The 56,423-nt window shown below is 68.8% G+C and carries 58 protein-coding genes, 1 pseudogene and 1 riboswitch (2 of these 60 cut by a window edge); of the genes and pseudogenes, 25 read left to right on the forward strand and 34 right to left on the reverse strand.

Features of this window, described 5'->3' with window-relative positions:
- Positions 1-1,591, forward strand: partial view of an MFS transporter gene (locus A6I89_RS15235; RefSeq protein ID WP_005517981.1) — the 3' portion only. 17 nt of this gene lie to the left of the window's left edge; the window shows 1,591 of its 1,608 coding nt (coding positions 18-1,608); its start codon lies off the left edge, out of view; it ends in the stop codon at positions 1,589-1,591.
- Positions 1,592-1,682: 91 nt separating this feature from the next.
- On the opposite strand, the gene A6I89_RS15240 is transcribed toward A6I89_RS15235, so the two are convergent.
- Complete coding sequence (locus A6I89_RS15240; protein WP_022597636.1) at positions 1,683-2,540, reverse strand: SDR family oxidoreductase; 858 nt, start codon at positions 2,538-2,540, stop codon at positions 1,683-1,685.
- 118 nt (positions 2,541-2,658) lie between these two features.
- On the opposite strand from A6I89_RS15240, the gene A6I89_RS15245 reads away from it, so the two are divergent.
- Positions 2,659-3,048: a winged helix-turn-helix transcriptional regulator gene (locus tag A6I89_RS15245; protein ID WP_005517978.1), complete on the forward strand. Its 390-nt coding sequence runs from the start codon at positions 2,659-2,661 to the stop codon at positions 3,046-3,048.
- 23 nt (positions 3,049-3,071) lie between these two features.
- Positions 3,072-3,956: an alpha/beta hydrolase fold domain-containing protein gene (locus tag A6I89_RS15250; RefSeq protein ID WP_044991391.1), complete on the forward strand. Its 885-nt coding sequence runs from the start codon at positions 3,072-3,074 to the stop codon at positions 3,954-3,956.
- A 19-nt stretch (positions 3,957-3,975) separates the two neighbouring features.
- On the opposite strand, the gene lpdA is transcribed toward A6I89_RS15250, so the two are convergent.
- The 3 genes from lpdA to A6I89_RS15260 all read right to left on the reverse strand — a co-directional run bounded on the left by lpdA (position 3,976) and on the right by A6I89_RS15260 (position 7,492).
- Positions 3,976-5,379, reverse strand: coding sequence for a dihydrolipoyl dehydrogenase (gene lpdA, locus A6I89_RS15255; RefSeq protein WP_005517976.1), 1,404 nt, complete (start codon positions 5,377-5,379; stop codon positions 3,976-3,978).
- A 142-nt stretch (positions 5,380-5,521) separates the two neighbouring features.
- A complete protein-coding gene (locus A6I89_RS24645) occupies positions 5,522-5,674 on the reverse strand; it encodes a hypothetical protein (RefSeq protein WP_005517973.1) in 153 nt (50 codons plus the stop codon).
- A gap of 1,074 nt (positions 5,675-6,748) precedes the next feature.
- The gene (locus A6I89_RS15260) at positions 6,749-7,492 is read right to left on the reverse strand and encodes a hypothetical protein (RefSeq protein WP_022597640.1); all 744 of its coding nucleotides are present in this window, start codon (positions 7,490-7,492) and stop codon (positions 6,749-6,751) included.
- A gap of 761 nt (positions 7,493-8,253) precedes the next feature.
- Between A6I89_RS15260 and A6I89_RS15265 the strand changes: the two genes are divergently transcribed.
- The 3 genes from A6I89_RS15265 to A6I89_RS15275 are packed head-to-tail and all read left to right on the forward strand — an operon-like array spanning position 8,254 to position 12,270.
- A complete protein-coding gene (locus A6I89_RS15265; protein WP_232244784.1) occupies positions 8,254-9,264 on the forward strand; it encodes an Lrp/AsnC family transcriptional regulator in 1,011 nt (336 codons plus the stop codon).
- Entirely contained in the window at positions 9,227-11,272 is a 2,046-nt protein-coding gene (locus tag A6I89_RS15270) for a prolyl oligopeptidase family serine peptidase (protein WP_044991352.1), read from the forward strand. The genes A6I89_RS15265 and A6I89_RS15270 overlap by 38 nt, the downstream gene beginning before the upstream one ends.
- Positions 11,269-12,270: an alpha/beta hydrolase gene (locus A6I89_RS15275; RefSeq protein WP_022597646.1), complete on the forward strand. Its 1,002-nt coding sequence runs from the start codon at positions 11,269-11,271 to the stop codon at positions 12,268-12,270. Before A6I89_RS15270 ends, A6I89_RS15275 begins: the two co-directional genes overlap by 4 nt.
- A 67-nt stretch (positions 12,271-12,337) precedes the next feature.
- On the opposite strand, the gene A6I89_RS24650 is transcribed toward A6I89_RS15275, so the two are convergent.
- Together A6I89_RS24650 and A6I89_RS15280 are read right to left on the reverse strand one after the other, a co-directional pair.
- Entirely contained in the window at positions 12,338-12,478 is a 141-nt protein-coding gene (locus A6I89_RS24650; protein ID WP_005517953.1) for a hypothetical protein, read from the reverse strand.
- 125 nt (positions 12,479-12,603) lie between these two features.
- A complete protein-coding gene (locus A6I89_RS15280) occupies positions 12,604-13,437 on the reverse strand; it encodes an alpha/beta hydrolase family protein (protein WP_005517951.1) in 834 nt (277 codons plus the stop codon).
- 263 nt (positions 13,438-13,700) lie between these two features.
- Here A6I89_RS15280 and A6I89_RS15285 point away from each other — a divergent pair, with 263 nt between their 5' ends.
- Positions 13,701-13,901: a PspC domain-containing protein gene (locus tag A6I89_RS15285; protein ID WP_005517949.1), complete on the forward strand. Its 201-nt coding sequence runs from the start codon at positions 13,701-13,703 to the stop codon at positions 13,899-13,901.
- Between the two features lie 102 nt (positions 13,902-14,003).
- On the opposite strand, the gene groL is transcribed toward A6I89_RS15285, so the two are convergent.
- The 3 genes from groL to A6I89_RS15300 form a co-directional block, all read right to left on the reverse strand.
- Positions 14,004-15,629 (reverse strand): chaperonin GroEL, encoded by a 1,626-nt coding sequence (gene groL / locus A6I89_RS15290; RefSeq protein ID WP_005517947.1) that lies wholly within the window; start codon positions 15,627-15,629, stop codon positions 14,004-14,006.
- Positions 15,630-15,872: 243 nt separating this feature from the next.
- A complete protein-coding gene (locus A6I89_RS15295) occupies positions 15,873-16,397 on the reverse strand; it encodes a DUF6764 family protein (protein ID WP_005517944.1) in 525 nt (174 codons plus the stop codon).
- A 110-nt stretch (positions 16,398-16,507) separates the two neighbouring features.
- Positions 16,508-17,287, reverse strand: coding sequence for an HAD-IIA family hydrolase (locus tag A6I89_RS15300; RefSeq protein ID WP_041674837.1), 780 nt, complete (start codon positions 17,285-17,287; stop codon positions 16,508-16,510).
- Positions 17,288-17,419: 132 nt separating this feature from the next.
- Between A6I89_RS15300 and A6I89_RS15305 the strand changes: the two genes are divergently transcribed.
- The 3 genes from A6I89_RS15305 (at position 17,420) to pssA (ending at position 19,531) form a co-directional block, all read left to right on the forward strand.
- Positions 17,420-17,887 (forward strand): SRPBCC family protein, encoded by a 468-nt coding sequence (locus tag A6I89_RS15305; RefSeq protein WP_005517939.1) that lies wholly within the window; start codon positions 17,420-17,422, stop codon positions 17,885-17,887.
- A gap of 94 nt (positions 17,888-17,981) precedes the next feature.
- The gene (locus A6I89_RS15310; RefSeq protein WP_005517938.1) at positions 17,982-18,695 is read left to right on the forward strand and encodes a phosphatidylserine decarboxylase; all 714 of its coding nucleotides are present in this window, start codon (positions 17,982-17,984) and stop codon (positions 18,693-18,695) included.
- A gap of 47 nt (positions 18,696-18,742) precedes the next feature.
- Positions 18,743-19,531 (forward strand): CDP-diacylglycerol--serine O-phosphatidyltransferase, encoded by a 789-nt coding sequence (pssA, locus tag A6I89_RS15315; protein WP_005517937.1) that lies wholly within the window; start codon positions 18,743-18,745, stop codon positions 19,529-19,531.
- Between the two features lie 142 nt (positions 19,532-19,673).
- Here the strand turns inward: pssA and A6I89_RS15320 are convergent, their stop codons facing one another.
- A complete protein-coding gene (locus A6I89_RS15320; RefSeq protein ID WP_044991353.1) occupies positions 19,674-20,561 on the reverse strand; it encodes an endonuclease domain-containing protein in 888 nt (295 codons plus the stop codon).
- Between the two features lie 239 nt (positions 20,562-20,800).
- Here A6I89_RS15320 and A6I89_RS15325 point away from each other — a divergent pair, with 239 nt between their 5' ends.
- Positions 20,801-22,978, forward strand: a complete 2,178-nt coding sequence (locus tag A6I89_RS15325; protein ID WP_022597652.1) for an AAA family ATPase — start codon at positions 20,801-20,803, stop codon at positions 22,976-22,978.
- A gap of 12 nt (positions 22,979-22,990) precedes the next feature.
- Here A6I89_RS15325 and A6I89_RS15330 read toward each other — a convergent pair whose 3' ends face one another.
- On the reverse strand, positions 22,991-23,743 hold the full coding sequence (locus tag A6I89_RS15330; protein ID WP_022597654.1) for an isocitrate lyase/PEP mutase family protein: 753 nt from the start codon (positions 23,741-23,743) through the stop codon (positions 22,991-22,993).
- Positions 23,744-23,843: 100 nt separating this feature from the next.
- Positions 23,844-24,506 (reverse strand): TetR/AcrR family transcriptional regulator, encoded by a 663-nt coding sequence (locus A6I89_RS15335; protein ID WP_022597656.1) that lies wholly within the window; start codon positions 24,504-24,506, stop codon positions 23,844-23,846.
- 168 nt (positions 24,507-24,674) lie between these two features.
- Between A6I89_RS15335 and A6I89_RS15340 the strand changes: the two genes are divergently transcribed.
- Positions 24,675-26,177, forward strand: coding sequence for an MFS transporter (locus A6I89_RS15340; protein ID WP_022597657.1), 1,503 nt, complete (start codon positions 24,675-24,677; stop codon positions 26,175-26,177).
- Positions 26,178-26,262: 85 nt separating this feature from the next.
- Positions 26,263-27,612, forward strand: a complete 1,350-nt coding sequence (locus A6I89_RS15345) for a hypothetical protein (RefSeq protein WP_022597659.1) — start codon at positions 26,263-26,265, stop codon at positions 27,610-27,612.
- A gap of 25 nt (positions 27,613-27,637) precedes the next feature.
- Here the strand turns inward: A6I89_RS15345 and A6I89_RS15350 are convergent, their stop codons facing one another.
- Complete coding sequence (locus A6I89_RS15350) at positions 27,638-28,060, reverse strand: NUDIX hydrolase (RefSeq protein ID WP_005517929.1); 423 nt, start codon at positions 28,058-28,060, stop codon at positions 27,638-27,640.
- 197 nt (positions 28,061-28,257) lie between these two features.
- On the opposite strand from A6I89_RS15350, the gene A6I89_RS15355 reads away from it, so the two are divergent.
- From A6I89_RS15355 to mnhG, 6 genes are read left to right on the forward strand one after another with little or no spacing between them, the layout of a single operon-like run.
- Positions 28,258-31,092: a Na+/H+ antiporter subunit A gene (locus A6I89_RS15355; protein WP_041674425.1), complete on the forward strand. Its 2,835-nt coding sequence runs from the start codon at positions 28,258-28,260 to the stop codon at positions 31,090-31,092.
- Positions 31,089-31,646, forward strand: a complete 558-nt coding sequence (locus A6I89_RS15360; RefSeq protein WP_005517927.1) for a Na(+)/H(+) antiporter subunit C — start codon at positions 31,089-31,091, stop codon at positions 31,644-31,646. Before A6I89_RS15355 ends, A6I89_RS15360 begins: the two co-directional genes overlap by 4 nt.
- Positions 31,643-33,244 (forward strand): Na+/H+ antiporter subunit D, encoded by a 1,602-nt coding sequence (locus A6I89_RS15365; RefSeq protein WP_022597663.1) that lies wholly within the window; start codon positions 31,643-31,645, stop codon positions 33,242-33,244. The genes A6I89_RS15360 and A6I89_RS15365 overlap by 4 nt, the downstream gene beginning before the upstream one ends.
- Positions 33,241-33,813, forward strand: a complete 573-nt coding sequence (locus A6I89_RS15370) for a Na+/H+ antiporter subunit E (RefSeq protein WP_005517924.1) — start codon at positions 33,241-33,243, stop codon at positions 33,811-33,813. The genes A6I89_RS15365 and A6I89_RS15370 overlap by 4 nt, the downstream gene beginning before the upstream one ends.
- On the forward strand, positions 33,810-34,070 hold the full coding sequence (locus tag A6I89_RS15375; protein WP_005517923.1) for a monovalent cation/H+ antiporter complex subunit F: 261 nt from the start codon (positions 33,810-33,812) through the stop codon (positions 34,068-34,070). The genes A6I89_RS15370 and A6I89_RS15375 overlap by 4 nt, the downstream gene beginning before the upstream one ends.
- Positions 34,067-34,405, forward strand: coding sequence for a monovalent cation/H(+) antiporter subunit G (gene mnhG / locus A6I89_RS15380; RefSeq protein WP_005517922.1), 339 nt, complete (start codon positions 34,067-34,069; stop codon positions 34,403-34,405). The genes A6I89_RS15375 and mnhG overlap by 4 nt, the downstream gene beginning before the upstream one ends.
- A gap of 72 nt (positions 34,406-34,477) precedes the next feature.
- Here mnhG and A6I89_RS15385 read toward each other — a convergent pair whose 3' ends face one another.
- From A6I89_RS15385 to A6I89_RS15405, 5 genes and pseudogenes are all read right to left on the reverse strand, one after another.
- Positions 34,478-35,809 (reverse strand): phosphatase PAP2 family protein, encoded by a 1,332-nt coding sequence (locus tag A6I89_RS15385; protein WP_022597665.1) that lies wholly within the window; start codon positions 35,807-35,809, stop codon positions 34,478-34,480.
- 24 nt (positions 35,810-35,833) lie between these two features.
- Positions 35,834-36,950, reverse strand: a pseudogene (locus A6I89_RS15390) (glutamate--cysteine ligase).
- A gap of 114 nt (positions 36,951-37,064) precedes the next feature.
- A complete protein-coding gene (gene sodC / locus A6I89_RS15395; RefSeq protein WP_005517911.1) occupies positions 37,065-37,775 on the reverse strand; it encodes a superoxide dismutase[Cu-Zn] in 711 nt (236 codons plus the stop codon).
- Positions 37,776-37,837: 62 nt separating this feature from the next.
- Positions 37,838-38,410: a LytR C-terminal domain-containing protein gene (locus A6I89_RS15400; protein ID WP_022597667.1), complete on the reverse strand. Its 573-nt coding sequence runs from the start codon at positions 38,408-38,410 to the stop codon at positions 37,838-37,840.
- Positions 38,411-38,491: 81 nt separating this feature from the next.
- Positions 38,492-38,818: a DUF3263 domain-containing protein gene (locus A6I89_RS15405; protein ID WP_005517908.1), complete on the reverse strand. Its 327-nt coding sequence runs from the start codon at positions 38,816-38,818 to the stop codon at positions 38,492-38,494.
- 236 nt (positions 38,819-39,054) lie between these two features.
- Between A6I89_RS15405 and A6I89_RS15410 the strand changes: the two genes are divergently transcribed.
- The 3 genes from A6I89_RS15410 to A6I89_RS15420 are packed head-to-tail and all read left to right on the forward strand — an operon-like array spanning position 39,055 to position 40,754.
- Complete coding sequence (locus A6I89_RS15410) at positions 39,055-39,672, forward strand: peptide deformylase (RefSeq protein WP_005517906.1); 618 nt, start codon at positions 39,055-39,057, stop codon at positions 39,670-39,672.
- An 11-nt stretch (positions 39,673-39,683) separates the two neighbouring features.
- The gene (locus A6I89_RS15415) at positions 39,684-39,923 is read left to right on the forward strand and encodes a putative acetyltransferase (protein ID WP_005517905.1); all 240 of its coding nucleotides are present in this window, start codon (positions 39,684-39,686) and stop codon (positions 39,921-39,923) included.
- A 30-nt stretch (positions 39,924-39,953) separates the two neighbouring features.
- Positions 39,954-40,754, forward strand: a complete 801-nt coding sequence (locus A6I89_RS15420) for an exodeoxyribonuclease III (protein WP_022597670.1) — start codon at positions 39,954-39,956, stop codon at positions 40,752-40,754.
- Here the strand turns inward: A6I89_RS15420 and A6I89_RS15425 are convergent.
- The 4 genes from A6I89_RS15425 to A6I89_RS15440 form a co-directional block, all read right to left on the reverse strand.
- Positions 40,724-41,104, reverse strand: a complete 381-nt coding sequence (locus tag A6I89_RS15425; protein WP_022597671.1) for a GNAT family N-acetyltransferase — start codon at positions 41,102-41,104, stop codon at positions 40,724-40,726. The two genes, A6I89_RS15420 and A6I89_RS15425, sit on opposite strands and share 31 nt — an antisense overlap.
- Before the next feature lie 91 nt (positions 41,105-41,195).
- Positions 41,196-41,555 (reverse strand): GNAT family N-acetyltransferase, encoded by a 360-nt coding sequence (locus tag A6I89_RS15430; RefSeq protein ID WP_022597673.1) that lies wholly within the window; start codon positions 41,553-41,555, stop codon positions 41,196-41,198.
- A 389-nt stretch (positions 41,556-41,944) separates the two neighbouring features.
- Positions 41,945-42,553, reverse strand: coding sequence for a hypothetical protein (locus A6I89_RS24655; protein WP_157349032.1), 609 nt, complete (start codon positions 42,551-42,553; stop codon positions 41,945-41,947).
- A gap of 84 nt (positions 42,554-42,637) precedes the next feature.
- Complete coding sequence (locus A6I89_RS15440; protein WP_232244786.1) at positions 42,638-43,411, reverse strand: hypothetical protein; 774 nt, start codon at positions 43,409-43,411, stop codon at positions 42,638-42,640.
- Between the two features lie 849 nt (positions 43,412-44,260).
- Between A6I89_RS15440 and A6I89_RS15445 the strand changes: the two genes are divergently transcribed.
- Both A6I89_RS15445 and thiD read left to right on the forward strand, forming a co-directional pair.
- Positions 44,261-45,151: a hypothetical protein gene (locus A6I89_RS15445; protein WP_005517892.1), complete on the forward strand. Its 891-nt coding sequence runs from the start codon at positions 44,261-44,263 to the stop codon at positions 45,149-45,151.
- A gap of 128 nt (positions 45,152-45,279) precedes the next feature.
- On the forward strand, positions 45,280-46,131 hold the full coding sequence (thiD, locus tag A6I89_RS15450; RefSeq protein ID WP_022597676.1) for a bifunctional hydroxymethylpyrimidine kinase/phosphomethylpyrimidine kinase: 852 nt from the start codon (positions 45,280-45,282) through the stop codon (positions 46,129-46,131).
- Here the strand turns inward: thiD and A6I89_RS15455 are convergent, their stop codons facing one another.
- The 11 genes from A6I89_RS15455 to thiO form a co-directional block, all read right to left on the reverse strand.
- Positions 46,132-46,317 carry a hypothetical protein gene (locus A6I89_RS15455; RefSeq protein ID WP_005517890.1) on the reverse strand — a complete coding sequence of 62 codons (186 nt, stop codon included), beginning with the start codon at positions 46,315-46,317 and terminating at the stop codon, positions 46,132-46,134.
- Between the two features lie 74 nt (positions 46,318-46,391).
- On the reverse strand, positions 46,392-47,258 hold the full coding sequence (locus A6I89_RS15460; RefSeq protein ID WP_022597677.1) for an adenylate/guanylate cyclase domain-containing protein: 867 nt from the start codon (positions 47,256-47,258) through the stop codon (positions 46,392-46,394).
- A 64-nt stretch (positions 47,259-47,322) separates the two neighbouring features.
- On the reverse strand, positions 47,323-48,780 hold the full coding sequence (locus A6I89_RS15465) for a M28 family metallopeptidase (protein ID WP_044991356.1): 1,458 nt from the start codon (positions 48,778-48,780) through the stop codon (positions 47,323-47,325).
- A 32-nt stretch (positions 48,781-48,812) separates the two neighbouring features.
- A complete protein-coding gene (locus A6I89_RS15470) occupies positions 48,813-49,631 on the reverse strand; it encodes a dienelactone hydrolase family protein (protein ID WP_060934508.1) in 819 nt (272 codons plus the stop codon).
- Between the two features lie 90 nt (positions 49,632-49,721).
- Positions 49,722-50,714, reverse strand: a complete 993-nt coding sequence (locus A6I89_RS15475; protein ID WP_022597708.1) for a GlxA family transcriptional regulator — start codon at positions 50,712-50,714, stop codon at positions 49,722-49,724.
- 83 nt (positions 50,715-50,797) lie between these two features.
- A complete protein-coding gene (locus A6I89_RS15480) occupies positions 50,798-51,550 on the reverse strand; it encodes an ABC transporter permease (RefSeq protein WP_005517885.1) in 753 nt (250 codons plus the stop codon).
- On the reverse strand, positions 51,547-52,512 hold the full coding sequence (locus tag A6I89_RS15485; protein WP_005517884.1) for an ABC transporter ATP-binding protein: 966 nt from the start codon (positions 52,510-52,512) through the stop codon (positions 51,547-51,549). Before A6I89_RS15485 ends, A6I89_RS15480 begins: the two co-directional genes overlap by 4 nt.
- A gap of 110 nt (positions 52,513-52,622) precedes the next feature.
- A complete protein-coding gene (locus A6I89_RS15490) occupies positions 52,623-53,162 on the reverse strand; it encodes a pentapeptide repeat-containing protein (protein WP_005517883.1) in 540 nt (179 codons plus the stop codon).
- 110 nt (positions 53,163-53,272) lie between these two features.
- Positions 53,273-54,022 carry a thiazole synthase gene (thiG, locus tag A6I89_RS15495; RefSeq protein ID WP_013417095.1) on the reverse strand — a complete coding sequence of 250 codons (750 nt, stop codon included), beginning with the start codon at positions 54,020-54,022 and terminating at the stop codon, positions 53,273-53,275.
- A gap of 1 nt (position 54,023) precedes the next feature.
- A complete protein-coding gene (thiS, locus tag A6I89_RS15500; RefSeq protein WP_005517880.1) occupies positions 54,024-54,233 on the reverse strand; it encodes a sulfur carrier protein ThiS in 210 nt (69 codons plus the stop codon).
- 11 nt (positions 54,234-54,244) lie between these two features.
- A complete protein-coding gene (gene thiO, locus A6I89_RS15505; RefSeq protein WP_044991394.1) occupies positions 54,245-55,342 on the reverse strand; it encodes a glycine oxidase ThiO in 1,098 nt (365 codons plus the stop codon).
- A riboswitch (TPP riboswitch) is annotated at positions 55,311-55,422 on the reverse strand. Its footprint overlaps the gene before it by 32 nt.
- A 26-nt stretch (positions 55,423-55,448) precedes the next feature.
- Between thiO and thiE the strand changes: the two genes are divergently transcribed.
- Positions 55,449-56,141, forward strand: a complete 693-nt coding sequence (gene thiE / locus A6I89_RS15510) for a thiamine phosphate synthase (protein ID WP_005517878.1) — start codon at positions 55,449-55,451, stop codon at positions 56,139-56,141.
- A gap of 6 nt (positions 56,142-56,147) precedes the next feature.
- Here thiE and A6I89_RS15515 read toward each other — a convergent pair whose 3' ends face one another.
- On the reverse strand, positions 56,148-56,423 hold the 3' portion of the coding sequence (locus A6I89_RS15515) for a hypothetical protein (protein ID WP_005517876.1). 159 nt of this gene lie beyond the right edge of the window; the window shows 276 of its 435 coding nt (coding positions 160-435); its start codon lies beyond the right edge, outside the window; the stop codon is at positions 56,148-56,150.

Here is a 56,423-nt window from a genome sequence, read left to right on the forward strand (position 1 = left end):
GGCGACCTCGCGTCCCGACGCCCCCGTACACGACAATCCCAATCACGACCGCCGCTGGCTGGTGCTGTGCATCGTCGCGCTGGCCCAGCTCACCGTCGTGCTCGACGGCACCATCGTGAGCATCGCACTGCCCGACGCCCAGAAGGAACTGGGCATCAGCAACCTGGACCGGCAGTGGGTGGTGACCGCCTACGCGCTCGCCTTCGGCGCGCTGTTGCTGCTCGGCGGCCGCATCGCCGACTTCTGGGGCCGCAAGCGCTCCTTCATGGTCGGGATGGCGGGCTTCGCGATCGCGTCGGCCGTCGGCGGCTTCGCGCAGACCGGCATGCAATTGTTCGCCGCGCGCGCCGGGCAGGGCGTGTTCGCGGCCCTGCTCGCGCCCGCCGCGCTGGCGATCCTCACCACGACGTTCGTCGGAGAGAAGGAGCGTGCCAAGGCGTTCGCGGTGTTCGGTGCGATCTCCGGCGGCGGCGCCGCGATCGGCCTGCTGCTCGGCGGCGTGCTGACGCAGTACGTCGACTGGCGCTGGTGCCTGCTGGTGAACATCCCCGTCGCGATCTTCGCGATCGCGGTGACGCTGCCGATCGTCAAGGAGACCAAGGCCCACGGCGACACCAGCTACGACCTGCCGGGTACCGTGCTGGTCGCGATCGGTCTCGGCTCGCTGGTGTACGGCTTCACCAAGGCCGAGCACGGCTGGCTCGAGACGCAGACGCTGGTGTTCATCGGCATCGGCCTGGTCGCCCTCGTCGCATTCGTGCTGGTGGAGAAGAAGTCGGCGAACCCGCTTCTGCCGCTCAGCGTTCCGTGGCACCGTGACCGCGGCGCCGCGTTCATCGGCTCGGCGCTGGTCGGCGCGGCGCTGCTCGGCGGCACGCTGTACCTGACGTTCTACCTGCAGATCGTGATGGGCCTGAGCCCGGTGATGTCGGGTGTCGGGTCGCTGCCGATGGCGTTCTTCATCGTCATCGCGTCCACCATCGCGGCGCAGCTCACCACCCGCATCGGCCCCAAGCCGCTCATGGTCGTCGGACCGATCTTCGCGGCCGTCGGGCTGTTCCTGCTCACCCAGATCGGCGTGGACACGTCCTACTGGACGCACGTGTTCCCGGGCCTGGCGATCTTCGGTTTCGGCCTAGGTCTGCTGATGGTGCCGATGCAGAACCTCGCGCTGCTCGGCGTCCCCAACCACGACGCCGGCGCCGCCAGCGCACTGGCCAACGCGACACTGCAGGTCGGCGGCGCGCTCGGCACAGCCCTGTTCACCACGGTGTACGCGTCGGCCAAGAGCGCGTTCCAGGCCGACAACCCGGCGCCCACTCCCCCGCCCGGCTTCCCGGCCGACGCGATCCCCACCGACCTCGCCAACGCGACGCCGCCCACGGCCGAGCAGATCGCCGCCATGCCCGCGCCCGCGCAGGACTTCGTCGGCAAGATCATGGACTGGGTGTTCGGCACCGAGGTGTCCGGCTACGCGCACGCGTTCGGCTGGGCCGGTGCGCTCATCCTCGTCATCAGCCCGCTGGTGATCGTCCTGGTCCGCGCCAAGAAGGGCGATCTGCCCACCGAAGGCGCCGTCGGGATGCACTGACCGTTCCTCCCCCATTCCCCCTCGGGAAGCTGAAGGGTCCGTTCGTGCGCTGCCGGCGCATGAACGGACCCTTCAGCTGCTACCGGGGCCGTCAGAGCGCGGCCCGCAGCACGTCCTCGAGCGGGGTGGACGGCCGTCCGATGAGCCGCTGCAGGTCGCCGCTGGTGACGTCGAGGACGCCGGTCGCGACACCGGCGTCGGCGTCGGCGAGGACCGCGGCGACGGGCGCGGGCAGGCCGACGGACTCGAGGACGCCCTGGTACTCCGCGACCGGCAGGTTCCGGTACTCGACGGGCTTGCCGGTGACGTTGGAGATGGCCTGGGCCAGTTCGGGGTACGACACGTGCTCGTCGCCGCCCAGCTCGTACACTTTGCCGGCCTGGTTCTCGTCGGAGGTCAGCACGGCGGCCGCGGCCTCGGCGTAGTCGGCACGGGCCGCACCCGCGACCCGGCCGTCACCGGCGCTGCCGACCAGGACGCCGCGCTCGGCGGTGCCGGCCAGGTCGGTGCTGTAGTTCTCCCAGTACCAGCCGTTGCGCAGCAGCGCGTGGTCGATGCCGGACTCGGCGAGCAGCCGCTCGGTGACCTGGTGCTCCTGCGCGAGCCGGAGCGTGTTGTTGGGCGCGTCCGGGATGGACGTGTACGCGACGAAGCCGACGCCTGCGGCCTTCGCGGCGTCGATGATGTTGGTGTGCTGCGGCACCCGCGCACCCACCTCGCTGCCGGAGATCAGCAGCAGCTTGTCGACCCCGGCGAGGGCGGTCTCGAGCGCGGCGCGGTCGGCGTAGTCGGCGGTGCGCACCTGGACGCCCTGGGCCTCGAGGTCGGCGGCCTTCTGCGGGTTGCGGACGACGGCGACGACGTCGGATGCGGGAACACCGCGCCGCAGCAGGGCGTCGACGGCGAGGCGGCCGAGGTGTCCGGTGGCACCGGTGACGGCGATGGTCATGAGAACTCCCAAGGTTGAACCTTCAATGCTTCGTTCGCCCTCCATGATGCACTTATTTTTCGTAAGTGCAACTGTTTGGGTCAGCACTGATTGTTTGGCAGGTAGTAACCTGAAGTACGTGAGCAGCGACCACCAGCACTTCGACGACCCGACCCTCGAGGCCGACGTCTTCGCGCGCGACTGCCATTCGCGGGGCGCGCTGCTCAACGTCACCGGACGCTGGGGCACGCTCGCCCTGGCCGCACTCGCCGAGGGCCCGTACCGGTTCGGCGCGCTGCGCCGCCGGGTGGACGGGGTGAGCGAGCGGATGCTGGCGCAGACGTTGCAGCAACTCGAGCGCGACGGCCTGGTGCACCGCGAGGTCCGCGAGACGATCCCGCCGAACGTCGAGTACAGCCTCACCCCACTCGGCGAGGAGATTGCCGAGCGTCTCACCGGCCTGATCGATCTGCTCGAATCGCACATGCCGGACATCTATGCGGCCCAGAATCGGTACGACGCACGCTGACCGAGACGACGACGGGGGTGGCCATGCCGAGCCTGACCAGCAGGGCCATGCCGTTGGCCATCGCAGTGCTGGGGCGACGCCGTCCGAGCGCCGACGACATCCGCCGGGAGATCGCGGCGCTGCAGGCCCGGCCGAAGCCGTTCGCGCCGCCGTCGTCGCTGGGGCGCACCCTCAACGTCACCGCGTCCACCTCGGCGGCGGGGTGGCCGGTGTTCACCGTGACCCCGCGCGGGATGGCGCCGTCGGCGCGCGTGCTGTACCTCCACGGCGGCGCCTACATCCGGGAGATCACCCGCCACCACTGGAAACTGGTGGCGCAGTTGGCGTCCGCGGGCGCGTCGGTGACGGTGCCGATCTACCCGGTGGCGCCGCGCGGGACGGCGTCGCACGTGGTTCCGGCGTCGGCCGACCTCGCCGAACATTTGGCGAAGCACGACGAGCCGCTGGTGATCGCGGGTGATTCGGCGGGCGGCGGGCTCGCGCTCGCGGTGGCCTTGGCGCTGCGCGATCGCGGCACCGCCGCCCCCGCCCACACCGCGCTGATCTCGCCGTGGCTGGACGCGACCGGGGAGCACCCGGAGATCCGCGAGATCGCCCCGCGCGATCCGTGGCTGCACCCAGCCAGCCTCACGGTGGCCGCCGACGCCTACCGCGGCGAACTGGATCGGGAGCACCCGTGGGTGAGCCCACTGAACGGCGATCTCACCGGCCTCGGCCCGATGACGCTGTTCACCGGCACCCGCGACATCCTCAACGTCGACGCCCGCCGCTTCCGGCCACTGGCGTCCGAGGCCCGGGTGTCACTCGACTTCCACGAGGCGCGGGAGATGATCCACGTCTACCCGCTGCTCCCGATCCCGGAGGGCAAGAAAGCCCGCACAATTCTGTGCGGGCTTCTCGCGGACTAGCTCTTCGGGCGGCGGACCGTCAGAAGTTGATCATGTGGCCGGCGAGGCCGTGGATGGCCTCCTGCAGCGCCTCGCTGAGCGTGGGGTGCGTGTGCACGTTGCGGGCCAGCTCGTTGACCGTGAGGTCCCACTTCTGGGCCAGGGTCAGCTCGGGCAGCAACTCCGAGACGTCGGGGCCGATGAGGTGGCCGCCGAGCAGCTCGCCGTACTTCTTGTCGGCGATGAGCTTGACGAAGCCGTTGGGGTCGTTCAGGCCGTGAGCCTTGCCGTTCGCGGTGAACGGGAAGGTGGCGACCTTCACGTCGTAGCCCTCGGCCTTGGCCTGCGCCTCGGTGAGACCGAAGCTGGCGACCTGCGGCTGGCAGAACGTGGCGCGCGGCATCATCCGGTAGTCGCCCAGCTCCATCGTCTCGGCGCCCCCGATGGTCTCGGCGGCGACGACGCCCTGAGCTTCGGCGACGTGCGCGAGCTGCAGCTTGGCGGTGACGTCACCGATGGCGTAGATGCCGTCGACGTTGGTGCGCATGCGCTCGTCGATCGCGATGGCGCCGCGGTCGGTGAGGGCGACGCCGGTGTTCTCGAGGCCGTAGCCCTCGACGCGCGGCGCGAAGCCGACGGACTGCATGACCTTGTCGACGGTGACCGTCTCGATCTCGCCGGACTTGTTGTCCTTGATGGAGACGGTGACGTCGGAGCCGTTGTCGACGATCGACTGGACGGCCGCACCGGTCTTGATCTTGACGCCGAGCTTCTTGTAGTGCTTGGCGATCTCCTTGGAGACGTCTTCGTCCTCGTTGGGCAGGGCGCGGTCCAGGAACTCGACGATGGTGACGTCGACCCCGTAGTTGGAGAGGACGTAGCCGAACTCCATGCCGATGGCGCCGGCGCCGACGATGACGATCGACTTCGGCAGGTCGCGGGTGAGGATCTGCTCCTCGTAGGTGACGACGTTGTCGCTGAGCGAGGTGCCCGGCAGCAGCTTGGTCACCGAACCGGTGGCGATGATGACGTTGTCGAAGGTGACCGTCTCGGTGCCGCCCGAGCTGAGGGCGACCGAGATGGTCTTGGCATCGACGAACGTGCCGCGACCGTCGAACTCGTCGATCTTGTTCTTCTTCATCAGGAAGTGCACGCCCTTGACGCGGCCGTCCGCGACCTTGCGGCTGCGGTCGAACGCTGCACCGAAGTCGAAGGACACGTCTCCCGACATGCCGAACGCCTTCGCCTCCTTGTGGAAGATGTGCGCCAGTTCGGCATTGCGCAGAAGCGCCTTGGAGGGGATGCAGCCCACGTTCAGGCAGACACCACCCCAATACTTCTCTTCGATGATGGCGGTCTTGAGGCCCAGCTGTGCCGCGCGGATAGCAGCGACGTACCCACCGGGACCGGCTCCGAGGACAACGACGTCATAGTGTGAGGTCACGAGGCCCTAGCGTAGCCCCGCCTCGATCGGCTGTCCCGGGTTGGTGCTTACTCGCAAGTAAGGTCACGGAACGCGGCCATGACCCCGAACACACCTGCGACCCCAGCCGCCGATGGCGACTGGGGTCGGAGGTGCGAATGCGTCAGCTGAACGAGATGGCGCTCCCGAGGTCACCGACGGTGCTACCGCCGAAGACGCTTCCCCGGCTGAGGCTGAGGAAGATGTCGAGCAGACCCGACATGGAGCCCGTGACCGCCCCGGAGAACGAACCGAGGTCGATGGCGTCCAGATTCATGGCAATCGCCTTTCTTGCTGCGCTGGGTGATTCGGATCAGGAGAGCTCGGTGACCGAACCGAGGTTCACGATGTTGCCGATGATGAGCTGGATGAGGCCCAGGAGATCCGCGTTCATTGTTACTCCTATTTTCGTGGTGGTGGATACTGTTCGTGATTGCTGCGTGATTTCTCACGCAGCGGGTCTGGAAGTTCGCCGGCCGGGGGACCCCGCTACCCCGGATTCGTCTACTCCCTGCTCATCCCGCCCGTTCGGCACCAGCTGCGGCGTGACCGTGGTGTGCCATCCGCCTGCCTCCCGGTCGGGAAGACGATCGGGTTTATTCGACCGTGATCGAAAGATAATCTAGGTATCGTCGTCCTGTACGCGTTTTCGTTACACCAACTGGGCAACTGTCCAGGTTGCCGGGAAATTCACCCGCCCCCTCACCCCTCGGACGCCGGGCGGCGACGCGACTCGGCCGACACAGGCCGCTCGTTCCGCTCCGGCGGCAAGCGACTCTCGCCCATCAGTTCGAGATGGGGAAGGGGCCAGGCACCAGTCTCGGCGATGACCGTCTCAGGTCGTGCCGGTCGCATAGTTACGAAGAACCGCAACCGGTTCCGGTCGGTAGGCGACTGGACGTCAGGAAATACAGGCGCATGAGCAGCGCCCGATGTGAACCCGCCGGGGATGTCTGATCGATCCTCGTCAGGCACGGCCCGTTTGCGCCCCCACACTGAACGCGGAAAAGCGGGTGCTGAGCCAACATCGGGGTTAGCTGCGCCGTGATGAGGCGCGGCGGCATCTGGTCGAGGCTGGAGATGGTCCGATCCGAAGGCTCGAGATCCGCGCCTGAAACAACTGCCGCAGCCACATTTGATTACGCCTGGATCGCGAGCCGGTCAGATCCGCACTCCGACCCTGCAGGGCGATGATCCCATGGCGCTCGGCGGACCACCCTCTCGACCGACGCCCGCTGAACCTGCTGGACACCAGAAGATGACCACCAATTCTGTCGTGCATTCGGCTTCATCCAGCTGAGAAGGTGCGGACGCGAACCGATCTCGCATCCGCACCTTCTATCGCGCTAGGTCAGGAATGAAGGATGCCTGCGCCACTGTTCAGGACTGGGAACGCCCCGGCGGACGGGAACTGGACGTCGGTCGGTACGCAGCTGGTGCCTGCTGTCACCGTTCCGGCGAAGGGAACCGAGACATTCGAGTCGAAAGCGTAGAAGTTCCCCGCACGGAACCCGTACTTCCCCTCGTTCTGGGTCGCCGCGGTGCCGTTTCCTCCGTTGCCAGTGGAGAGCTTGGGAGCGACCGTCGACGTCTGGATGACGGTCAAGGTCGGCGGGGTGTAGCTACCACCAGCGGTGACCGAAGGGATGGAGATCTCGATGATGGCGTTCCCCGTCGGGGAGCTCGTCGTCTTGGTTGCGGTTGCGGTGCCGGTGTAGCCCGATCCGCCCGACAGCGAGTGCGACACGTACGTGCTGCCGTCGATCTGGACTCGAATCTTGATGTTCGTGAGCGAGGTCACCGTGTAGGTGGGACGCCCGGGAACAGTCGTGGGGACCGACTGCGCACCAACGGCGACGGCGAACGACTGGTTGGAACCTGATGTTCCGTGGGTGACTGTCGTCGAGAACGGCTGAGCCTGGTCCTGCGCCTGCGTAATCCCGAGGACGGTCGCGCTTCCGTAGCAGGACATGGAGAAGTTGGTAGTGGTCGATCCGATGGTCGCCGACGCCGCAGGGGCGACGCTCAGAGCGATTCCGGCGGACGCCGCCACGGCGCAGAGTGCGATAGGCAGCTTCCGGTTGATCTTGGACATGCGATCTCCTTCGTTCTGGGTTGGTGATCGATCCTTGATGTCGCCGACTTCCGGAGGGTCAAACTTCTGGTCGCCTTCGGCTGAGTCAGCGATTCCTCCACTCGAGGTTGGGTGTTCGGTCGATCATTGACTGGGTCACGGATTCGACCAAAACTGTTCTTCGAGAAACTGTTTCGTGATCTCCAGGTGGAGTGCGACAGACGCTAGACGCCTGGAGCCCACTAACCCAGCGATCGTTTCGAAAATGACAAGGATTCACGCCGTACGCGTCGCAGACGAGAGTTCGTCTACAGCGAACCCGCGGGCATGACGGATCGTCCACCCCCGGTGCCCACTTCTGATGATCACGGAAACAGCGCGCACCGCTACCACCGATTACGCATCGTGATAGGCGAAAGCGAGGCGATCTCACACACGTCACGGTGTGCCGCTTCGCCCATACCGGCCGGAAGGATGGCCGGCCACCGACCCGAGCACTCCTTCAGCCACTCGCCCGCCTGCGCTTATCGAGTTGTGGGAGCTCCGCGCGGGCTCGATCAGAAAGACAAGCCCCCCATGGAATCCGGTCGCTGAGGCATTCCTCGGGCCGCCTCCTCCGAGCAATCCCCTTCCCACCTGGCCAAACGCAAACAGGCGGTCCGGTACGCACCTGGAACGTCGTCAGCTGAGATCGCCCGCAGAGAATGATCGGACGTCCTACGAGACGGCAAATCTGATCAAACACCCGAACACATCGGCACGGTCGGCTTACCGTATGCGCCATGGGGAGAACATCGGGTGTCTCGTCGTCGCACGGAGAGCCACTGAACGCAGTGGATCGCTTCTTGATCGATGCCCTCGTGCAGAACGGCCGCGTCTCCTTCACCACCCTCGCGGCCCAGGTCGGCGTCTCGGGCACCACTGTGCGCCGGCGTCTCGCGGCACTCGAACGGCGCGGGGTGATCCGCGGCTACACCGTGGTGGTCGATCCCGGGACTCTCGGCGAGCCCACCACGGCCCTGTTCAGCATCAAACCGCGGGGGCAGGCACCGGCGAGACGATCGATTGCCGACAGGCTGCGCCGCCTACCGCAGATCACCGCGAGTTTCACCATGTCGGGCGATCGTCCGAACATTGCGGTCGGCCGGTTTACCAGCCCGGAGAAGGCAGAGTCCCTCGCCGCCCGGCTCCGGGACGACCTGAGTGCCCGGGTGAACATCGACTTCGTCCTCAAGACGAGGTTCGGCGACGCCGTCTGGTCACCCGATTCGACGACCGCTCCGGCGCTGCGCGACACCGATCGGACCTTGATCGACCTACTCATGATGGACGGGCGCGCGTCGCTGGACTCCCTCGCCAAGAAGACGCACCTCTCCAAGTCCACGGTGCACAAACGCCTCCAGGTGCTCCAGGAACGCGGGGTGATCCGCGGCTACACCACGCTGGTCGATTCCGGAGCACTGGGGCTGCCCGTCACCGCCGTCTTCGCCATCAAGTCGAATGCCGCGACCGCCGTCGAACCGTCGAAGTTCGGCAAGCTGCACGGCTTCCCCGAGATCGGGGCCTGCTACACACTGTCCGGCCGCAGATCGTCCGTGGCCGTCGGCACGTATCGGGACATCGCCGCCGCCCGCACCGCGGCCGACCGGCTCGGCGAGCAACTGCACACCGTCGTGAACGTCGACTTCGTGCTCGCCACCGACTTCGATCGGCACCAGTGGCCCCGACACCGCGGCGGCGGGCAACAATGTTCCTATGACGAAGCACCCGGTGACCTCCAGCCCGTCCGATGATCCCCACCTCTGGCTCGAGGACGTCACCGGCGACGACGCCCTCGCCTGGGTCCGCGAGCACAACGACAAGACCGTGGCCGACTTCGCCGGCACCACCGCGTTCGAGCAGTTGGAGTCGAAGGTTCGCGCGATCCTCGACACCGACGCGCGCATCCCCTACTCGCGCCGCCGCGGGAAGTACCTCTACAACTTCTGGCGCGACGCCGACCATGTGCGCGGGCTGTGGCGGCGGACCACGATGGACCAGTTCCGGCGCGACACCCCCGAATGGGAGATCCTCGTCGACGTCGACGAGCTCGCCGACCGCGAGGGTGAGAACTGGGTGTGGTCGGGCGCGCAGGTGCTGCGCCCCGAGCAGAACCTGGCGCTGATCAGCCTGTCCCGCGGCGGCGCCGACGCCGTCGTGGTGCGCGAGTTCGACCTCGAATCGTTGACGTTCAAGGACGACGCCGACGGCTTCCGCATCGAGGAAGCCAAGACCGACATCGGGTGGATCGACGCCGAGAGTGTTTTCGTCGGAACCAATTTCGGCGACGGCACGCTCACCGACTCCGGCTACCCGCGACTGGCGAAGCGGTGGCGCCGGGGCACCCCGCTGGCCGACGCCGTCACCGTGTTCGAGGGTGAGCAGACCGACGTCGCGATCTCCGCATGGCACGACAGCACCCCTGGGTTCGAGCGCAGCTTCGTCGAACGGGCCGTCGACTTCTACACGTCGCAGCGATTCCAGCTCCTCGACGACGGTTCGCTGATCCGCATCGACACCCCCGAGGACGCGCGCATCTCCGCGTACCGGGAGTGGCTGCTGGTGCGTCCGCGCTCCCCGTGGACCGTCGGCGACACCACCTACCCGGCCGGGTCGCTGCTGGCCGCGAAGTACGACGACTTCCTCGCCGGCTCCCGCGAGCTCACGGTGCTGTTCGAGCCCGACGAGCACACGTCGCTCGAGCAGTACTCGTGGACCCGGAACCACCTGCTGATGGTGACGCTCTCCGACGTCCAGTCCCACGTCCACGTCCTCACCCCCGGCGAGAACGGCTGGAAGACAACACCGCTGGAGGGCCTCCCGGAGCTGACGTCGACCGAGATCATCGACACCGATCCGCGCGAGAGCGACGACTTCTTCCTCAACTCCAGCGGCTACCTCACTCCGGCGACCCTGTTCTCCGGCACCGTCGGCGGACCGCTCGAGGCGCTCAAGTCGGCGCCCGCCTTCTTCGACACCGCCGGACTGGCCGTCGCCCAGCACTTCGCCGAGTCCGCCGACGGCACCCGCATCCCCTACTTCGTGGTGCGGCGCGAGGGCGCGCCCGTAGGTCCGACGTTGCTGTACGGCTACGGCGGCTTCGAGAACTCGATGACGCCCGGCTACAGCGGCATCAACGGCACCGCGTGGCTGCAGCGCGGCGGCACCTACGTGGTGGCGAACATCCGCGGCGGCGGCGAGTACGGGCCGCAGTGGCACACGCAGGCAGTGCGCGAGGGCCGGCACAAGGTCTACGAGGACTTCGCCGCGGTGGCCCGCGATCTCGTCGACCGCGGCATCACCACCGCGGAGCAGCTGGGCGCGCAGGGCGGCAGCAACGGTGGCCTGCTGATGGGCGTCATGCTCACCAAGTACCCGGAGTTGTTCGGCGCCATCGTGTGCCAGGTGCCGCTGCTCGACATGAAGCGCTACCACCTGCTGCTCGCGGGCGCGTCGTGGATGGCCGAGTACGGCGACCCCGACAACCCCGACGACTGGGCGTTCATCTCCGACTACTCGCCGTACCAGAACACCAGCGCCACAGCGGCATACCCGCCGATCCTCATCGCCACGTCCACCCGCGACGACCGCGTCCACCCCGGGCACGCCCGGAAGATGGCCGCGCGACTCGAGGACGAAGGCCACGAGGTCCACTACTACGAGAACATCGAGGGCGGGCACGGCGGCGCCGCGGACAATGCGCAGGCCGCGTTCAAGTCGGCCCTCACCTACACGTTCCTGTGGGACAAGCTGGCCCGGTGACCGCCCGACGTCGTTTCGGCGCGGTCCCGGTTCTCGTCGCCGCCGCGCTGCTCGGCCTCGCACCCGCAGCCGGGGCGGGCGGCGTCCCGAACTCGGCTGCCCTGCAACCGGCGTCGGGCGCGCTCATCACCCGGGTCGAGAACATCACCGACCGCTGGGTCCGAGTGTTCGTGTACTCGCCCGCGATGCAGTCGGAGCAGGAGGTGCAGGTGCTGCTGCCCCGCGACACCTCCGTGCCGCATCCGAGCCTGTACCTGCTCGACGGTCGGTCCGCCTCCCCCGGTCTGAGCACGTGGACCACGCAGGGTGACGCTGTGAAGTTCTTCGAGGACAAGCCGGTGAACGTCGTCCTGACCACCGGTGGCCGCGCCGGGTACTACACCGACTGGGACCGGCCCGACCCCGTCCTCGGCATCAACAAGTGGGAGACGTTCCTGGCCCGGGAGCTGCCGCCGCTGATCGACGACCGGTTCGGCGGCAACGGCATCCGCTCGATCGCGGGACTGTCGATGGGCGCACAGTCCGCGATGATGCTGGCGATGCGCTCGCGCGGCCTGTACCGCGGCGTCGCCGCCTACAGCGGGTGCTACGAATCCGCCACACCCCTCGGCCAGGCGCAGATGGCGTCGACCGTGACCATCGAGCGCGGCGGCATCGAGAACATGTGGGGCCGGTTCGACGACCCGAAGTGGGCCGAGCACGACGTCCTCCTGGGCGCCGAGAAGCTGCGCGGCACCACGCTGTACGTCTCCACGGGCACCGGTGTGCCCGGGCCGCACGAGACCCTCGACAACCCCGACCTCGTCGCGCACGTGGTGCGCGGCGGACCGGTGGAGGCCGGTGCCAACTTCTGCACCCGCCGGCTCGACGACCGCCTGCGCGCGCTCGGCATCGCGGCCACCGTCGTCTACAACCCGGTGGGTGTGCACGCGTGGACGTACTGGCGCGACGAACTGGCCAGGTCGTGGCCGACACTCGCGACCTCCCTGGACATCTGACCCGACAAACGAAGGCGGCCCCTGCGCAGTCTGCGCGGGGGCCGCCTTTCGAAACTCGGGGTGGAGACTAGCTCAGCGAGCTCAGCGAACCGGTGTCCAGCGAGCCGGAGGCTGCGCCGCCGCCGGCGCTGCCCGAGCTGAGGCTGTTGAGCGCAGACACGAGGGACTTGACGGCATCGAGGATGGCGATGATCTCAGACGAACCCATGGGGACTCCTGCAATTGCTGTGTGGTGGTACGCCCCTGATCGAAGCGCTGCGGTCAATATAACGGTGCGGATACAGGAATGCACCGGATTGACGCATTAACACGGGATGAAAATCGAGGGTGAGATCAACCGAGGTCACGGATCCACTCCGCGATTCGATCGACCGTGCTGTCCGGGGTGCTTATCCACCCGTTGTGGCCCAACGGTTCGGGTTGGTGCCACACGGTCACCTCGGAACCCGACAATTTGTTCAAAAGGTTGGCCGACGCGCTGCGCGGTGCCAGGTCGTCGCCCTCGATCGAAATCGACAGCACGGGCAGTTTCAGCCGTCCGATCCGCTCCTCGTAGTCGATGTCCGCGCCTGCCGGCTCGATACGCCCGCTGCGCGCGAACCGCGACCAGTCCGAGATCAGCACCCGCGACTGCCGACCGAAACCGCCGACGTCCAACCGGTCCCCGGGCCAGAACCCGGCGACACTCGCCGTGATCGACATGGCCGCCGAACCCAGCAGCACGCCGGGAGAGCGGGTTCCGGGAAAACCTCGGTAATACGGCGAACCGGACGCCACCAGGATCAGCCCGCCCAGCCGCCCTCGGATCCGAGCCGCGTACATCACTCCGAGTTGCCCGCCCATGCTGTGCCCCAACAGGAACGGCGTGCTGGCGTCGAACCGCTCCCGAACCACCTCGAACATCGCCGGCAGGTCCACCGACACCAGTTCCTGGTAGCCGAACGCGCTCGACGCGCTCGGCCGCGGCCGACTGTCCCCCTGCCCGCGCAGCTCGCACGTCGCCGCGCAGAAGCCGTGGTCGACAATCGAATTGGCGAACCTGTCGTAGAACGCGCCGGGGATACCGAGCCCCGGGACGATCACCACGACGGGCGCACCCTCGGGCCCGGGAAACAGCCGGACCGGCGTCGTCGTCCCGTCGGGCATCTGGATCGGCACGGTCTCCACCACGGTTCGAGCCTATGCCCACGCCGTCCGCGAGACCCGGCATTCGGCGGCGCTGCCTACGCCGAGAGGTCACACACCACCTGTCGGCGTCACACAGCGAATGCGTGCGCACGCGGTGTGTGACGCCCACGAACGGTGTGTGAACTCGACCGCGCCGGGTTCGACGGCGGCGCCCCACACCACACCCCGAACCGAAAGATCAGGGTGCAGATCGGGGGGAATCCCGATGGTTTCACGGCCCGCCGCGCACCAGACTCGATGTCATGACCTCCAGCGAATTGCCCCGCCCGTTCGTCCGCTCCAGCAGCCAGCGCATGCTCTCCGGCGTGTGCGGCGGCATCGCCGAGTACTTCGGCATCGACGTCAACCTCGTGCGCGTCGCCGCCGTCGTCGGCGCGTTCGTCTCGTTCGGCACCGTCGCGCTGATCTACCTCGCGGCCTGGATGATCATGCCCAGCGAGTGACCGCTGCACCGCGGCGGATGCGAAATGCGAGAAGCCCGGGACACCGTGATGGTGTCCCGGGCTTCTTCGTCTTACCTGAGCTCAGGCGTTCCGATCGTCAGATCAGAAGTCCATGCCGCCCATGCCACCGGTCGGGTCGCCCATCGGAGCAGCGGCCTTCTCCGGCTTGTCGGCGACGACAGCCTCGGTGGTCAGGAACAGAGCCGCGATGGACGCAGCATTCTGCAGCGCCGAGCGGGTGACCTTGACCGGGTCGTTGATGCCAGCAGCCAGCAGGTCCTCGTACTCACCGGTGGCGGCGTTGAGGCCGCTGCCGGCGGGCAGGTTGCGAACCTTCTCCGCGACGACGCCGGGCTCGAGGCCCGCGTTGAACGCGATCTGCTTGAGCGGCGCCTCGAGAGCAACCTTGACGATGTTGGCACCGGTGGCCTCGTCGCCCTCGAGCTTCAGGTCGTCCAGGACCGGCGAGGACTGCAGCAGAGCCACGCCACCACCGGCGACGATGCCCTCCTCGACCGCAGCCTTGGCGTTGCGGACGGCGTCCTCGATGCGGTGCTTGCGCTCCTTGAGCTCCACCTCGGTGGCAGCGCCGGCCTTGATGACGGCAACGCCACCGGCCAGCTTGGCCAGGCGCTCCTGCAGCTTCTCACGGTCGTAGTCCGAATCCGACGCCTCGATCTCGGCGCGGATCTGGTTGACGCGACCGGCGATGGCGTCGGCGTCGCCGGCACCCTCGACGATGGTGGTCTCGTCCTTGGTGACGACGACCTTGCGGGCGCGGCCCAGCAGCTCGATGCCGGCGGTCTCGAGGGACAGGCCGACCTCTTCGCTGACGACCTCGCCACCGGTGAGGATGGCGATGTCGGCGAGCTGTGCCTTGCGGCGGTCACCGAAGCCCGGAGCCTTGACGGCGACGGACTTGAAGGTGCCACGGATCTTGTTGACGACCAGGGTCGACAGGGCCTCGCCCTCGACGTCCTCGGCGATGATCAGCAGCGGCTTGCCGGCCTGGATGACCTTCTCCAGCAGCGGCAGCAGGTCCTTGACCGTCGAGATCTTGGAGCTGACGAGCAGGATGTACGGATCCTCGAGGACCGCTTCCTGACGCTCGGCGTCGGTCGCGAAGTACAGCGAGATGTAGCCCTTGTCGAAGCGCATACCCTCGGTGAGCTCGAGCTGCAGGCCGAAGGAGTTCGACTCCTCGACGGTGATGACGCCTTCCTTGCCGACCTTGTCCATCGCCTCGGCGATGAGCTCGCCGATCGTGGAGTCGCCCGCCGAGATCCCGGCGGTGGCAGCGATCTGCTCCTTGGTCTCGACCTCCTTGGCGGTGTCGAGCAGCTTGGCGGTGACGGCCTCGACGGCCTTCTCGATGCCGCGCTTCAGACCCAGCGGGTTGGCGCCGGCAGCGACGTTGCGCAGGCCCTCGCGGACGAGCGCCTGAGCCAGGACCGTAGCCGTCGTGGTGCCGTCACCAGCGACGTCGTCGGTCTTCTTGGCGACCTCCTTGACCAGCTCGGCGCCGATCTTCTCGTAGGGGTCCTCGAGCTCGATCTCCTTGGCGATGGAAACACCGTCGTTGGTGATCGTGGGGGCGCCCCACTTCTTCTCCAGCACGACGTTGCGACCCTTGGGTCCCAGCGTCACCTTGACGGCGTCAGCGAGGCTGTTCAGGCCACGCTCGAGGCCGCGACGTGCCTCTTCGTCGAACGCGATGATCTTGGCCATTGCGAAGTGATCCTCCGGATTGGGGGTGACACACGGAGGCGATCGCTCGTCGGATCGCCCCATTTACGCTTCCGGCCAGGCTCGGTGCCCGCGACGGACGACCAGGGGTGTCTAGGTACCCGGTCTCACCGTCCCGACCTGGCACTCACGTGTCGCGAGTGCCAAGTGCCTTTTTAGCACTCGTAGGGGGTGAGTGCAACGTCCGGGAGGGGCCTGCACGGTCACGAATGGGGCGCCCGATCGTTACCGACCGAGGCAGGTCTGCCCGGTCTTCAGATTCCACGCGAACGACAGCGGACCCATGCAGTTGACGCCGCCCTGCTCGGCCGTCGCACCCGAGCCCCAGCCGGCGACCGCGAACGTCGCGAAACCGTCGTCGGCCCACGAGTGGGCGATGCCGCCACCGATCGCCAGCGCGAGCGACTGACCGTTGCCACGCGACGCGCTCAGCGCGGTGCCGTAACCGGTCGCGAGGCTGTTGGACGAGCCCAGATCCTGCGCGACCGACACGGCAGTGCCGCTGTCCATCGCCGCCGAGCGGGCCACGCCCTGCTCGAAGGCCTGCGCGCCACAGCTCGCGAACTCCGACACCTGGATGTCGTTGGGCGACATCGGGGACGTGCACACCACGGGCGCGGCCGACGCGGAACCCGCACCGATCAGCGAAATGCCCGCAGCCAGACCGATTCCCGCGACAGCGGCAACCGCCGTCCGAGTCATCCGTCGACCGAGGTTCGAGATCGCACCGAAGCGGGAAATGGTCGACATGCAGACTCCTTCACGAGCGGGAAAGCAGAGAGCTGAGCGTGCCCGGAACAGTACCCGCAGCGGACCGCGATACCCGGGATTTCGATAGCACGCCGAAGAAGCTCGGCGCGTCACCCGAGCCGATCGAGCAGCGCCGGCAGGTCCGCGACCGAGTCGAGGATGTGGTCGGGCCGATCCACCGCCAGATCGAGCACCGGCTGCCGGAACTTGCCGGTGCGCACCAGCACCCCGGTCATGCCCACCCGCTGCGCCGGCAACACGTCGCTGCGGAAGTCGTCACCCACCATCACAGTCGACGCCGGATCGGCGCCCATCAGTTCGGCCGCGGTGAGGAAACCCGCGAGCGACGGCTTGCCCACCGACACGATCCGCGACCCCGACGCGTCCTCGAGGCCCGGCAGGTACGCGCCCGTGTCCAGTCGCAGCCCGTCCGACTCGGACCACATCAGCGCGCGGTGCATCGCGACCACCGGCACGCCCGAGACCATCAGGTCCAGCACCCGGCTGAGCGCCTCATGGGTGAACTCCGGGCCCGCGCCACCGATCACGACGACGCGCGGGTCGACGTCGTCGAACTCGACGTCCGGCATGTCGGCGCGGATGTCGCCGTGATTGAGCAGCAGCACCGGCTCGCCCGGATACGTCGAGCGCAGGTACTCGGTGGTGAGCCGCGCAGCCGTCACGATCTCCTCCGGCCGGACGTCGAAGCCGGCGGCACCCAGCGCCGCCGCGATCTCGTCGCACGTCCGGGACGTCGTGTTGGTGAGGAACGCGCGGACGCCGCCGCGTCGGCGCACCTCCGCGAGCGCCTCCACGGCGCCCGGCACCGGCTTCCAGGAGGTGACGAGCACCCCGTCGATGTCGAACAGCACGCCCTCGACCCCGGTCATGAATCCGAGGGTAACCAGCGCGACCGGTCCGTGCTGCGCTGCCGGAAAAGTGACCTGCTGCACAACGGACGCTAGGATCGACCGGTACGCGTGACCTCCTGTACCACCTAACCCGAAACCGGAGAGCCGACCGTGACGAACACCCTCGAAGCCAGCATCGAGATCGCCGCCACCCCGCAGGACGTGTGGACGATCGTGTCCGACCTCAAGCGGATGGGCGAGTGGAGCCCGCAGTGCCGCAAGATGCGTGTGTCCGGCGAGGTCCGAGAGGGCACCAAGACGTTCAACATCAACCGCAAGGGCTTCCTGGTGTGGCCGACGACGTCCAAGGTCGTCCGCTTCGAGCCCAACAAGGCCATCGCGTTCCGGGTCAACGAGAACCGCACCATCTGGTCGTACACCCTCGAGCCCACCGAGACCGGTACCCGCGTCGTCGAGCGCCGTGAGGCCCCCACCGGCACCAGCCAGGTATCGCAGTTCCTGATCAAGACCGTCCTCGGCGGCGCCGAGTCCTTCGAGGCCGACATGATCGTCGGGATGAACGCGACCCTCGCGCGTATCAAGAACGAGGCCGAAGCCCTCGCCGTCGGCTCCCGGTAGCACATCGCGACCCACCGGTTCTCGGTGGTCACGTAACCTGTGTCAGCACGAGCGGCACACGCCGCCGTCACACTCGAACAGGTAAGAGGAGCCCGTGGCACGTCGACCGACACCCCCTGGTACCCCCCAGCCCACCGGCGTCGGCCACGTCATCGGCCTCGTCAAGGCGGCCGTCCCGCCGCTGCATCCGGCGGGTCTGCCGTTCGTGCTGACCCCCCTCGCGGTGGCCGCGGTGGGACGCAACCGCAAGTGGGTGCGTCGCGCCGGGCTCGCGTCCGCGGCCGCGTGCGCCACGTTCTTCCGGCACCCGCACCGGGTGCCGCCGAACCGGCCCGGCGTCGTCGTGGCGCCGGCCGACGGTGAGGTGGCGCTCGTCGACACCGCCGTCCCCCCGGCCGAACTCGGCATGGGCGATCAGCCGCTGCCGCGCGTGAGCATCTTCCTGTCGGTCCTCGACGTGCACGTCCAGCGCACACCCGTCGCCGGACTGGTCAGGAAGGTGGTGCACCAGCCCGGCCAGTTCCTGTCCGCGGACCTGGCCGACGCCAGCGAGGTCAACGAGCGCAACAGCATGCTGATCGAGACGCCCGACGGCCACGACGTCGCCGTCGTACAGATCGCCGGCCTGCTCGCCCGCCGCATCGTGTGCGAGGCCAAGGAGGGCGACAAGCTCACCATCGGCGACACGTACGGACTCATCCGGTTCGGCTCCCGCGTCGACACGTACTTCCCCGCCGGCACCACGCTGCTCGTCGAGCGCGGCCAGCGCACCGTGGGCGCCGAGACCGTCCTCGCGCAGCTGTCGTGAGACCGGGCCGCCCCAGCGGACGGAACGCCGTCCGATTACTGCCGAGCATGATCACGATCCTCGCGCTGTGCAGCGGGCTGTCGGCGGTGAAGTTCGCCCTCGACGGTGAACTGGGGACCGCGCTCGCGATGATCGGCGCCGCGGCCGTCCTCGATTCGCTCGACGGCCGCATCGCCCGCATGCTCGACGCCACCAGCAAGCTCGGCGCCGAACTCGACTCGCTGGCCGACGCCATCTCGTTCGGCGTCGCGCCCGCGCTCGTGCTGTACGTGACGCTGCTCGACGGCAACAACTTCGGCTGGATCATCGCGCTGCTGTTCGCCGTCAGCATCGTGCTGCGCCTGGCCCGGTTCAACACGCTGCTCGACGACGACACGGTGCCCGCCTACACGAAGGACTTCTTCGTCGGCGTACCCGCACCGGCCGGCGCCCTGATCGCTCTGACGCCGCTGGCGGTCTACATCCAGTGGGGTGACGGGTGGTGGTCGTCGATCGGTGTCGTCACCGTGTGGACGCTGCTGTCGGCGGCGCTCATCGTCAGCCGCATCCCCACGCTCGCGATGAAGTCGGTGTCGGTGCCCGGTCACATGGCCGCCGCACTCCTGGTACTCGTCGCACTCGCCGCCGCAGCGCTCGTCACGTACCCGTACATCCTGCTGATGGTGCTCGTCGGCGTGTACCTCGTGCACATCCCATTCGCGATCCGCTCGAAGCGGTGGGTCGCCGCCCGCCCCGAGACGTGGGACTTCAAGCCGTCCGAGCGTCGTGCCATCCGCCGCTCCCCCAACGGCAACCGCCGCTCCGCCGCCCGCCTGGGCCTGCGCCGCCCCCGCTGAGCCCGGCTTTCCCTGCCCCTCCTCCCTCCCGCGTTTTGCGCACTTATCGCGGGAATCCCGGCCCCCTTCTCGCGTTTTGCGCACTTATCGCGAGGGGCGGGGGCCGAGTTTTCGCGTTGCGCGCACTTGACGCGGGCGGTGGTCAGAAGTGGCGGGCCCGGGCGCTTCGGGCGCGCAGCACGGCGCCGTAGATCTCGTCGATCACGACGTCGGGGTTCACCATCATCTCCTTGGTGACGAAGTGGATCTGCCAGCCGGCCTGCCGGAGCTTGTTCTGCCGGACCCGGTCCCGCGCTATCGCCGAACCCTGCCCGTGCCACTCCCCGTCGTACTCGACGACCAGGCGTTCCTCCTCGAATCCGAAGTCGACGCGCGCGACGAACTCGCCGTCGGCGTAGATCTGCAGTTGCGGCTCCGGATGCAGTCCCGCGAAGTGCATCCGCACGCGCAGCTTCGATTCCGGCGGGGACTCCGCTCGCGGATCGCAGAGCGCCAACGCCTCCCGCGCCCGCACGATGCCGTGATCGTGCCGGCCCTCGAAATACGACGCCATGCGCGCCACGGTCGTCAGCTTCGCGCGCAGGATCCGGTCGGCGTCGGCGACGGCGCGGACGAGTGGCCCCGTCGAGAGCACGTCGAACGTCATGCGTTCGGGGCGGGCGATCGCGATCTGCTCCCACGGCTGATGGTCGCCGGCGTCGATCGCGACGCGTCGAACGTTCAATCCCGGACGCCGGTTGACCCGACATCCGGGCAGCGCGATCACGTCCACCGGATCCGACGCCGAGGCAAGGTCGACGCCCCGCACCACCGCGGCCGACCGGCCGGTGAGCACCAGCGTCCCCTCGCCGGTGAGCGCGGCGGCCCGGCATCGCAGTTCGTGGCTGACGCGCACCCCGGTCGGGCAGTAGACGCCGCGGAACAGTCGGCGAACGCGGGGGCCGCGCAGGTCCGACGGGCGGAGCGCTCCCTCCCGGACGGCATCGCGTCCGACGAACACCTCGGGCAGTTCGGGTCTCTTCCTCCTCATGACTCGTCACAGTGCCCTACGACGGCGAACCGACCCCGGTCCGAACACCGAGTTATCCACAGCCTCCACGCTTCTCCACAGCCCACCCCCTTCGCGTTTTGCGCACTTATCGCGAGAATCCGGGTCCCCCACGTCGCGATAAGTGCGCAAAACGCGGGAGGGAGGGGCGCGGCAGGTGCGATAAGTGCGCAAAACGCGGGGAGACAGGGGACGCGACGGGCCGCACTAGGCTGGACCGCGTGACCTCACCCGAACTGACGCTCACGGTCCGACTCAACACGTCCGCCGCGGACGCCCGACGCGGGGTGGTGCGCCTGCACCCCGAGGCGCTCGCGGCCCTCGGGCTGCGGGAGTGGGACGCGATCTCGCTGATCGGGGCGCGTCGGACAGCGGCGGTCGCCGGGATCGCGCCGGCCGGAACCCCCACCGGGACGGCGCTGCTCGACGACGTCACACTGTCCAACGCCGGGCTGCGCGAGAACGCGACCGTGGTGGTCACACCCGTCGCGGTGTACGGCGCACGCACCGTCACGGTGAGCGGATCGGCGATGGCGCAGCAGTCCATCCCCGACGCGACGCTGCGGCAGGCGCTGCTCGGCAAGGTCCTCACCGTCGGCGACGCCGTGTCGCTGCTGCCCCGCGACCTCGGTCCCGGCACCAGCACGACGTCGGCCACGCAGGCCCTCTCGCGAACCTTCGGCGTCACCTGGACGTCGGAGCTGCTGACCGTCACGGGCGTGGACCCCTCGGGCGGACCGGTGAGCGTGCAACCGAACTCGGCCGTGCGCTGGGGTGCGGGTGTCGCGCACGCCACGCCCGCACCGACGACGTCGGCCGCACCGACGGTGGTCGAGCCGCGGGAGGCCGACGTCATGCCGGTCGAGGACCTCGTCGGCGCCCACGCGCAGGCCGCGAAACTGTCCGAGTGGCTGACGCTCGCCCTCGACGAACCGGAACTGCTGCAGAAGCTCGGTGCGTCACCGCATCTCGGGGTGCTCGTCACCGGGCCGGCCGGCGTCGGCAAGTCGATGCTCGCGCGTTCGGTGCTCGCCAAGCGCCGCGTCGTCGAACTCGACGGCCCGGGCGCCGGTGCGTCCGAGGCACAGTCGCGGCTCGAGCGGGTCACCGCGGCCGTGGACGCCGTCCGGTCCGGCGGCGTCCTGCTCGTCACCGACATCGACGCGCTGCTCCCGGCCACCCGCGAGCCCGTGTCGACGCTGATCCTCGACCAACTGCGCCGCGCCGTGGACACCGAGTCGGTGGCGTTCGTCGCCACCACCGCGCATCCCGAGGACCTCGACGACCGACTGCGCGCGCAGGACCTGTGCGACCGTGAGCTGTCGCTGTCGTTGCCCGACGGCGCCGGACGCCGCCAGTTCCTCGAACTGCTGCTCCGCAAGGTGCCGACCGCCGACCTGGATCTGCCCGCGATCGCTTCGCGGACACCAGGATTCGTCGTCGCCGACCTGGCCGCCCTGTGCCGGGAGGCCGCCCTGCGCGCCGCGTCCCGCGCGAGCAGCGACAAGGCGGAACCGAAGCTGACGCAGGACGACCTGGTGGGTGCCCTCGAAGTGATCCGCCCGCTGTCGCGTTCGGGCACGGAGGAACTGGCGATCGGCAGCGTCACTCTCGACGACGTCGGCGACATGGTCGAGACCAAGCAGGCGCTCACCGAGGCGGTGCTGTGGCCGCTGCAGCACCCCGATTCCTTCGCGCGCCTCGGCGTCGATCCGCCGCGGGGCGTCCTGCTGTACGGTCCGCCCGGTTGCGGTAAGACGTACCTTGTTCGCGCCCTTGCCAGTTCGGGTCAGCTCAGCGTGCACGCCGTCAAGGGTGCCGAACTCATGGACAAGTGGGTGGGCTCGTCCGAGAAGGCGGTGCGCGAGCTGTTCCAGCGGGCCCGCGACTCGGCGCCGTCGCTGATCTTCCTCGACGAGGTGGACGCCCTCGCGCCGCGCCGCGGGCAGAGCTCCGACTCCGGCGTCTCCGACCGCGTCGTCGCCGCACTGCTCACCGAGCTCGACGGCGTCGAACCCCTGCGCGACGTCGTCGTCCTCGGCGCCACGAACCGGCCGGACCTCATCGACCCCGCGCTGCTACGCCCGGGCCGACTCGAGCGCCTGGTGTTCGTGCCGCCACCGGACGCGGACGCGCGCAAGGAGATTCTGCGGACGTCGGGCAAGTCGGTGCCGCTCGCCGACGACGTGGACCTGGACGCCCTGGCGCAGGATCTCGACGGCTACTCCGCCGCGGACTGCTCGGCGTTGCTGCGCGAGGCCGCGCTCGCGGCGATGCGGCGTGACGTCGACGCCGCCGACGTCACGGCCGCCGACGTCGCCGCGGCACGCGAGAAGGTGCGCCCCTCGCTCGATCCCGACCAGGTGGCGCATCTCGAGGCGTACGCCGAGAACCGCTGACGCGCAGCCGCCCTACTGCCAGCGGGCGAGGAGCTCGTTCGCCCGCACGGCCAGGGCGGCCTGCAGCAGCGGACCGAAGCTGACCCGGCCGACGCCGACGGCCGCGAAGTCGGCCTTACCGCCGCGCACCGGATCGGCAATTGCGTTGACGGGCAACGGCAGTGCCGACGTGAGCTGCCGGTACACGTCGTCGCTGTGGAACCCCACCGGGTACAGCACGTCGGCCCCGGCCTCGGCTGCGAGGGTGAGGCGGGCGATGGCCCGCTCGACGCGATCCGCCTCGTCACCGACCTGCTTCAGGAACAGGTCGGTGCGCGCGTTGACCACCACGTGCACCCCCGCGGCGTCCGCGGCACTGCGCAGGCCGCCGACGAAGTCCGCGTGCTCCTGCGCCTCACGCAGCCGGCCGCCCTCGCTGTGCACGGTGTCCTCGATGTTGAGGCCCACCGCGCCGACCTCGACCAGACCGTCGATCAGCTGCTGCGGCTGCAGGCCGTAACCCGCCTCGATGTCGACGGACACCGGCAGGTCCACCGCCGCGGTGATCTGCGCGACGCGCGTCGTGAGCTCGGTGAACGTCATGCCCTCGTTGTCGGGCCGGCCCACCGAGTCGGCGACCGGGTGGCTGCCGACCGTCAGGGCCGCGAATCCGGCCTCGGCGGCGAGGCCGGCCGACCACGCGTCCCACACGGTCGGGAGGATCACGGGGTTCCCGGGCTGGTGCAGTGCGAGCAGATCGCTCGCCTTCTGGGTGATCGCAGTCATGAGCAGTCCTCGCGTCGCGGAGTGGGAAGTCCATCGTGGCACGCCGGCGGGCGTCGACCACTCCTTCCGCTCACCCGTTCCCGGACGCGAGCCGGAGGGACTACCGCCTGCAGGACGCCTTGGCCTGCTCGACCTGATCGTCCGTCAGCGGCGGCGCGGGCAGCGGCGTGCGCTCCGCCCCCTCCGCCCGCAGGCCGTCGAGCACCAGCGCGAGATAGCGGCGCCACGCCTCGGGCGCGACCGGCCGGACGAAGTCGATGACGGACTCGACCATCCGGCTGACCGCGAAGAGATCGTTGACGGTGACGTCCGGTCGCAGCGCACCGGCGTCGCGGGCCCGGGCGATCAGGGCATCGACCACCGGCGTCACCCGCTCGCGCGCGCAGGCGATCTGTTCCCGGCCCTCGTCGCCGGTGAAGAAGACGTCGGCCATGCCCCGATTGAGCGCCATCTGCTCGCAGGTGAGGGCGACGAACTCCACCAGCCCCTCCCACGGATCCGCGCACTCGAGCGCGGCGCTCGCACTGTCGGCCAGGTCGTCCATGTGCTGCTGGAACACCCCGTCGACAAGTTCCTGCTTGCAGGTGAAGCGGCGGTAGACGGTGCCGACGCCGACCTCCGCGTGCCGCGCGACGTCGTCGAGAGTGATGTCGATGCCACGGGTCGCGAACAGTTCTGCCGCGGCGTCCAGAATCTTGCGGCGGTTGCGCTCGGCGTCGGCGCGTAGCCGGCGACCTCCTGTGACGGTGCTCACGATTCCCATTCTGCCATCCCCGAAATTGCGACATACCCGGACAAACCGCTCCACGAGAGAAAATCAAGTGGAGATATCTCCTCCACTTAGGCGTACGGTGACCTAAGTGGAGCTTACTCCTCCACTTCACTCCATCTCGGTGACTCGCACCACGACCCACGTCCAGAGGGGTTCCTCATGAGCAGCACCACAATCGATCCGCCGGAGACCGTGCCGGGAGAACAGACGAGAGAGCACCGTCTGCGCTGGTTCGTCCTGGCCGTCATCGGACTGGCCCAACTGATGGTGGTGCTCGACGCCACCATCGTGAACATCGCGCTACCCGCCGCCCAGAAATCACTCGAATTCTCCGACGCCGACCGGCAGTGGGTGGTCACCGCCTACGCGCTGGCATTCGGCAGCCTGCTGCTGCTCGGCGGGCGCCTGAGCGACCTGTTCGGCCGCCGCAACACCTTCGTGATCGGCCTCGTCGGTTTCGCCGCGATGTCGGCAGTCGGCGGCGCGGCAGTGAACTTCCCGATGCTGGTCGCCGCGCGCGCCGGCCAGGGCGTCTTCGGCGCACTGCTCGCTCCGGCAGCGTTGTCCCTGCTGTCGGTCACCTTCACCAGACCCGACGAGCGCGCCAAGGCCTTCGGCGTCTTCGGCGCAATCGCGGGCGCGGGCGGCGCCGTGGGACTGCTGCTCGGCGGCGTGCTCACCGAATGGGCCTCGTGGCGGTGGAGCCTGTACGTCAACCTCGTCTTCGCGGCCGTCGCCCTCGTCGGCGCGGTACTGATGATGGCGCCGCACAAGGCCGAACACCGGCCCCGGCTCGACATCCCCGGCACGGTCACGGTGTCGGCCGGGCTGTTCAGCATCGTCTACGGCTTCTCCCACGCCGAGTCGCACGGCTGGTCCGACGGCGCCACCATCGCGTGGCTCCTGGCGGGTGCGGTCCTGCTGGCGATCTTCGTCGTCATCGAGACCCGCGTCGCGCATCCGCTCCTGCCGCTGAGGGTGGTACTCGACCGCACCCGAGGAGGCGCCTACCTGGCCATGTTCATCGCCGGCACCGGCATGTTCGCGGTGTTCCTGTTCCTGACCTACTACATGCAGACGGTCCTGCAGTACAGCCCGGTCGTCACCGGTGTGGCCTACCTGCCGATGGTCGCGGGCATGGTCATCTCGGCCACCACCTCCACCAGCGTGCTGCTGCCCCGGTTCGGTCCCCGGCCGCTGATGACCACCGGCCTCACCCTCGTGGCGGTCGGCATGGTCCTGCTCGCCCAGCTCACCGTCGCCAGCACGTATGCGCCGCACATTCTGCCCGGCCTGGTGCTGCTCGGCGTCGGCATGGGAATGGTGTTCGCACCCGGCATGCAGGGGGCGGTCACCGGCGTCCGCCCCGAGGACGCCGGTGTGGCCTCCGCGACGGTGAACACCATGCAACAGGTCGGTGGGTCGATCGGCACCGCGCTGCTCAGCACGATCGCGGCGACTGCCGCGACGAGCTACCTGTCCGACGCGGCCCCCACCCCGCAGAGCCAGGCCCTCGCTGCAGTGCACGGCTACACCACCACGTTCTGGTGGTCGGCCGCGATCTTCGCTGCGGGAGCGGTGATCTCGGCGTTCCTGCTACCCGGCGGCAAGCTGCCCGCAGCAGAGGACGCTCCCGAGGGTCAGCTGGTGATGGCGCACTGACGTCACCGAGTTCGCCCGAACGGCGGCGATCACGCTGAGCGTGGTCGCCGCCGGAACGCGTTGCGCGCCAGGTAGCGTCGGGTCGGTGACTCCGACCGTCCGCGCGTCCCTGTCCGCCGTCGCCGCCCTGTTCGCCGGGGTGCTGGCCACGTTCGTGCTCGTCAATCCACCCCAGTGGCGTTCGAGTTTCAATGCGTCCGAAGGGCAGCTGAGCAGTTGGAACGCCGCCGTGCCCACCGGAGTGGTGGTCGGCTGTGCCCTCGCGGTAGTGACCTGCGCGCTGTTGCTGCGGGCGTCGTCGACGCGTCCCGCCTGGATCGGGGCGGTCGTCGCGACGGCCGTGCTCATCGCAGCCCGGCTGACGGTGTCCGGGGTCGGTGACCTCGAGCAGCTCACGCTGCTGTACTACGCCAAGTGCCTCGCCGGCGGCGTCCTGCTGGGCGCAGCCGTCGCGGCGGTGTGGGCGCGGCCGGTCCCCCGACTCGCGCTCGTCGGCGCGGTCGGCGCGACGTTCGTGGTCGCGCACACCGCGAAGGCGGACTGGGCACCGAGCACGTCGGCCCTCGGCGAGCCGTTCTGGTGGATCCTGATTCCCGCGCTCGTCCTCGCTGCGGTATGCGCGGTGGTCGACGACGCCACACCCGAGCGCATCGACCGGGACACCGCGCTCGGCGTGACCCTCGCCGCCGTCACTTTCGCCCTCGCACACCGACTGCTCGGCGAGTGGGTCGACCGGCAGACCGGTTCGCAGTTGCAGCAGTGGGTCGTCGTCGCGCTGTGCCTCGTACTCGTGGTCGCCCTCGCCGAGTTCTGGGCACGACGTCTCGACGCGCCGTTCCTGCTCGCGGCCACGGCGGTCGCGGCGGTCACACCTTTCGTCGCGCCGGTGCTCGGTCAGGAGTACCTCCGACTGCGCCCTTGGGTGTCGGTCGCGGTCGGCGTCGTGGCCGTCGCGGTGGGCGTCGCCGTCAGCCTGGCGCGCCGCATGCCGATGATCGGTCTCGCCGTGCTCGCGCTGATCCCGCTGTCGGTCCTCGTCGCACCGGGCACCACCGACAACCGGGGATGGGTCCTCGTCCAGCTCGCAGCCCTCGGGGTCGGCATCGGGCTCGGCCTCGGCTCCACCGTGCCGAACCGCGCCGCCACCGGCGCACTGGGCCTCGCGGTACCGCTCCTGTCGCTGGTGTTCGCCCGAGTGGTCGGTGTCACCACGTCGTTCGTGATCTACAGCGGCGCGTACGAGCCTCTGCCCGGCGTTCCGTTCGCTCGATCGCAGGATGACTCCTACACCGGCAACCGCGTACTGATCAATTCTTCGATGCCGACCATCACCTTCGACCGCACCGCCGCCGTCGCGATGTTGCTCGTCGTCGTGTTCTGCGCGCTCGCGATCCGCGGACAGCGGAGGCAGCAGTCCGCCGCGCTCCCGGAATGACCTCACGGACATCCGTCACAATGCGTCAGTCGACGAGATCCAACTCTCGCAACCGTGCGAAGACGAGCCGGGATCCGGGCGCCGTCTCGGGCATCGCGGCGTATTCGTCTTCGGTGAAGTAGCGGATCTCGGCGACCTCGCTGGTGGGCTTCGGCTCGTCGTCGAGCTCCGCGAGGAAACACGTCATGTGCAGCCGGGTGCCGGGTCGGTGACCGAACGCGGGCGCCTCGAACACGCCGAGTTCGACGACCGTGCCGTCCACGATCCCCGTGTCGAGCTCCTCCCGGACCTCTCGGTGCAGAGCCTGCTCGGGGGTTTCACCTGGGTCGATCTTGCCGCCCGCCATGTAGAACGCGGTCTTGCCGGCCGATCGGGCCTGCAACATCCGGCGATCGCGGATATGGGCGAGGGCGGCGGTCCGGATCACGGTGGGATTCTCGTCTGACACCCGTTGGAACGTACTCCCGTCGGGCCGACCCCACCGACCTCGGCCGATTTGCCCGGTTGATACCGATTGAGGCGTCAACTCGAGCACTTAGTAAGATGAACGCCGTAGTCCACTTTGCTAGCTAGTGAAGGGTCTGCCCGACTCTCGGCTCACGCCGATTCGTCACCCCGCCGCACCACAACCCGACGGAGTGCCATTTGCTTGTCATATTGATCGCCCACGCGATAGCCGCCGTTCTGGCTCCGCTCGCCGTGCGATCAATAGGGCGCAACGCGTTCTTCCCGCTCGCACTGGTACCACTCGCGAGCCTCGGCTGGGTGATCGCGAACTGGGGCACCGAACAGGAACTGAACATCCGGTGGGTGCCCGGTCTGTCGATGGACATCGACATGCGGTTCGACTCCCTCGCCGCGATCATGTCGGTGCTCGTCCTCGGCGTCGGCGCGCTGATCCTCGTGTACTGCGCGCGCTACTTCAAGGACGACGAACCCCGCCTCGGCATCTTCGCCGCCGAGATGGTCGCCTTCGCGGGCGCCATGTTCGGCCTCGTGACCAGCGACAACATGCTGATCCTCTACACGTTCTGGGAATTGACGACGGTCCTGTCGTTCCTGCTGGTCGGCCACTACGCCGAGCGCGCCACCAGCCGCCGCGCCGCCACCCAGGCGCTCCTGGTGACCACCGCCGGTGGCCTCGCGATGCTCGTCGGCATCATCATGCTCGGCCAGCTGGTGGGCAGCTACAACCTGTCCGACGTCGTCGCGAACCCCGCGAGCGGCTGGCTCGCGAGCGTCGCGATCGTGTTGGTGCTCATCGGTGCGCTGTCGAAGTCGGCGATCGTGCCGCTGCACTTCTGGCTGCCCGGTGCGATGGCCGCACCCACCCCCGTCAGCGGCTACCTGCACGCCGCGGCGATGGTGAAGGCCGGCATCTACCTGGTCGCGCGGCTGGCCCCGGGCTACGCCGACTCGCCGCCGTGGCGGGTCACCATCATCGTGCTCGGCCTGGCGTCGATGCTGCTCGCCGGCTGGCGCGCGCTCCGCTCGTTCGACCTCAAACTCGTTCTCGCTTTCGGCACCGTCAGCCAGCTCGGCTTCCTCATGGTGCTCGTGGGCGTCGGCTCCCGCGACGCGGCTCTGGCCGGTATGACGATGGTCGTCGCGCACGCGATGTTCAAAGCCGCGCTGTTCATGGTGGTCGGCATCATCGACCACACCACCGGCACCCGCGACATCCGCAAGCTCGCCCGTCTCGGGCCGAGCGCCCCGTGGCTGGCGGTCATCGCAGCACTTGCGGCCGCGTCGATGGCGGGCCTGCCGCCGTTCCTCGGGTTCGTCGGCAAGGAGGCCGCGCTCGAGTCGATCCTGCAGGCCGACATGCTCGAGCCGTGGGCCCGCACCTCGATCGTGGTGGCGATGGCGCTGGGCTCGATCCTCACGGTCGCCTACAGCATCCGGTTCGTGTGGGGCGCGTTCGGCCGCAAGCGGCTGCGCAACCCCAGCCCGCCGGTGGCGAACATGCACGCCCCGGGTGCGCTGTTCCTCGCTCCGCCTGCCCTGCTCGCCGTGGCGGGTCTGGTAGCCGGACCGCTGTCGCCGCAGCTCGAGAAGCTGCTCACGCCCTACTCGACGACGCTGCCCGCGGGTCCGCACGCCGACTACCACCTGGCCCTGTGGCACGGCGTCAACACCCCGCTGCTGCTCACCGTCGCGATCGTCGTCGTCGGCACCGTGTTGTTCGTCGCGCACCGATGGGCCGTCCAGCGACTGCGTTTCCAGCACCCGCCGCTCGGCAACGCCGACCGGGTGTACGACGCGACGCTGCGTGGCATGGACACCCTGTCGATGCGACTCACCGGTTTCACGCAGCGCGGTTCGCTGCCGCTGACGCAATCGACGATCCTGGCGACGCTGGTGCTGCTGCCGATCGTCCTGCTCGCGCTGCGCACCGACGTGTGGGCGCAGATCCGGCTCTGGGAGTCGCCGTTGCAGCTCACCGTCGGGCTGATGATGATGGCTGCCGCCTTGGCCGCGACGGTGCTGCGCAATCGTCTGGCCGCGGTGATCCTCGTCGGGCTCAGCGGCTACGGCTGCGGTGTCATCTTCGCGCTCCACGGCGCGCCGGATCTGGCGCTCACCCAGTTCCTCGTCGAGACCCTGACGTTGGTGATCTTCGTGCTGGTGCTGCGCAAGCTGCCCGCCGAGATCGACGAGCGCCAGGCCATCGGCTTCAAACTGCCGCGGGCCCTGCTCGCGATCGGTGTGGGCGTCGCCGTCACGACGATCGCCGCGTACGCGATGAACGCCCGCAACTCGGTACCGATCCATCTCCAACTGCCCGAGGCGGCCTACACGCTCGGCAACGGCCGCAATGTGGTGAACGTGCTGCTCGTCGACATCCGCGCGTGGGACACCCTCGGCGAGATCTCGGTGCTGCTGGTCGCCGCGACCGGTGTCGCGAGCCTGGTGTTCCGGCACCGCCGGTTCGGGACGGCGCCGCGCGTGTCCGACGCCCCCGCCGGAATCCTCGAGGCGGCGTCGAACACCGAAACGACGTGGCTGCGCGGCGGCGACCTGATCGACCCCCGGCACCGCTCGCTGGTGCTCGAGGTGACCACCCGCCTGATCTTCCCGACGATGATGGTGCTGTCGGTCTACTTCTTCTTCTCCGGGCACAACGCGCCCGGCGGCGGCTTCGCGGGCGGTCTCACCGCCGGCCTGGCGCTGGTGCTGCGCTACCTCGCCGGTGGCCGCTACGAACTCGGTGAGGCCGTGCCCATCGACGCCGGCAAGATCCTCGGCCTCGGTCTCGCACTCGCCGCCGGCACGGCGCTGACGTCGCTGTTCCTCGGGGCGCCGCCGCTGTCGTCGGCGGTGTTCGAGGTGACGCTGCCGCTGCTCGGCCACATCAAACTCGTCACCGCACTGTTCTTCGACCTGGGGGTGTACCTGATCGTGGTGGGCCTCGTGCTCGACGTGCTCCGCAGTCTCGGAGCCCGACTCGACGCACAGGAGGAGGTGAACGCCCGATGAATGCCGATCTCGCGACGCTGGTCCTCATCGGTGTCCTCACCGCGTCCGGCGTGTACCTGCTCATCGAGCGCAGCATCACGCGCATGCTGCTGGGCCTGCTGCTCGTGGGCAACGCCGTCAACCTGCTGATCCTCACCGTCGGCGGACGCTCCGGCAACCCTCCGATCGTGGGCCGCGAGTCGGTGCACGAGGAGATGGCCGACCCGCTGGCACAGGCGATGATCCTGACCGCGATCGTCATCACGATGGGTATCGCGGCGTTCGTGCTGGCCCTCGCCTACCGATCGTTCAAGATCAACACGGCGGACCGCGTCGAGGACGACCCCGAGGACACCAAGGTCTCCAAGCGGCGTACCCCGGCGGAGGCGCCGGACCGCGACCGCTCCGACGACCCGCTCACCGGTGCCCCGTCCAAGGGCGGTGACGCCTTCGACGCCGAGGGCAATCCCATTCCCGTGGAACTGCTCGAGGATCCCGAGGGTTACGAATCCTACGAGGAGCTGCGCGACGGGGACGACGAACTGGAAGCCGAATCACCGGGAGGTAAGCGATGACGCTCTCCCCCGAACTCATCGGCACGCTGGCCCCGCTGCCGGTCCTGATCCCCATGATCGCGGCCGCGGTCACGCTGATCCTCGGTCGGCGCCCCACCGCGCAGCGCTGGATCACCCTGGCCGCCCTCGTCGGCGTCACCGCGGTCTCCGGGATGCTGCTGTACCTCGCCGACCGCCACGGCACCACCGCGATCCAGGTGGGCGGCTGGGACACCCCGATCGGCATCACCCTCGTCGTCGACCGGCTGTCCGCACTGATGCTGCTGGTGTCGTCGGTCGTGCTGCTCGCCGTCATGATCTATTCGATCGGCCAGGGCATCCGCGACGGCCACGAACACCAGCCGGTGTCGATCTTCCTGCCGACGTATCTGGCGCTGACGGCGGGCGTGTGCAACGCGTTCCTCGCGGGCGACCTGTTCAACCTGTACGTCGGGTTCGAGGTGCTGCTCGCCGCGAGCTTCGTGCTGCTCACCCTGGGGGCGAGCGCCGACCGCGTCCGGGCCGGCGTCTCGTACGTCATGGTGTCGATGGTGTCGTCGCTGATCTTCCTGTGCGGCATCGCGTTCGCCTACGCCGCGACCGGCACCCTCAACCTCGCGCAGATGGCGCTGCGGTTCGACGACATCCCGGTCGGCACCCGCATGGCGATCTTCGGCGTGCTGCTGGTGGCGTTCGGCATCAAGGCGGCGGTGTTCCCGCTGTCGACGTGGCTGCCCGACTCCTACCCCACCGCCCCGGCCCCGGTCACCGCCGTGTTCGCGGGCCTGCTCACCAAGGTCGGCGTGTACGCGATCATCCGCGCCCACACGCTGCTGTTCCCGCAGGGCGAGCTCGACAACGTGCTGATGGTGTGCGGCCTGCTCACGATGATCGTCGGCATCCTCGGTGCGATCGCGCAGACCGACATCAAACGTCTGCTGTCGTTCACCCTGGTCAGCCACATCGGCTACATGATCTTCGGTGTCGCGTTGTCGACACAGTCCGGTCTGTCCGGTGCCGTCTACTACGTGGCGCACCACATCGTCGTGCAGACGACGCTGTTCCTGGTGGTGGGCCTCATCGAGCGGCAGGCCGGGTCGTCGTCGCTGCGCCGCCTCGGTGGCCTCGCCGCGGCCAGCCCGGTGCTCGCGATCGTGTTCCTCGTCCCGGCACTCAACCTCGGCGGCATTCCGCCGTTCTCCGGGTTCATCGGCAAGATCGCGCTGCTCCAGGCCGGTGTCGCGCACCCCAGCGTGCTGTCGTGGCTGCTCGTCGCCGGCGGCACCGTCACCAGCCTGCTGACGCTGTACGTCGTGGCCCGCGTGTGGACCAAGGCGTTCTGGCGGGCCCGCGCCGACGCCCCGGAAGGCGACCTCGCCGACGTCAGCCCGTCTGCGCTCATCGACGAGTCCGAGGAGGACATCGCGTTCGTCGACCGCGAGGACGTCGGCAAGATGCCGGTGTTCATGCTGCTGCCGACGATCGGACTGGTGGGCGTCGGCCTCGCGCTCACGATCTTCGCCGGTCCCATGATCGGGATCAGTGACCGTGCGGCGCAGGACCTGCAGAATCGAGATGTCTACATCACGGCCGTCCTCGGCGAGGGAGGTGCCCGATGACCCGCGAACGCGTACTCCGCGTCGGCATCCTCGCGTGGCTGACGGTGGTGTGGATCCTGCTGTGGGGCACGTTCAGCATCGCGAACCTGCTCGGCGGCGCCGTCGTCGGCCTGCTGATCATGTGGCTGCTGCCGCTGCCGCGGGTGCCCGTCGAGGGCCGCGTGCACCTGTTCTCGATGGTCAAGTTGGTGGGCACGATCATCTTCTACGCCGCGCAGTCGAGTGCGCAGGTGGCGTGGCTGGCCGTGCGGCCCGGTCCGCCGCCGGTCACCGGGGTCCTGCGCTGCAAGCTGGGCATCAAGTCGGACCTGGTGCTGACACTGTGCGTCGACGTCCTCAATCTCATCCCCGGCACGATGGTGCTCGAGGTGGATCAGGCGCGGCGCGCGGTGTACGTGCACGTCCTCGACGTCGGGACCACCAAGGCCGTCGACCAGTTCTACCGGACCACACGGCAGCTCGAACGGCTGTTCATCGCGGCGTTCGAACGCGACTCGGAGTGGCAGCCGGCGCCGTGGCATCTGCGCGACTACGAGTACCACGAAGAGGGCAGGGAGGACCGAGCATGACGGCCGTGATGATCGTCGCCGGAGTGATGCTGGTGGTGGCGGCGCTGCTCACCACCTACCGATTGTTGGCCGGACCGGGCAGCCTCGACCGTCTGGTCGCGATGGACACCCTCATCGCGACGGCGATCTGCGGTCTGGCGGTGTGGGCGGCGTACAGCGGCGACACCACGATCGTGCCCGCCATCGTCGCGCTCGCCCTGGTCGGCTTCGTCGGCTCGGTGAGCGTGGCCCGATTCCGGGTGAGTGACGACTCGTGAACACCTTCCTCGACATCCTTGCCGCGATCTGCATTCTGATCGGATCGTTCCTCGCGCTCACCGCCGCTATCGGCATCGTCCGCTTCCCCGACACCCTGTCCCGCATGCACGCGGCCACCAAGCCGCAGGTCGTCGGCCTGGTGTTGGTGCTGGTGGGCGCGGTGATCCGACTGCACGGCAACGTCGACATCTGGATGCTCGTGCTCATCGGGCTCTTCACGTTGCTGACGGCGCCGGTGATCGCGCACAGCGTCGGCCGCGTCGCCTACCGCGAGCAGCGCGGGCGCGACGGGCTGCTGATGAATCACAACGACGATCCGGGCACCTTCCGCTGATCCCGCGTTCACCTACCCCGCGTTTTGCGCACTTGTCGCGCTGAGGCCGTCCTCACCCCGCGTTTTGCGCACTTAGCGCGCGGTCGGAGCGTCCTGCGGGAGCGATAAGTGCGCAAAACGCGAGGAGGCGGCGGCGCGGTAGAAGGTGCGCCAGTAGCCGAAGGCGAACAACGCCGGGACGCCGAGGAGCAGCGGCGCTGAGACGATCGGATACTCCGCGATCTCCAGGGCGAGGAACCGATAGCTCACCAGCAACGCGCCCAGCAGCACTGCGCCACCGGCGACGAGACGCACCCGGAACCAGCCCCAGCCGCGTTCGGGGGCGCGCAGCGCGGACTCGAGCGTCAGCGTCAGGACTACGCCGGCGATGAGGTCGACGCCGTAGTGGTAGCCGAAGCCCAAGGTCGCGCTGAGCGTGCAGACCAGCCAGAACGTGCCGCCCCAGCGCAGCCAGCGCGGCCCTTGCCGCGAGTGCAGGAACAGCGCGAGCGCCCACGCCGTGTGCAGGCTGGGCATGCAGTTGCGGGGGGTGGCGTCGTCGAACGGCATGGGCGACGGCGTCAGGTCGAACGGGACCACCGACGGCCAGAAGTCGCCCACCTGGAAGCCGTTGCCGTCGGCACCGAACGCGAAGATCGGGCCCACCACCGGGAACAGGATGTAGAACACCGGCCCGATCAGCCCGATCAGCAGGAACGTGCGGACCAGGTGGTGCGACGGCCAGCCCTTGCGCAGCTGGTACAGCGCCACGACGATCGCGGCCACGGGCAGCTCGATGTACACCCAGTGCAGCACGGCGTAGCCGACCGAACCGGTGGCGTCGACGATGTTGCCCATCACCCACGACGGGTTGCCGAGCGCGTGGTCGGCGAGCTGGACGTACTGGTCGAGAACCTCAGGACCGGCGAGAACGGTGATGTGCAGCCATACGTCCCCGAACTTGGTGGCGACGATCAGCAGCGCGCCGAGACCGACGCCCATGAGCGCGTTGCGGCGCTGCTCACCGGACCATTTCCAGCCGGCCCAGACGCCGATGGCGGTCAGCACGATCACCGCGCCGTTGCCGACGGTGAGCGATCCCCCCGCGAGGTAGCGGATCCCGGCGACGGCGACGTCGATGACTAGCGCGCTCGACAGCGCCAGCACCCGTTGCCGGTTGGTGAGCCCCACCATCGCGAGGGCGAGCCCGGCCCACGGCACGGACGCCGACTTGGGGGTGCCGACGAAATCGTTGAGGAGGCTCGTCAGAGGTCCTTCGAACCCGCGCGACGACGCGAACACCTGCAGAGCGATCAGGATCGCGATACCGGCCGCGACGACGCCGCCGATCAGATAATTGCGGGTCCGGTCGGAGAGCCGCACCGGCTCCGTCCGCGCACCACCGTCCACCAACACGCCGTTCATAGTAAACGGCGGGTGAATTCGCGCTTACGTGTCCAGTTCGTCGACGAGCGAGCCGACGACGGCGCGCAGGTCGCCACCGGTCGCGGCGGCCACCTTGCGCTGACGCTGGTACGACGCTCCCCGCCTCGGGATGTCGGCGACGCGGGCGAGTTCGTCGGCGCAGCCGAGCCGGACGGCGGTGGGGGTGAGCTTCTCGAGAAGGTCGTCGAGGTCGTCGGTGACGAGCCGCTCGCGGTTGTCGGCACCCAGGATCACCTCGGCGTCGATGCCGTAGCGGGCGGCGCGCCACTTGTTCTCCTGCACGTGCCACGGCGGCATCGACGGCAGCGTCTCGCCCGCCTCCAGACGCTCGTCGAGGTGCACGACGAGGCAGTGGATGAGGGCGACCAGCGCGGACAGTTCGGTGCGGGACGAGATCCCGTCGCACACTCGCACCTCGATGGTGCCCCACCGCGGCGCCGGCCGGATGTCCCAGTGCAGTCCGCCGAGGTTCTCGATGACGCCGGTGGTGAGCTGGTCGTCGACGTATCCCTCGAACTGCGTCCAGTTCTCGAACTGGAACGGCAGTCCCGCGGTGGGCAACTGCTGGAACATCAGTGCCCGGTTGCTGGCGTAACCGGTGTCGACGCCCGTCCACATCGGCGACGACGCCGAAAGCGCAAGCAGGTGAGGGTATTTCAGCAGAAGTGCGTTCAGGATCGGGAACACCTTCTCCTTCGAGGAGATCCCGACGTGCACGTGCACACCCCAGATCAACATCTGCCGCCCCCACCATTGGGTGCGCTCGATCAGCTCGTCGTAGTGCGGCGTCCGGGTGATCAACTGGGTGGACCACTGGGCGAACGGATGAGTGCCGGCGCACATCAGGTCGACCCCCAGCGGGTCGGCGGCCCGGCGCACCAGCGACATGGTCTCCGACAGGTCGTCCATCGCCTCGCCGACGTTGTCGCAGATGCCGGTCACGAGCTCGACGGTGTTGCAGCAACTCCTTGGTGACCCGCGGCTCGTCGGCCAGACCACCGACGGCGTCGAACACCTCGGCGGCTGTGTTGGACAGATCACGAGTGGTCCGGTCGACCAGCGCGATCTCCCATTCCACACCGATGGTCGGACGCGGCGAACCTGCGAAGGGGACTCCCACAGAAACGATCCAACCACAGCGTCCTGGAGCCCGCACGGCTCCGCAAAGGCGCTGGCAGACGCGAAACGGCGGGGCCGCGAGGGCCCCGCCGTTTCGGTGATCTGTGGTGTGGCGTCAGCCGCCGATGACACCGCAGGCGACGCGTCCGCCCGCGTCACCGGTGGACAGCGTCTGCTGGTCCGGCACGGCCGCATTGTCGGGCAGCGCGTAGCGGGTGGGGATGTTGCCGAAGTTGTCGGCGTCCGCGTGGATCATCAGCGCGGTGCCCTTGCCACCGTTCTTCAGGTCCTCGAGGGTGAAGGCGTCGGTGGTGGTGACCAGGTAGCCCTTGCCGTCCTCGCGGACCTCGAGCGATGTGAGATCGCCGCTGGCCGGATGGCCGGTGTGGCCCTCGACCTGGAAGTGGCCGCCGGCGGAGAGGAAGTTGCCCGGCTCGCCGCCGGTGGGGGCGACGGAGTTGGGCTCACACTTGCCGACCGAGTGCACATGCAGGCCGTGGAAGCCGGGCGTCAGGCCCTGGGCGTCGACGGTGACCTGGACGAAGCCACCGTTCTCGGCGAGGGTCGCGGTGCCGACCTGGGAGCCCTTGGCATCCTTGAGCGTCACCGAGACATTGTCGGCGGAGCCGGTGGTGGTGGCGTGCTCGGAGCCGCTCTCACCGTGCTCGCCTGCGGGAGCGGGGGCACCGGTCCACACCGGCGGGGTGGTGCCGGGAACGTCGGTGGGCTCCTCGTTGTTCGAGCACGCGGTCAAGCCCAGCGCGGCGATCGCGACCAACGGGGTCACGACACGCCAGGACTTGCTACGGGAGAATTGCGAGGCCATCGAACCGCTCCTTCGAGGTGGTTGAAATCTGCGGATGATCATAACCAGCGGGTGGTACCGGACTACCCGGAGGTGACGATCACGATCACGCCGGGCGACGCGCTCTCGATTCCGGCAAAACGGGGTTCGGCCTTGACGCCGAGCTCGGCGGCGATGGCCTGGGCGGCAGCCTTCTCCGAGGCACTGCTGCCGTAGTAGACGGTGGTGGTCTGGATCTGCCCGTAGCTGTAGTTGCCGGTCTCGGAGACGTTCCAACCGCCGGACGTCAGCTCGTTCGCGGTCTGTGCGGCCAGGCCCGAGACGGTGCTGTTGTTGAACACCCGCACCGGCACGGACTTGTCGACCCGCGCGGACGTGGTGGCCGAGGCAACGGTGGTCGACGTCGCGGTGCTGGTCGTGGTGGTCGGCTCGGCCGCGGTCGTGGTGGGGGCCGCCGTCGTGGTGCGCGCCGCGGCCGGTGCCGCGGCGGGGGCGGACGTGGTGGTGGTCGGCGAGGCCTCGGTGGCCGTCTCGTCGGAATCGGAGCCACCCAGGGAGGCCGCGCCGAGGCCGGCGAACAGGATCGCGAGGGCGATCAGCACCATCGCGATCGCGCGCAGCGGGGGGCCTGACGACTCTGGATTCGGGGTGGTCACTGTTCCGACCTTAATCGGCCCGTCGGACGCTTCCCGTAACGAGGTGACGACGGCCGCGAGTTGGCGACTACTGGGAGAGGGCTACGTGCTGAGATCGAAGCCCAGGCGACGGGCCGCGCGGGCCTTCTGACGGCTGGCGCGCAGGCGCCGCAGGCGCTTGACCAGCATCGGGTCGGCGGCCAGCGCCTCGGGGCGATCGACGAGCGCGTTGAGGACCTGGTAGTAGCGGGTGGCCGACATCGCGAAGAGTTCCTTGATGGCCTCTTCCTTGGCCCCCGCGTACTTCCACCACTGCCGCTCGAAGGACAGGATGTCGTGCTCGCGGCGAGTCAGACCGTCCTCGCCCACTTCGTTCCCCGACGTGCTGTCGGGCCGCTCAGATTGGTTCCGCGCTGCTGCGCCGTCCATCTCACTCCTCGACTGCTCGATGACTTCCGGTCCGCCCGACGTCAGCGCGACCTCCGCGCCCCGTTGGACCCGGCAGGATCAGGCCGAGCGGTGTGCCCGGACACTGAGACATCGCTCGGGACCGGTCACGAATTACATCTGTGTTCTTCCTGGTCAATTGAACCACGGTGGCGGCGCGGGTGACGGGCTTCCAGGGGGACGCGCCGCGAATATCACGCGCACTATCCTTGGTGACCATGGCAATTCTTCCGATCCGCATCGTCGGCGATCCCGTCCTGCACGAGCCGACCAAGCCCGTGACCGAGTCGCCCGCCGAACTCGCCGATCTGATCCGCGACATGTACGAGACGATGGACGCCGCGAACGGTGTGGGTCTGGCCGCGAACCAGGTGGGCGTCGCCAAGCGCCTGTTCGTGTACGACTGCCCCGACTACGCCGCCGGAAAGGACGCGTCCGGCAAGCCCGTGATGCGCCGCGGCTGCGTGGTCAACCCGGTGCTCGAGACGTCGGAGATTCCGGAGACCATGCCGGACGAGGACGACGACGTCGAGGGCTGCCTGTCGGTTCCCGGTGAGCAGTTCCCCACCGGCCGTGCCGACTGGGCCAAGGTCACCGGCACCGACGAGCACGGCAACCCGGTCGAGATCGAGGGCCACGGTTTCTTCGCGCGGATGCTGCAGCACGAGACCGGTCACCTGGACGGCTTCCTGTACGTGGACGTGCTGATCGGCCGCAACAAGCGCGCGGCGAAGAAGACGATCAAGCGTGAGGGTTGGGGCGTGCCGGGCCTGAGCTGGACGCCGGGCACGGTCGACGACCCGTTCGGTCACGACGAGGACTCCGAGGAAGACTGAGTCGAGGACCCGTGACGAGTCGCGAGCCGGGCCCGCCGGTGATCGGCGGCCGGGTGGTGGTGCGGTATCGCCTGCCACCCGGGGGCTCGCATCCGCTCACCGACGTGATCGGCACACTCGAGCAGCTCGAGCCGACGGTGGTGATTCGCACCGCCGACGACCGCGTGGTGGAGATCGAGCGCGCCGACATCGTGAGACTCAAGGCGCTGGGCCCCAAGCCGGTGCGCCGGTCCGACGGCCGGGTTCGGTGACTGTCGGGATAGCTGACTACCCTCTCCGGTGTGCGTATCGCGACGTGGAATGTGAACTCGGTCCGTGCCCGAACCGACCGGATCGTGGACTGGCTGGCCCGCACCGACACCGATGTGTTGGCGATGCAGGAAACCAAGTGCAAGGACGAGCAGTTCCCGTACGAGCGGTTCACCGAGGCCGGCTACGAGGTGGCACACGTCGGATTGAGCCAGTGGAACGGCGTGGCGATCGCGTCGCGCATCGGGCTCGAGGACGTGCAGGTCGGGTTCGCGGATCAGCCCGGGTTCAACAAGGATCCGGAGGCGGAGGCCACGCGGGAGGCCCGCGCGATCGGTGCGACGGTGGGCGGGGTGCGGGTGTGGAGCCTGTACGTGCCCAACGGCCGTGAGCTGACGGATCCGCACTACGTCTACAAGCTGGAGTGGCTCGCGAAGCTGCGTGCGGACGCGGAGGGCTGGCTGGCCGGCAACCCGGACGCGCAGATCGCGCTGGTGGGCGACTGGAACGTCGCGCCCACCGACGAGGACGTGTGGGATCCGGCGTTCTTCGAGGGCAAGACCCACACGTCGCAGCCGGAGCGGGAAGCGTTCGATGCGTTCGCCGAGGCCGGTTTCGCCGATGTGGTGCGCCCGCACGCGCCCGGCCCCGGCGTCTACACCTACTGGGACTACACACAGCTGCGGTTCGCCAAGCGGCAGGGCATGCGCATCGACTACGTGCTGGGCTCCCCCGCGTTCGCGGCGCGGGTCACCGGCGCGCACATCGACCGGGACGAGCGCAAGGGCAAGGGCGCGAGCGATCACGCGCCGGTCGTGGTGGATCTGGCCTGATCAGGCTGCTCGTCGAGCAGGTCCAGGTACTCGGTGTGGGTGCCGAGGAACCGCGTGACGTAGGTGCAGACCGGGCGGATCCGGGCGCCCTCGCTGCGGGCGCGGTCGAGCACGGCCCGCACCAGTACCGCCGCCCAGCCGCGGCCGCTCCGGTCCTCGCGGACGACGGTGTGCAGCAGGGTGAGCACGTCACCGGACGGCCCGGCGCTGTCGCGGCGGTAGCCGAGGATGCCGACGAGGTCGTCGCGCACCCACAGTTCGTAGCGCTCGTGTGGCGGGCTGTCGACGATACGGACGGCGTCGGCGACGGCGCCCGCTGTCCGTGGGGATTCGCTGTTCACGTTCCCCATGAAACCGGCCGAACCGCCGGCACCGGGTCCGTTTCGGGACGGGTGGGGCGGTTCGATGCCGATCCTTGACCGCGGCGTGGCCGCGCGTCGATCAGTTCAGCGAGATCGCGTCGGACGCCTCGGGTGGCGCCATCAGATCCAGGTACTCCGGGTTGGCCTCCACGAACCGCTGCACATACGTGCACACTGGGCGCACGCGCCAGCCGTAGTCCCGGGCCCGGTCCAGGGAGCGCCGCACCATGACGGCGGCGAGCCCGCGGTGACCGAAGTCCTCGACGACGACGGTGTGCATGAACGAGACGACCGGAGTGGGTTTCCGCGCGCCGCGACGACGGGCCGGTGAGGTGTCGTAGTAGCCGACGATTCCCACCAGGTCTCCGTTGAGCCGCAACTCGAAGCGGTTCTGGTCGGTATTGTCGGTCACGTCGGCACTGGGCGAATCGGCGAACACGACACCTCCTCGGGACGCTTTCGATGCAACAATGTGATCCACGCCACTATTAGTACAGGCGTTCGGGGCAACCTGTCAGGCATTTGACCGAATCCGTTCGACGCGAATTCCGGGCCCCTTCAGATCGCATACACAAGCAGCGGAGACGCATCCCGGACGCAGCGCGGAATTCAATACCACCCGACCGGTTCTTCTTACTGTCGACACAATCTATTCACCCGGCCATCCGTTACAGATTGGCAAACACACAAGAGCCACCCGGCCGATCCCCTGCACCACCGAACAGCCGCTTCTCGAAAAGCCTTCAGCTGAATACTTTTCGATCCGATCCGTCGACCGTCCCGGTACCCACCCACGTGGATACCGGGACGGTCTAGGTCAGATCGACGTCACGGCGTGACGTCGATTCCCGGCGAGAAGGTCAGCTTGCCCGTCAGGGTAGCCGTACCGGGACCTGCCGGCGGGCATACACCGCCACCGGTGGAGTTGAAATTGACCGTCCCGGAGTTCGAGGCGGTCACCGACGGCTTCGCGTACGGCAGCGGCCCGATGGTGCTCGCCCCCACCGTGATCGAGCAACCACTCGACGGCACCGTGACCACCGCGCCACCGGCGGGGATGATCAGTGAACCCTGGGGTGATGCACCATCGTTGTCGACCTTCAGCTTCCAGGTCCCGCTGGCAGCGACCGTCGCAGGCTGCCCGTTGAGCGTGCAACTCGACAGACTCACGCTGCTGATGTTGATGTCGATCCCGCCAGTGGACGGGTTGACGTTGCCGGGTGCAGCCGGGGTCGTCCCGGTGCCGGACACATTCGTACAGCGCATGGTGTACCCGGGGGTGGTGGTGATGATCCGAAGATCGCTGCTCGTCGCGGTGACCGGCGTGCTCGCGGGAGTGATCGTTGTCGACGCGTACGACAGCCCCGCAGCCGTCAACGTCGCGGCCGCGGCGACGGCCAGAACTGCGCTACCCCGATTGAGAATCTTCGTTGCCATTCGTTTCTCCTTCATGTGAGGTGTAGCCCCGTTCGGATGAACGGTCGATTGAACAGGCTTCGATGAATCGATTCGATTGCGGCGCTACAGCAGCTCCCATCCCGCGGCGTTGTAGACAGAGCTGGTTGTGGACAGGGAATTGCCCGAACCACCCGACGGCAGGCCGGCCCGTTGATTGACGGCCCAGTTCAGCGAGCCGAAGAGACCGCATCCGGTGGCTCCGGGCACCGCAAAGTTGGTGGCCTTGTGTGTTGCCTGGGGCCAGACCCCGCCCGGAACGCCAGGAACCGTGTCCGAAATCCATTGCGCAGCACCAGCATCTTGGAGTGCCAGCGAAAGCCGTATCGGATTCGAAGTAGAACCGATATAGCAGTTGTTCCCCAGCAACGAGTTGGAGAGCTTCAACCGAACCGGAAGTTGCACACCGAGGTTGTAGGGATCGACCACAGGCAGCTCCACAGCCTCCACGGTCGCCTGGATGGCAGTCGGGCCGAAGTCCTCGGCCGAACTGGTCCCGAGTGCGCCGCCGGGGACGCTGAGCGACTTCGAATACACACCGAACTTGCCATCATTGGCAGCGGGAACGAAGACCTGGTCCTGCGCGACACCGCCGGCAATCATCAGACTTCCGTCCGGAATCTGGACGTTGAGGCTGCCGACTCGCATCGTGCCATCCCGAATCACGACCGTCATACAGGTACCCACACCGGTATCGGGGTCGTAAACCTTGTCCAGCTGGCAGGTGTCCCAATTCTTGAAATCGTACTTCGCCCCCGATACCGGGGCAGCCGCGTTCGCCACACCACCCCCTACCAGAGCCAAAGCTGTTGCCGCACCCAGGATCACGGAGCGGGTCATGAGTTTTCTCACGTAGAACCCCCATTCGGGTACACACCCGTCCAGATTCGATTCGAGCAGGACTCGGCATCGCCGATCGAGTGTATTTCTCACGGAAGAGCATCGGCTCGATATGCACTGCACCTCGAGCACGATGCATGACGTTGGGGTGAGTCGGGTGCGCTGCTGGCGTAAGTCCGGGACGAGCGGGGTTGTGCCCGTTCCTGATCTCCCCCGAGATTCCCCATCCTGAGCCGGACCTGATGTCGGCCCGACTGCGTGCGCGTAACAGATCGTCACACACACGACGCCTTCGCGTGACAGTTTCGACAATTCCCCCGGCCGCCGCCAAGCAGGCCCCCAGCTGGACGGGCGTTCAATAAATGTTGCACCCCTTGCCATTTCCGAGATCCACGCAGGTCAACAGTACGAGATACCGGTCGGCCGATATTCGCCTGGGCGCACGACTTCCAGCAAGGGGCCAGCCCTGGCCGTAACGACACCCGACTTTTCGGGTCGCCTTTTCGGTCAACGCTAAAGTTTGTACTGCAGTACAGTTTCGGTGTACCGCAGATAGATTTCGCCGATCCTCCCGAAACCGGCACATGACATCCGCTGTGTGTGTGACGATCTGTTACACGCTCGCAGTCGGACTGCAACAACGTCCGGCTCTGGACGGGGAACATCGGGGGATTCGGATGAGCGCATCTGCGCCCCATCTCGATCCGGGGCACGCCCGACTCACCTCGACGCCAGGCGTCGCAAGGCCCATGCCAGGGCGGCGCCAACCTGTCAGTAGGGCACTCGGGCAGTCACAGCTGGGTTCGACCGAACCTCCTGGCCGAGTCGACATCCATATGGGGGAAGTACATGCGAAAGAACACCACTCGCTCCGCCGTGCTGGCGGCCACCGCCGCGCTGGCCCTGGTCGGCGGCGGCGTCGCGAACGCCGCCGGATCGGCCGAAGGCAGCTCCGGTAGCAGCGGCAGCCTGTCCAGTTCCGAAGGCAGCAGCGGCTCCTCGACCGGCTCGTCGGCCGCGCCCGGCACGCCGTACGAGTTCCAGAACTGGGACACCTGCCGGCTCGATCTGGCCTACGACCCCGATACCGGCCTGGGTACCTGCATGACGGTGATCATCCGGGACGGCAACATGCGCATCGGCAATCTCGACGTCGCGGTCCCCGACGGCAGCCTGATGATCGCCGGCGGCGTGACGGGCGAGCAGGTCTTCGTCCCCGCCGCCGACGACGGCAAGTTCGGCGTGTACGCCAACCCGATCACCGTTCCCGGCGGAGCATTCGGCGCCGCGTCGGCGGAGAACTTCGGCCCCACCGCCATCCAGGCGACCGTGGAGGCCGTCGCCCTGCCCGACGTCGATCCCTACAACCTCGCCGTGCAGCTTCCGGTGCGGCTCAAGCTCTCCAATCCACTTCTCGGCGACAACTGCTACATCGGCTCCGCCGCCACCCCGATCAACCTGTCCCTCGCACTCGTGGGCAGCGCCGGACCGACGGAGTACATCTCGACCAACGGGCCCGAGGTGCCGGGCTACGTCTGGCCCCAGGCACCCCACACCGCCACCGACTTCGCCGTCCCCGGCGCCTCCGGTTGCGGCCCGCTCGGATCCCTGAACTGGGCCGTCAACCTGCGGGCGGGCCTGCCCTCCGCGGGTGCCGGTAACTCCCTGTCCACGACCAGCGCCGTCTACAACGTCGCCGGCTGGGAGTTGGACGAGTACCTGAACACCCCCACACCCTGATCCACCGCTGACCTCGTCCCGGTGCCGGTATCCCGCCGGCACCGGGACGACTCACGTCGTAGATGCCCCAACCGCACGACTCACACCACCGTCCGTCGCACCCGCCTCGCCTGGGTAGGCTCGAGGCCGTGAACTACCTGCCCCTGACGCCGACCGGCCAGACCCCGATCCGCGCCCTCACCATCGCCGGCACCGACTCCGGCGGCGGTGCCGGCATCCAGGCCGATTCGCGCACCATGGCGATGTGCGGGGTGCACGCGTGCGTCGCGGTCGCCGCGGTGACGGTGCAGAACTCGGTGGGCGTCAGCGGTTTTCACGAGATCCCGCCCGAGACGGTGGCTGCGCAAGTGCGCTGCGTGGCCCTGGACATCGGCGTCTCCGCCGCCAAGACCGGCATGCTCGCGTCCACCGCGATCATCGAGGCCGTGGCACAGGTGTGCACCGAGGTGGGCATCGGCCGCGACGGCTCCATCCCGCTGGTGGTGGACCCGGTGTGCGCGTCCATGCACGGCGATCCGCTGCTGCACGCCGAGGCGCTCGACGCCGTCCGGAACACCCTCATCCCGATCGCGTCGCTGGTGACGCCGAACCTCGACGAGGTGCGCCTCATCACCGGCATCGAGGTGGTCGACGATGCCACCGCCCGCCGCGCGGCCGAGGCCCTGCACGCCCTCGGCGCGCAGTGGTCGATGGTCAAGGGTGGGCACCTGCGCTCGTCGACGTCGAGCACCGACCTGCTGTTCGACGGCGACACCTTCCACGAGTTCACCAGCCCGCGGATCGACACCGGCAACGATCACGGCGGCGGCGACACCCTGGCCGCGGCGGTGACGTGCGCGCTCGCCAACGGCTACGCGATGCCCGACGCGGTCGCGTTCGGCAAGGAATGGGTCACCAAGTGCCTCGAGGCGTCGTACGACCTCGGCGCCGGGCACGGTCCGGTGTCGCCGCTGTGGCGACTGGATCCGAAAGGCGCCTGATCAGCGCGAATAGTCGCGCAGGGTCATGACGAAACCGACCGCCACCACCGGCACCGCGAGAATGTAGACGGTGATCCGGAACCACGTGGGCCCGTAGTAGCTCACCGCGATCGCGGCCGCCAGCGCCGCGATGATCATCAACACCCCGTAGAACGGTGTGCGCTGCGGATGCCCGGACTCGGTCATGGTCCCCAGTGTGCGCGCCGGGCGGCGAGGGCGGCAACGGTTTCCCGAAGTCGTCCGAATGGTCCGCTCGGCCGTCACCGCGGTGCCGGCGCCGGGCGCAGCACGTAGACCCGCAGGTCCTCGGGCACCCCGCGCTGCGGCGCCGCCAGCAGCCCGCGCCGGTAGCGCCGCGCAACAAGGCCCAGCTCGGCAAGGCGCTCCTCGCCGATCGCGTCGTGCGTGTTGCCGGAGACGACGACGTTGCCGTTGCCGCCGAGCTCCATCATGCGGGCGGCCACGTTGACATCGACACCGAACCAGTCCGCGCCGATGGGCTGCGGAGCCCCGGTGTGCAGGCCGACGCGCATCCGGGGGCGGTAGCCGGCGTGGTCCAGGGTCGCGAGCGCCGCGCGCGCCGCGAACACCGCCTCGACGGCCCGGTCCGGGTGATCGAACACCACCATCAGCCCGTCGCCCAGACGTTTGACCACCTGGCCGCCCCGTTCGATCATGGGCGGCTCGATGGTGGCGGCGACCTCCCGCAGCAGCGACAGCGTCGCGCCGTCGCCCACCTGCAGCGACCAGCTGGAGAACCCGACGAGGTCGGTGAACACGATGGTGACCTCGCCGTTCGCGGGGCTGCCCCACGTCTTCTCGAGCACCGCCTGCAGCACCTGCAGCGCCGCCATGCTCACCTCGCGCGACGCCCCCGAACCGGTGTCGATCATGCGGGCCGCGGCCCGCGCGCCGCCGGGACCAGCCGTCGAGAGGGGGTCGCCGAATGCGGGATCACCGGGCAGTGAGCGCCTGATCCGCCGCACGGCGTCGACCAACTGGGGTTGCCGGTCTGCGTCGCGTACCCACTTCGCCACCGAACCGGTGACCTTGGCGTAGCCGCCCTCCGTGCCGGAATCCGTGGGGGCCGGTTCCGGTGTGGCGTCGCCCTCCGGGTCGTCACTCACCCCGGCAAGAGTAATCGTGGCCGGGTCGTCTCGCAGAACTGCCGCGTGACGCCGGTTTCGGCGCCTACTTCCCCACATCGGCCCGCGCCGCGCTCCGGGCGTCACCCGCCGGCGGCACCCCGTTCACGCCGTCGGTCGACTGCGCGTAATGCCCGATGCCGTACCCGATCGCTTGCGCATTGAGCGCCAGCGCGGTGCGGTCGATGTTGCCGACGGTGTCCTGCGCGGTGTGGTAATTCGGGTCCAGCATCGCGTCGGCCTCACCACCCCACTGCTGCGCCTGAGCTGGTGTCTTCTTCTCCTCGGCACCGGTGAACAGGCCGCCCGCCGGGATCCCGGCCGCGATGAACGGGCCGTAGTCCGAGCGCCCGTCGAAGTCCGTTCCCCCTGGCGTCACCCCCAACTGCAACACGATCGCTGCGAACGTGCGCTCGATCCCGGCCGACCCCTCCGGCCCCGGCCCTTCGCCCACGTTGTCGGAGTTGTCGCCGTCGTACACGAAGTAGCCGGCGTTGGGCGAGCCCACCATGTCGAAGTTGAGGTACAGCGCGATGTCGGCGCGGGCCGCGTCGTCGAGACCCTCGACGTACGCCGTCGACCCGTTGAGCCCCTCCTCCTCGGCACCCCAGAAGGCGAACCGCACCGCGTTCGCCGTGTCCGGCCTCGCGCCGAGCTGCCGGGCCGTCTCGAGCAGCGACGCGACACCCGAGCCGTCGTCGTTGATGCCGGGGCCGTCCGGCACCGAGTCCAGATGCGCGCCCGCCATCACCACGTTGCCGGAATCGCCGGTCTTGGTCTGCGCGATCACGTTGCGGGACTTGACCGTTTCGACGATGGTGTCGAGCGTGAGGGTCACGTCTCCACCCTGTCGCAGCGCGACGCCGTCGGCCTTGCTGACGCCACCGGTGGGGATCCGGGCGTCCGCCTTCGCCCCCAGCGTGCCGCCGGGTAGGCCTTCGTCCTCGTTGTCGGCGACGAGCACGGCCACCGCGCCCCGATCGGCCGCGACCTGCTGCTTCTGCGCGAAGGGGCACGCGCCGCGATCCACCAGCACCACCGCACCCGTGACGTCCAGGCCGTCGTAGTCGGTGGCCTCGCAGCCCGGGGTCTCGTCCGACGGCGCCGGCACCAACCGGGCGGTGAGCCCGCCCCGCGGTGTCGCCGGCGAGTACGTGAGCGCCTCGAACGGCACGTCGCGGCCGGCGAACGCGAGCGTCTGGGTGTGCGCGTCGAATCGGTCGACGTCGAATTCCGGTGTCTCGACGTCGAATCCGGCGCCCTCGAGCTGTCCGACGACGTAGTCGACGCTCGCGTCGTAGCCGGGGGTGCCGACGGAGCGGTTACCGCCGTTCGCGTCCGCGATCCGCTGCAGTTGCTCGAGATCGCCCATCACCGCGTCGGCGTCGATCGCCGCGGCCAGGCCCGGACCGTCCACGGGTGGGCCGCCCTCGTCGGGATCGCTGCAGCCCGCGAGCAGCAGCGCACCGGAGAGACCCACGACCAACCCCACCCTCACCCGCATGCGGGCAGAGTACCCCGCTCGGGCCGGGACCCTCAGGCCCTCAGCCGCATGGCGAGGAAGGAGAGGATCTCATCCCGCGCCGCGACGGTGGGCTGGCCGGCCTCGTCGATCAGGTGCGCCGTGACGACGCTGTGCGGGCTCGCGATGACGTGCTCGAAGAACGGCGACGTCTCCGGATTGGCGGCGCTGTCGGGCAGCACCCGCGCCTCGAACCGGTCGCCGAGCGCCCGCTCGTACGCTGCGAACCGCTGTGCGCGGCAGAACTTGTCGCCCTGGAACCGGTAGGCCAGCACCGTCAGGTCGTCCTTCTCGAGACGTTTGCGCACCGACGCGAGCTCCTCCGGGCCGCTGTCGATTCCGTCCGGATCGTCGAGCGGCAGCGACGGCTGCGAGAGCACCGGCGCCAGCATCGCGGGCTCGAGCATCATCGACAGCGCGAAGTTGCCCGTGAAACACATGCCGATCGCCCCGACGCCCGGTCCGCCGCACTCGCCGTGCGCGCGACGGGCGAGCGCGCGCAGCCACGCGACGGCCGGAGTGGTGCCGTCGGCGCCGAGCGCCCGGAACTCCGCGCTCACACACGCCCGGCGGAGCACCGCCACCCCCTCCTCGACACCGGGCACGGCGCCGTCCCGGCCGAACAGCGACGGCAGATACACGGTGAAGCCGACGTCACGCACCCACCGCCCGAACCGCGCGACGTGCGGGCTGATCCCCGGCATCTCCGGCATGACGATCACCGCCGGTCCGCTGCCCGCGACGTAGACGGTCTTGGTGACGCCGTTCTCCTCGATGCTGCGGCGCTCGAAGTCGTCGAGCGGATCGTCCTCGTGCAGGCTGCGTTGGGGCACTTGTGTCCTCCGTGACCGATCGATGGTGGTTCGGTCAGTCTGTCCGCGTCCCGGCACGACGGGGAGTGGCGACATCGCCACCTATAGCGGCTACATCGCCACGGAGCTTGCGTCGCCATGGAACTTCCGGCGGTAGTCGGCCGGATTCATCCCCACCTGCTCGACGAACAAACGCCGGAACGTCCCGGCATCCCGGTACCCGACGCGTTCGACGACACGGGCCAGCGGCAGATCCGTGGTTTCGAGCAGGTTCCGCGCCGCCCGCACCCGGGCCCGGCGGAGGAAGTCGAGCGGCGACTCCCCGGTCTCGGCCCGGAAGCGCCGCAGCAACGTCCGGGTGCTCACGTGGAACGCGTCGGCGAGGCGCCCCAGGTCGTAGGGTTCGGCCAGGTGCTCCACGAGCCACGCCGCCACCTGGTCCGCGAACGGTCCGCGGGCCGACGGCAACATGGCGTCGACGACGTACGGCGCCTGACTCGTTCGGTTGTCGGCCACCAGCGTGATCCGCGCCGTGGCGCGGGCGACGTCGTCGCCGAGGTGTTCGCGGACCAGTGCGGTCGCAAGGTCCAGCGCGGCACTGAAGGCGGCCGTCGTCGTGATCGTCCCGTCGGTGACGATCAGCGCCTCGGGGCACACGGTCGTCCGCGGGTAGCGCCGGGCCAGGCGCGACGCGAACAGCCACGACGTGGTCGCCCGCCGTCCGGCCAGCAGATCGGCCTCGCCCAGCAGGAACGCGCCCACACACACCGACGCGATCCGGGTGCCTCGCTCCGCCGCCGCCCGCAGGAACGTCGTCTCCCGCTGCAGAGAACCCAGGCGCGCCGCGACATCCTCGGACGGCACGAGTTCGAAGCCGGGGACGATCAGACGATCGAACCGGTGGTGCCAGCGCGTGACGCCGACCGGAAAGCCGCCGGCCGCCGCAACGGGTTCGGCAGACGCCGCGATCACCGACACCCGGAAGGGATCCTCGGTGGCCGCACCCGTCTCCCGCGCAACACGATTGGCGATGCGGAGCAGATCGGTGAACACGAAGATCTCCGCTGCCAGACAGCCCTCGTACGCCAACACTCCGATCCGCATCGCGGCACCCTCCCGTCGTCCGGGCCGAAGATAGCCGAAGCGCCCGGCCGAAAGAATTCGGCCGGGCGCTTCGAGAGCGGTACTCAGGCGTCGCGCTTGTTCACCACGAACAGGCTCGCACCGAACACGATCGCGACGAACGCCGCGAAGTAGAGCAGGCCGCCCCATGGACCCCAGTGGAAATCGAACCCGCCACCGTTGCCGAGGAAGTAGTTCACGTTGTTGAACGGACCGAACTCGCCGACGTACTTGCCCACCTTGGGGATGATCGTCGCGAGGCTCTCGATCACCAGCGGCCACAGCAGCAGCAGCGAGATGGCACCCGCCGACTGACGGATCAGCGTGCCGACGCCCACCGCCAGCACGGCCAGGAGCGCGTAGTAGATCGGGATACCGAACAGTTCCCGGGCATTGTCACCGCTGCCCATCGACAGCGTCTCACCCGACGTCGCCTGCGCCACGAAGAACGACGCCAGGGCGATGACCAGACCGAGGACCGCCGCAATCGCCGCCAGCAACGCTGCCTTCCCGCCGATCACCTGGGTGCGGCGCGGGATGGCCTGGAACGTGGTGCGGATGACGCCGAACCGGTACTCGGTGGTGACCGCCAGCGCCGACATGATCATCACGAGCATGGCGCCGAACTGGGCGGCACCCGCCTGCGTGTAGGCGACGGTGAACTCGCCCATCGAGTTGTCGCCCGACGACACCAGCGACTTGTAGGCCACACCCATGATCGCCGCGAACCCGACGCTGACCACAACGGCGATGAGGCTGCACCACATCGGCGACTTGGTGGACGTGAGCTTGATGCGCTCGGCATTCAACACGCTCATCGGAGCGCACCTCCCATGTTCTGCGCGGCGTCGGCCGGCTGACCGCCGATCTGCGCCTGGTACTGCACGTCGTGGCCGGTGAGCTTCATGAACGCTTCCTCGAGCGAGCCCTGCTTCGACGCCAGCTCGTGCAGCACGATGCCGTTCGCACCGGCGAGGGCGCCCACGTCGTCCGTGCGCACACCCGCGACCAGCAGCGCCGGCTGATGATCGGTGCCCGGGTCCTCCTGGACCGAGAAACCCTGCGCGGTGAGCACGCTGCGCAGCGCGTCGAGCTGCGGGCTGCGCACCCGCACCGACGCACCCGAGGCGCGGTCGACGAAATCCTTGACGCTGGTGTCGGCGATGAGGCGACCGCGGCCGATCACCACGAGGTGCTCGGCGGTCTGCGCCATCTCCGACAGCAGATGGCTCGAGACGAGGACGGTACGGCCCTCGGCGGCCAGGCTCTGCATGAACTTTCGGATCCAGACGATGCCCTCGGGGTCGAGGCCGTTGACCGGCTCGTCGAACAGCAGCACCTTGGGGTCACCCAGCAGCGCGCCGGCCAGACCGAGCCGCTGCGACATACCGAGCGAGAAGCCGCCGGCCTTCTTGCCGGCAACCTCGCTCAGGCCCACCAGCCGCAGCACCTCGTCGACGCGCGACATCGGCAGCGAGTTGGCCGCGGCCATCCACTGCAGGTGCGCCTTCGCGGAGCGGTTGGGGTGCACCCACTTGGCGTCGAGCAGCGCGCCGACGGTCCGCAACGGCTGCTTGAGCTCGTGGTACGGCACACCCTCGACCAGTGCGGTTCCCGACGTCGGGGTGTCGAGTCCGAGGATCATTCGCATGGTCGTCGACTTGCCGGCACCGTTCGGGCCGAGGAAGCCGGTGACGATTCCCGGCTTCACGGAGAACGTGAGATCGTCCACCGCTCTCGTCGACCCGTAGGTCTTCGTCAGTCCCCTCACTTCAATCATGGGGACCACTCTGCCCGAAACGCCCCTGCCTGCGCATCGGTCCCGGGTCTACTCGCGTGTCATACCCAGGGATGACGCGCACCCCGAGGCGTGTGGGGGATCACCCGGAGTCAGGCCCGGACGGCGCCGTCCGGCATCGTCACGTCGGTCAGGTCCGCGCCGCTGACGTCGGCTGTGCCGAGCCGGGCCCCGGTGAGATCGGCGTGCGCGAGGTACGCGCCGGTGAGCCGCGCCCCCGTCAGATCGGCGTCCTCGAGGTGGGCGCCGGTCATGTACGCGCCCGACAGATCCGCGCCGGTCAGGTTGGCGTGTGCCAGGTACGTCGACGTCAGGAACGACAGCGTGAGCACTGCCCCGTTGAGTTTGGCGTTGGTGAGATACGCCTTGCTGAAGTCCGCGTCCGCGGCCACGGCCCCCGAGAGGTTCGCGCCGTTGAGGTTGGCGCCGCCGAGTTCCGCGAACGTCAGGTCCGCCCCGGAGAGATCGGTGCCCTCCATGTTGGCGCCCGTGAGGTTGGCCCCGGCCAGGTCGGCACCTGACAGATCGAGACCGTGAAGGTCGGGCGCATCGGGCAACTGATCGCGTCGGGCGTTCCACGCCACGACATCCGAGCGGAGCAAATCCAGAAGGTCGGTACTCAACGTCGTCATGGCATGCCCTCCAGGCACTCGAACCAACGGAGCAAGTTGCTGTCGAGCCTAGCCTGAATCCGCGCCGGGCCAGGGATTTCGATCAACCCGTGACCCGCGGCGCGCCGCAACTACATCGGCGACGACGCCTGCGCCCAGAACCGCTTGGGGATACGTCCGGCATGCCGGGCCTCGTAACCGGCCGTGACCGCACCACGCATCGCCGACGCCATGAGCGCCGGATCCTTCGCCCGGGTGACCGCTGTCGCGAGCAGCACCGCGTCGCAGCCCAGTTCCATCGCGAGCGTCGCATCGCTCGCGGTACCGATGCCGGCGTCGAGGATGACGGGGACGTTCGCGGCGTCGACGATCATCTCGATGTTGTGCGGGTTCGAGATGCCCAGACCGGTGCCGATCGGTGAACCCAGTGGCATCACCGCCGCGCAACCGACGTCCTCGAGGCGCTTCGCGAGCACCGGGTCGTCGGTGGTGTACGGCAGCACCGTGAAGCCGTCGTCCACCAACTGCTCTGCGGCGCTGACCAATTCGATCGCGTCGGGCAGCAGGGTGCGCTCGTCGGCGATCACCTCGAGTTTCACCCAGTCGGTTTCGAGGGCCTCGCGTGCGAGCTGCGCGGTGAGCACGGCCTCCGCGGCGCCGCGGCATCCGGCGGTGTTCGGCAGCGGCGCGATGTCGAGACGGCGGAGCAGATCGAGCACACCGGTGCCGCCCGCGGCGTCGACGCGTCGCATCGCCACGGTGGTCAGTTCGGTACCGGACGCCACCAGCGCCTCCTCGAGAACCGCGAGATTCGCGGCGCCCCCGGTGCCCATGATCAGGCGCGAGCCGAACGTGCGGTCGGCGATCGTCAGCTTGCCCATGTCAGCCACCCTGCACCGCCGTGAGGATCTCGATCTCCCAGCCGCGGCCGACCGATTCGGTCCACCGGCCGCGCGGGAACACCGCACCGTCCACCGCGACGGCGATGCCGCGCTGCGGCAACTCCAGCCGCTCGAGCAACTCCGTCACCGTCAGCGGCCCGTCGAACTCGCGGTCCTCACCGTTGACGGTGATCCCGATCAACTCACTCATTCAAACCTCACTCAAACCTTCGCGGGTGAAAATCGTTCGGCGGTGGCGCTTTCCGCCTCCGCCAAGGGGTTGCCGTCCAAGATCGCGACCGTCGCGTCCGCGGTGACCGGGGTCATCAGGATCCCGTTGCGGCCGTGCCCGGTCGCCAGCACGACGCGGTCCGACACGCGACCGATGATCGGCAGGTTGTCCGGACTCATCGGACGGAGACCCGCTTTCGCCTCGTACAGCTCGTACTCGCCGATCGCGGGCATCAGCGCCTCGGCGTCGGCGATGAGGTCGCGCACACCCGCGACGGTGACCTGGGTGTCGTGACCCGACTCGTACTGCGTTGCGCCGACGACGATTCCGTCGGCACGCGGGACGAGGTACGACGGCCGCCCGTGCACACTGCCGCGGATGGTGCGCAGCGGTGCCGGCGTCACGCCCGGCCGGGCCCGCAGCCGCAGGATCTCCCCCTTCACCGGGCGTACCGGCAGGTGGGGCCACAGCTGCGCCGAGTTCGATCCCGCCGCCAGCACCACCTGGTCGGTAGTGAGCTCGCCGAGATCCGTGACCGCCTGCTCGATCAGCTCGACGCCGGCTTCGGCCACCGCCGTCCGCAGCGCGGCCACCAACAGCCGGTTGTCGACGGCCAGTTCGGTGGGGGCCTGCAGCGCCAGCCGGATCCCGCGCCCCAGCGACGGCTCGAGCTCGCGGATCTGCGCGCGGTTCAGGATGCGCAGCTCGTGGCCCTGCTCGGCCACCCAGTCGGCGATGGTGTGCAGGTCCGCGGCGTCGGCGGCGTCGAGTGCGACGGTGAGCGAGTCGTCGGAGGTGAACAACTCGACGTCCGCCAGGCGCCCGAGTTCGGCGCCGAAGTCCGGCCACCGCCGTAGCGACGCCGCACCGAGTGCGAGCGCCTTCTCCTCACCGGGCCAGCCCTCCGACAGCGGCGCCAGCATCCCGCCGGCCACCCACGACGCACCGCTCCCCGGCGCCGGGTCGTACAACGTCACCGCCCAGCCGCTCTGCGCGGCACGCCACGCGATCGACAGGCCGATCACTCCGCCTCCCACGACGGAAACCGATCGGGTCACTTCTCTCCACCTCACTCCCTGCGCCGGCATGATCCGGGTCAGGTATGACGGTCGGGGCCGGCAGGCCCCCTCTCAGCCCCGTATCCGTCGGGACTCCCGTGTTGATTCGTCCGCGGTACAGACTACCGTTCCAGGTGTGCATGCTTCCCAGTCCGTCAAGCACCTCACACCGCGCGAACGTCTCGCCGACGCGCGGCTGTACCTGTGCACCGACGCCCGCCGCGACAAGGGCGATCTGGCCCAGTTCGTCGACGCCGCGCTCGCCGGCGGCGTCGACATCGTCCAGCTCCGCGACAAGGGTTCGGCCGGCGAGCGCGAGTTCGGGCCGATGGAGGTCAAGGAGGAGCTCGCCGCGCTCGCGGTGATCGGGGCCGCGGCCCGCCGCCACGGCGCGTTGCTCGCCGTCAACGACCGCGCCGACGTCGCGCTCGCCGCCGGAGCCGACGTCCTGCACCTGGGCCAGAACGACCTGCCGGTGCACTACGCACGGCAGATCGTCGGACCCGACGTCGTCATCGGCCGCTCCACGAACAACCGCGCGCAGGCCAGCCTCGCCGCGATCGAAGAGGACGTCGACTACTTCTGCACCGGTCCGGTGTGGGCCACCCCCACCAAACCGGGCCGGGCCGCGTCGGGCATCGAACTGGTTCGCAGCACCGCCGAGGCGCAGCCGTCGCGCCCGTGGTTCGCGATCGGTGGCGTCGACCACGAGCGGCTGCCGGAGATCCTCGAGGCCGGGGCCACCCGCATCGTCGTGGTCCGCGCCATCACCGCGGCCGACGACCCGAAGGCCGCCGCGCGGGCACTGTCCGACGCCCTGCGCGGCTGACCGCCGTCAGCAGCTGCCGGAGATCCCGGACTGCACCGACTGCTCGATGAGCTCCCGGGCCTCGGACGGCACGTCCTCCCACGTCGCGGTCGCCGGATCGAGCGTCGGCTCACCGGCCGCCACCGCCTGCTGGTTGTACGCCGCCACCACGGTGCCGCCGTTCGCCTTCAGCATGTCGAGGAACTCGGCGCCCTTCGCGTCCCGGTCGAACGGCTGCCCGGTGCTCTCGGCCTGCTGCTGCGTCGCGTCGAGGTAGGCCACCACCTGCGCGCACATCACCGA

Source organism: Prescottella equi (assembly GCF_002094305.1).
Taxonomy (GTDB): Bacteria; Actinomycetota; Actinomycetes; order Mycobacteriales; family Mycobacteriaceae; genus Prescottella; species Prescottella equi.

Bases quoted from the DNA above. Each gene is read 5' to 3' on its own strand.
- A6I89_RS15240 (WP_022597636.1), bottom strand. From the start codon at position 2,540: ATGACCATCGCCGTCACCGGTGCCACCGGACACCTCGGCCGCCTCGCC.
- A6I89_RS15250 (WP_044991391.1), top strand. From the start codon at position 3,072: ATGCCGAGCCTGACCAGCAGGGCCATGCCGTTGGCCATCGCAGTGCTG.
- A6I89_RS24645 (WP_005517973.1), bottom strand. From the start codon at position 5,674: ATGAATCTGGACGCCATCGACCTCGGTTCGTTCTCCGGGGCGGTCACG.
- A6I89_RS15260 (WP_022597640.1), bottom strand. From the start codon at position 7,492: ATGTCCAAGATCAACCGGAAGCTGCCTATCGCACTCTGCGCCGTGGCG.
- A6I89_RS15265 (WP_232244784.1), top strand. From the start codon at position 8,254: ATGGGGAGAACATCGGGTGTCTCGTCGTCGCACGGAGAGCCACTGAAC.
- A6I89_RS15270 (WP_044991352.1), top strand. From the start codon at position 9,227: ATGACGAAGCACCCGGTGACCTCCAGCCCGTCCGATGATCCCCACCTC.
- A6I89_RS24650 (WP_005517953.1), bottom strand. From the start codon at position 12,478: ATGGGTTCGTCTGAGATCATCGCCATCCTCGATGCCGTCAAGTCCCTC.
- A6I89_RS15285 (WP_005517949.1), top strand. From the start codon at position 13,701: ATGACCTCCAGCGAATTGCCCCGCCCGTTCGTCCGCTCCAGCAGCCAG.
- groL (WP_005517947.1), bottom strand. From the start codon at position 15,629: ATGGCCAAGATCATCGCGTTCGACGAAGAGGCACGTCGCGGCCTCGAG.
- A6I89_RS15295 (WP_005517944.1), bottom strand. From the start codon at position 16,397: ATGTCGACCATTTCCCGCTTCGGTGCGATCTCGAACCTCGGTCGACGG.
- A6I89_RS15300 (WP_041674837.1), bottom strand. From the start codon at position 17,287: ATGACCGGGGTCGAGGGCGTGCTGTTCGACATCGACGGGGTGCTCGTC.
- pssA (WP_005517937.1), top strand. From the start codon at position 18,743: ATGATCACGATCCTCGCGCTGTGCAGCGGGCTGTCGGCGGTGAAGTTC.
- A6I89_RS15320 (WP_044991353.1), bottom strand. From the start codon at position 20,561: ATGAGGAGGAAGAGACCCGAACTGCCCGAGGTGTTCGTCGGACGCGAT.
- A6I89_RS15330 (WP_022597654.1), bottom strand. From the start codon at position 23,743: ATGACTGCGATCACCCAGAAGGCGAGCGATCTGCTCGCACTGCACCAG.
- A6I89_RS15335 (WP_022597656.1), bottom strand. From the start codon at position 24,506: ATGGGAATCGTGAGCACCGTCACAGGAGGTCGCCGGCTACGCGCCGAC.
- A6I89_RS15340 (WP_022597657.1), top strand. From the start codon at position 24,675: ATGAGCAGCACCACAATCGATCCGCCGGAGACCGTGCCGGGAGAACAG.
- A6I89_RS15360 (WP_005517927.1), top strand. From the start codon at position 31,089: ATGAATGCCGATCTCGCGACGCTGGTCCTCATCGGTGTCCTCACCGCG.
- A6I89_RS15365 (WP_022597663.1), top strand. From the start codon at position 31,643: ATGACGCTCTCCCCCGAACTCATCGGCACGCTGGCCCCGCTGCCGGTC.
- A6I89_RS15370 (WP_005517924.1), top strand. From the start codon at position 33,241: ATGACCCGCGAACGCGTACTCCGCGTCGGCATCCTCGCGTGGCTGACG.
- A6I89_RS15375 (WP_005517923.1), top strand. From the start codon at position 33,810: ATGACGGCCGTGATGATCGTCGCCGGAGTGATGCTGGTGGTGGCGGCG.
- A6I89_RS15385 (WP_022597665.1), bottom strand. From the start codon at position 35,809: ATGAACGGCGTGTTGGTGGACGGTGGTGCGCGGACGGAGCCGGTGCGG.
- sodC (WP_005517911.1), bottom strand. From the start codon at position 37,775: ATGGCCTCGCAATTCTCCCGTAGCAAGTCCTGGCGTGTCGTGACCCCG.
- A6I89_RS15405 (WP_005517908.1), bottom strand. From the start codon at position 38,818: ATGGACGGCGCAGCAGCGCGGAACCAATCTGAGCGGCCCGACAGCACG.
- A6I89_RS15410 (WP_005517906.1), top strand. From the start codon at position 39,055: ATGGCAATTCTTCCGATCCGCATCGTCGGCGATCCCGTCCTGCACGAG.
- A6I89_RS15425 (WP_022597671.1), bottom strand. From the start codon at position 41,104: ATGGGGAACGTGAACAGCGAATCCCCACGGACAGCGGGCGCCGTCGCC.
- A6I89_RS24655 (WP_157349032.1), bottom strand. From the start codon at position 42,553: ATGGCAACGAAGATTCTCAATCGGGGTAGCGCAGTTCTGGCCGTCGCC.
- A6I89_RS15440 (WP_232244786.1), bottom strand. From the start codon at position 43,411: ATGACCCGCTCCGTGATCCTGGGTGCGGCAACAGCTTTGGCTCTGGTA.
- A6I89_RS15445 (WP_005517892.1), top strand. From the start codon at position 44,261: ATGCGAAAGAACACCACTCGCTCCGCCGTGCTGGCGGCCACCGCCGCG.
- A6I89_RS15455 (WP_005517890.1), bottom strand. From the start codon at position 46,317: ATGACCGAGTCCGGGCATCCGCAGCGCACACCGTTCTACGGGGTGTTG.
- A6I89_RS15465 (WP_044991356.1), bottom strand. From the start codon at position 48,780: ATGCGGGTGAGGGTGGGGTTGGTCGTGGGTCTCTCCGGTGCGCTGCTG.
- A6I89_RS15475 (WP_022597708.1), bottom strand. From the start codon at position 50,714: ATGCGGATCGGAGTGTTGGCGTACGAGGGCTGTCTGGCAGCGGAGATC.
- A6I89_RS15480 (WP_005517885.1), bottom strand. From the start codon at position 51,550: ATGAGCGTGTTGAATGCCGAGCGCATCAAGCTCACGTCCACCAAGTCG.
- A6I89_RS15485 (WP_005517884.1), bottom strand. From the start codon at position 52,512: ATGATTGAAGTGAGGGGACTGACGAAGACCTACGGGTCGACGAGAGCG.
- A6I89_RS15490 (WP_005517883.1), bottom strand. From the start codon at position 53,162: ATGACGACGTTGAGTACCGACCTTCTGGATTTGCTCCGCTCGGATGTC.
- thiG (WP_013417095.1), bottom strand. From the start codon at position 54,022: ATGGGCAAGCTGACGATCGCCGACCGCACGTTCGGCTCGCGCCTGATC.
- thiS (WP_005517880.1), bottom strand. From the start codon at position 54,233: ATGAGTGAGTTGATCGGGATCACCGTCAACGGTGAGGACCGCGAGTTC.
- thiO (WP_044991394.1), bottom strand. From the start codon at position 55,342: ATGCCGGCGCAGGGAGTGAGGTGGAGAGAAGTGACCCGATCGGTTTCC.